The organism is Thiorhodococcus mannitoliphagus (assembly GCF_010915725.1).
Classification (GTDB): domain Bacteria; phylum Pseudomonadota; class Gammaproteobacteria; order Chromatiales; family Chromatiaceae; genus Thiorhodococcus; species Thiorhodococcus mannitoliphagus.
The window spans coordinates 1-46,205 of the sequence record NZ_JAAIJR010000037.1; the positions used below are offsets into that span (position 1 = coordinate 1).

31 protein-coding genes are annotated in these 46,205 nt (G+C 64.3%); 14 read left to right on the forward strand and 17 right to left on the reverse strand.

Annotation, left to right across the window (positions count from 1 at the left end; translation table 11 throughout):
- The first annotated feature begins 842 nt into the window (after nt 1–842).
- The 3 genes from G3480_RS10880 to G3480_RS10890 all read left to right on the forward strand — a co-directional run bounded on the left by G3480_RS10880 (nt 843) and on the right by G3480_RS10890 (nt 4,397).
- Nucleotides 843–2,771: a 2-oxoacid:acceptor oxidoreductase subunit alpha gene (locus tag G3480_RS10880; RefSeq protein ID WP_164653917.1), complete on the forward strand. Its 1,929-nt coding sequence runs from the start codon at nt 843–845 to the stop codon at nt 2,769–2,771.
- The gene (locus G3480_RS10885; protein WP_164653918.1) at nt 2,771–3,724 is read left to right on the forward strand and encodes a thiamine pyrophosphate-dependent enzyme; all 954 of its coding nucleotides are present in this window, start codon (nt 2,771–2,773) and stop codon (nt 3,722–3,724) included. Before G3480_RS10880 ends, G3480_RS10885 begins: the two co-directional genes overlap by 1 nt.
- Nucleotides 3,725–3,827: 103 nt before the next feature.
- Nucleotides 3,828–4,397 (forward strand): Uma2 family endonuclease, encoded by a 570-nt coding sequence (locus G3480_RS10890; protein ID WP_338114114.1) that lies wholly within the window; start codon nt 3,828–3,830, stop codon nt 4,395–4,397.
- A gap of 24 nt (nt 4,398–4,421) precedes the next feature.
- Here G3480_RS10890 and G3480_RS10895 read toward each other — a convergent pair whose 3' ends face one another.
- The 5 genes from G3480_RS10895 to G3480_RS10915 are packed head-to-tail and all read right to left on the reverse strand — an operon-like array spanning nt 4,422 to nt 12,276.
- A complete protein-coding gene (locus tag G3480_RS10895; RefSeq protein WP_164653919.1) occupies nt 4,422–4,964 on the reverse strand; it encodes a Uma2 family endonuclease in 543 nt (180 codons plus the stop codon).
- A 43-nt stretch (nt 4,965–5,007) separates the two neighbouring features.
- Nucleotides 5,008–7,188: a putative bifunctional diguanylate cyclase/phosphodiesterase gene (locus tag G3480_RS10900; RefSeq protein WP_164653920.1), complete on the reverse strand. Its 2,181-nt coding sequence runs from the start codon at nt 7,186–7,188 to the stop codon at nt 5,008–5,010.
- Between the two features lie 13 nt (nt 7,189–7,201).
- The gene (locus G3480_RS10905) at nt 7,202–9,634 is read right to left on the reverse strand and encodes an ATP-binding protein (protein WP_164653921.1); all 2,433 of its coding nucleotides are present in this window, start codon (nt 9,632–9,634) and stop codon (nt 7,202–7,204) included.
- A complete protein-coding gene (locus G3480_RS10910) occupies nt 9,631–10,200 on the reverse strand; it encodes a TOL_0243 family YfiR-like periplasmic protein (RefSeq protein WP_338114115.1) in 570 nt (189 codons plus the stop codon). The genes G3480_RS10905 and G3480_RS10910 overlap by 4 nt, the downstream gene beginning before the upstream one ends.
- A 27-nt stretch (nt 10,201–10,227) precedes the next feature.
- Nucleotides 10,228–12,276, reverse strand: coding sequence for a TOL_0244 family TonB-dependent receptor (locus G3480_RS10915; protein ID WP_240905749.1), 2,049 nt, complete (start codon nt 12,274–12,276; stop codon nt 10,228–10,230).
- A 787-nt stretch (nt 12,277–13,063) separates the two neighbouring features.
- Here G3480_RS10915 and G3480_RS10920 point away from each other — a divergent pair.
- The 5 genes from G3480_RS10920 (at nt 13,064) to G3480_RS10940 (ending at nt 22,397) form a co-directional block, all read left to right on the forward strand.
- A complete protein-coding gene (locus G3480_RS10920) occupies nt 13,064–15,577 on the forward strand; it encodes a ferredoxin (protein WP_164653922.1) in 2,514 nt (837 codons plus the stop codon).
- 811 nt (nt 15,578–16,388) lie between these two features.
- On the forward strand, nt 16,389–18,776 hold the full coding sequence (locus G3480_RS10925; RefSeq protein WP_164653923.1) for a peptidoglycan-binding domain-containing protein: 2,388 nt from the start codon (nt 16,389–16,391) through the stop codon (nt 18,774–18,776).
- A 292-nt stretch (nt 18,777–19,068) separates the two neighbouring features.
- On the forward strand, nt 19,069–19,602 hold the full coding sequence (locus G3480_RS10930) for a TRAP transporter small permease subunit (protein WP_164653924.1): 534 nt from the start codon (nt 19,069–19,071) through the stop codon (nt 19,600–19,602).
- 1 nt (nt 19,603) lies between these two features.
- Nucleotides 19,604–21,058 (forward strand): TRAP transporter large permease, encoded by a 1,455-nt coding sequence (locus G3480_RS10935; protein ID WP_164653925.1) that lies wholly within the window; start codon nt 19,604–19,606, stop codon nt 21,056–21,058.
- A 400-nt stretch (nt 21,059–21,458) separates the two neighbouring features.
- Nucleotides 21,459–22,397 carry an Hpt domain-containing protein gene (locus G3480_RS10940; RefSeq protein WP_164653926.1) on the forward strand — a complete coding sequence of 313 codons (939 nt, stop codon included), beginning with the start codon at nt 21,459–21,461 and terminating at the stop codon, nt 22,395–22,397.
- A 743-nt stretch (nt 22,398–23,140) separates the two neighbouring features.
- Here the strand turns inward: G3480_RS10940 and G3480_RS10945 are convergent.
- From G3480_RS10945 to G3480_RS10970, 6 genes are all read right to left on the reverse strand, one after another.
- Nucleotides 23,141–24,226: a TRAP transporter substrate-binding protein gene (locus G3480_RS10945; protein WP_164653927.1), complete on the reverse strand. Its 1,086-nt coding sequence runs from the start codon at nt 24,224–24,226 to the stop codon at nt 23,141–23,143.
- A 157-nt stretch (nt 24,227–24,383) separates the two neighbouring features.
- The gene (locus G3480_RS10950) at nt 24,384–25,670 is read right to left on the reverse strand and encodes a cation:proton antiporter (RefSeq protein ID WP_164653928.1); all 1,287 of its coding nucleotides are present in this window, start codon (nt 25,668–25,670) and stop codon (nt 24,384–24,386) included.
- A gap of 86 nt (nt 25,671–25,756) precedes the next feature.
- Nucleotides 25,757–26,239, reverse strand: a complete 483-nt coding sequence (locus G3480_RS10955; protein WP_164653929.1) for a cyclic nucleotide-binding domain-containing protein — start codon at nt 26,237–26,239, stop codon at nt 25,757–25,759.
- 309 nt (nt 26,240–26,548) lie between these two features.
- The gene (locus tag G3480_RS10960; RefSeq protein WP_164653930.1) at nt 26,549–27,940 is read right to left on the reverse strand and encodes a vWA domain-containing protein; all 1,392 of its coding nucleotides are present in this window, start codon (nt 27,938–27,940) and stop codon (nt 26,549–26,551) included.
- Complete coding sequence (locus tag G3480_RS10965; protein ID WP_164653931.1) at nt 27,924–29,033, reverse strand: AAA family ATPase; 1,110 nt, start codon at nt 29,031–29,033, stop codon at nt 27,924–27,926. Before G3480_RS10965 ends, G3480_RS10960 begins: the two co-directional genes overlap by 17 nt.
- Nucleotides 29,034–29,062: 29 nt before the next feature.
- Nucleotides 29,063–30,148: a hypothetical protein gene (locus G3480_RS10970; RefSeq protein ID WP_164653932.1), complete on the reverse strand. Its 1,086-nt coding sequence runs from the start codon at nt 30,146–30,148 to the stop codon at nt 29,063–29,065.
- Nucleotides 30,149–30,356: 208 nt separating this feature from the next.
- Here G3480_RS10970 and G3480_RS10975 point away from each other — a divergent pair, with 208 nt between their 5' ends.
- Nucleotides 30,357–30,863 carry a DUF922 domain-containing protein gene (locus tag G3480_RS10975; protein ID WP_164653933.1) on the forward strand — a complete coding sequence of 169 codons (507 nt, stop codon included), beginning with the start codon at nt 30,357–30,359 and terminating at the stop codon, nt 30,861–30,863.
- 759 nt (nt 30,864–31,622) lie between these two features.
- Here G3480_RS10975 and G3480_RS10980 read toward each other — a convergent pair.
- Nucleotides 31,623–32,699: a PA0069 family radical SAM protein gene (locus G3480_RS10980; RefSeq protein ID WP_164653934.1), complete on the reverse strand. Its 1,077-nt coding sequence runs from the start codon at nt 32,697–32,699 to the stop codon at nt 31,623–31,625.
- Nucleotides 32,700–32,758: 59 nt separating this feature from the next.
- Complete coding sequence (locus tag G3480_RS10985; protein ID WP_164653935.1) at nt 32,759–33,247, reverse strand: DUF2939 domain-containing protein; 489 nt, start codon at nt 33,245–33,247, stop codon at nt 32,759–32,761.
- Nucleotides 33,248–33,331: 84 nt separating this feature from the next.
- On the opposite strand from G3480_RS10985, the gene G3480_RS10990 reads away from it, so the two are divergent.
- Entirely contained in the window at nt 33,332–34,009 is a 678-nt protein-coding gene (locus G3480_RS10990; protein WP_338114116.1) for a DUF4126 domain-containing protein, read from the forward strand.
- A 13-nt stretch (nt 34,010–34,022) separates the two neighbouring features.
- Here the strand turns inward: G3480_RS10990 and G3480_RS10995 are convergent, their stop codons facing one another.
- From G3480_RS10995 to G3480_RS11010, 4 genes are all read right to left on the reverse strand, one after another.
- Nucleotides 34,023–34,895, reverse strand: coding sequence for a CAP domain-containing protein (locus G3480_RS10995; protein ID WP_164653936.1), 873 nt, complete (start codon nt 34,893–34,895; stop codon nt 34,023–34,025).
- A gap of 408 nt (nt 34,896–35,303) precedes the next feature.
- Nucleotides 35,304–36,437 (reverse strand): sodium ion-translocating decarboxylase subunit beta, encoded by a 1,134-nt coding sequence (locus tag G3480_RS11000; protein ID WP_164653937.1) that lies wholly within the window; start codon nt 36,435–36,437, stop codon nt 35,304–35,306.
- 4 nt (nt 36,438–36,441) lie between these two features.
- Nucleotides 36,442–38,232, reverse strand: coding sequence for a sodium-extruding oxaloacetate decarboxylase subunit alpha (gene oadA / locus G3480_RS11005; RefSeq protein WP_164653938.1), 1,791 nt, complete (start codon nt 38,230–38,232; stop codon nt 36,442–36,444).
- A 91-nt stretch (nt 38,233–38,323) separates the two neighbouring features.
- On the reverse strand, nt 38,324–38,569 hold the full coding sequence (locus G3480_RS11010) for an OadG family protein (RefSeq protein WP_164653939.1): 246 nt from the start codon (nt 38,567–38,569) through the stop codon (nt 38,324–38,326).
- Nucleotides 38,570–40,270: 1,701 nt separating this feature from the next.
- Between G3480_RS11010 and G3480_RS11015 the strand changes: the two genes are divergently transcribed.
- The 4 genes from G3480_RS11015 (at nt 40,271) to G3480_RS11030 (ending at nt 45,880) form a co-directional block, all read left to right on the forward strand.
- Nucleotides 40,271–40,624, forward strand: a complete 354-nt coding sequence (locus G3480_RS11015; RefSeq protein WP_164653940.1) for a hypothetical protein — start codon at nt 40,271–40,273, stop codon at nt 40,622–40,624.
- Between the two features lie 101 nt (nt 40,625–40,725).
- Nucleotides 40,726–42,012 (forward strand): efflux RND transporter periplasmic adaptor subunit, encoded by a 1,287-nt coding sequence (locus G3480_RS11020; protein ID WP_240905750.1) that lies wholly within the window; start codon nt 40,726–40,728, stop codon nt 42,010–42,012.
- Nucleotides 42,013–42,016: 4 nt separating this feature from the next.
- Nucleotides 42,017–45,385, forward strand: coding sequence for an efflux RND transporter permease subunit (locus tag G3480_RS11025; protein WP_164653941.1), 3,369 nt, complete (start codon nt 42,017–42,019; stop codon nt 45,383–45,385).
- A 126-nt stretch (nt 45,386–45,511) separates the two neighbouring features.
- Complete coding sequence (locus G3480_RS11030) at nt 45,512–45,880, forward strand: copper-binding protein (protein ID WP_206171662.1); 369 nt, start codon at nt 45,512–45,514, stop codon at nt 45,878–45,880.
- Nucleotides 45,881–46,205: the final 325 nt, after the last annotated feature.

Sequence of the window (46,205 nt, forward strand, 5' to 3'; positions counted from 1 at the left end):
GTAACCGAGGGCATGAGGTTACATTCTAAGCGCCACGCCGCCGCATGGACTTTCTCCGCGCAGCGGCTTCGTCCAACTATTTGATAGGCTCAATATTTAGAAAGCGTCCATCAACAACTTCCCCCCTTTCGCAAAGGGGGGCCAGGGGGGATTTCGGGCGGGATCGCTCGCATCGGGAAACAATTGATGAGCACTTTCTTAAATAGGCTCAATATTTAATGTCTGTGCGCGGTCCCTTGGGCATCCTTCGCTGAATCGACGCTGTGCGGGCCAGGGCGATGTCGAAGGGGTGTTTTCCTGGCATTCGGTAGGGTTGCACCAGAGGCTGCGTCTGAGATAGTGAAGCGTCTGAGATTAGAGAAGCGTCTGGGATGGATCGATGATTCGCTAAGGCGAACTCCGGAAATGACCTTACCCAAAGGGCGCGGGGCGGTAGGATGGGCAAAGTCCGCACTCGGGGCTTGAGTCTCACCTCGGCGCTGGGCGGACGTGCCCATCCTGCAAAGCGCTGAGCGGGGATGATGGGCACGCCCCTCGACCCTCGGCACTCCGAAAGAAGCGCATCGCCGGGGCTTTGCCCATCCTACGGGATCGGAACTGCGGGTCTGTGGTTTCCCGGAAATCACCTAAGCTCCTAGGGCGCTGGTGAGGCAGGCTTCAGCCCCTGTGCTTGCTCGTCCCTCGATCTCACCGCGTCATCGGCTCGTCGAGGCAGACGAGGGTGCACCTGTTTCGGAGTGACCAGTCACAGGTCTTTTCTCGATACCGGCCCAGCGATCAGCAGTCGCGACAGCGGTCGTAACCTCTAGCGATTCCGGCTTGTCCGGGTCAGGAAGTCTCTATTGACCACAGTCACACAAGGGGGCAGCGCGGCCGAGGCGCATGCGGGCGCCGGGCGCGAGGCCAAGATCCTCAAAGAGCACATCGTCGAGATCGTCAGCGACTCCGGCGAGGGTGCTCAGAAATGCGGTCAGACCTTCGGGACGGTCAGCGCCAAGATGGGCAACGGCGTCTGGACGGTCGAGATCATCCCGGCCGAGATCCAACCGCCCGCGCGCTCGCCAGCCGGCGCCAGCGGCATCCGCATCCGCTTCGCCTCGCATCCCGTCACCAACATGGGCGACGAGGCGGACCTGGTCGTCGCCTTCAACGAGCAGGTGCTCTACTCGCGCATCGCCAATGGGGCCTATCGCAAGGGCACCTTGGTACTCTTGGAGGACAAGTGGCGCGAGGATCCGGTGCCCGAGATCCGCGAGCAGTACGCCAAGGCGGTCGCCGAGTTCCGCGCGAATGGGCTCATCGTGCATGAGCTGCCGATCGAGCAGGCCTGCCTCGGCATTACGGAGAATCCGCGGCGCGGTAAGAATATGTTCGTGCTCGGCATGCTCTGCGCTCTCTACTCGCGCGACCTGGAGCGCGCCAAGGATGAGATTGCGATTGCCTTCAAGCGCAAGGGCGCGGAGGTGATCGGTCTCAATCACAGGTTGTTCGAGGCCGGTCATGCCTTTGCCGCGGAGCAGCTCGATTTCCGCTATGCCGTGCCGTCGCAGCCGGAGGAGGCGCTGGCCGGAAAGCGCTTCATCGTCACCAACGGTAATCAGGCGGTTGCCCTGGGTGTCATGGCCTCCGGGATGGAGCTGGTCTCCATGTATCCCATCACGCCGGCGACCTCGGCCTCGCACTATCTCGCCGAGATCTATCATCAGGTCGGCGGCTTCGTGCATCAGGCGGAGGACGAGATTGCCGCCATTGGCTTTGCCATCGGCGCCTCCTTTGCGGGCAAGACGGCCTGCACCATTACCTCGGGGCCAGGCTTGGCGCTCAAGACCGAGATGCTGGCGCTGGCGGTCATGGCCGAGGTGCCGCTCGTCCTGGTCGACGTGCAGCGCGGCGGTCCATCGACAGGTCTGCCGACCAAGGTCGAGCAGGGTGACCTGCTGGCCGTGCTCTACGGCGAACCGGGCGACGCGCCCAAGGTGGTCATTGCCGCGGCGACCATTGAGGAGTGTCTGCACTTCGTCATCATGGCGCGGCGGCTGGCCGATGCCTTCCGTACGCCGGTGGTGCTGCTGACCGATGCCAACCTGGCGACGGGCGTACAGCCCTATCCGCGGCCCGAGCCGAGTCTCGATTGGCTGGCGCCACCGGTCGACCAGTCGGACTGGAGCGAGGAGGTTCCACCCTATGACTGGGACCCGCGCACGGGTCTCTCGCCACGGCCCATCCCAGGCATGCCGGGCGGCCAGTACATCCTGACCGGTCTGGCGCACACCGCTCAGAGCAAGGTCGCCTACGATTCCGACTCCAATCAGCTCAGCTCCGAGATGCGCAGCCGCAAGCTCGCGGCGCTGGCGAGCACGCTCAAGCCGCCGAGCGTGCACGGCGGGGAGGACGGCGATCTCTTGCTGGTCGGCTGGGGCTCGACGCTCGGCGCCATCGATGAGGCGGTGGATCGGGCGCGGGCCGAAGGGCTGGCGGTGTCGTCCCTGCATCTGCGGTTCCTGTCGCCCTTGGAGCCTGGGCTCAAGGAGATCTTCGGGCGCTTCCGCCGCGTCATGACCGTCGAGATCAACTACAGCGACGATCCCAAGGCGCCGCTGATCACGGACGACACCCGCCGCTATGCTCAGCTTGCCATGCTGCTGCGCTCACAGACCCTGGTCGATGTCGACTGCTGGTCCGTGGTCTATGGCCATCCGCTCCAGCCGGGGATGATCCATGGGGTGATTCGCGAGCGGCTGGCCGCCATCCGCAACGGAGGAGACGCCTGATGTTCGGACTCAAGGCCGATTGGTCGCACGAGGTCTTCGACCGTTATTTCACCATCGGCGACTATGCCGGCGGCGAGGCGCGCTGGTGCCCGGGCTGCGGCGACCATGCCGTGCTCAGCGCCGCTCACCGCGTGCTGCGCGACGAGCAGCAGAAGCCGGAGCTGTCCGTCTGTGTCTCCGGCATTGGCTGCTCCAGCCGCATGCCGCACTACATGGGCACCTATGGCTTCCATGGCCTGCACGGCCGCGCGCTGCCGGTCGCCTGCGGCATCAAGTCGCGGCGCCCGGAGCTGGACGTCTGGGTGGCGACCGGCGATGGCGACTGCTTCTCGATTGGAGCCGGGCACTGGATCCACGCCATCCGCTACAACATGAACATGGTGGTGATGGTCTTCGATAATGCCATCTACGGCCTGACCAAGGCCCAGACCTCGCCAACGACACCGGCGGGCTTCAAGACCAATACGCATCCGACCGGTGCCATCATCGCCCCGCACAATCCGCTGACCATCACGCTCGGCATCACCAATGCTTCGTTCGTCGCCCAGGTCGTGGACTGGAATCCGCCCTTGCTGTACGAGACGCTCAAGGCCGCCTATCGGCACCGTGGTACCAGCTTCGTGCGGATCATCCAGCGCTGCCCGGTCTTCTCGGACAAGTTCGTGAAGGACCTGCAAAATGATCCCTCGCGCTTCCTGCTGCTGGAGCACGAGCAAGGGATTGCCATGAACGAGAGCATTCAACGCCAGTTCCCAGAGCGGCTCCAGCACGATCCCTCGGACCTCGGGCGGGCCTTTCAGCTCGCCGCCGATGACAGCCGCTTGCCGGTTGGGCTGCTCTATTGCAACCCGGCGGCGCCTCGTTACGAAGACTTCTCCAGCCAGGGGGCGGATCTCACGCCTCAGCAGCGCTTGACGGAGCTGGAGACGGTGCTGGATCGGTTGACGATTTAGACTTCGGGCAGTTGGCAGTTGGCAGTTGGCAGGGGATTGTGCGCGGGTGGATTGAGATACGCGCTCAAGAGGGCAGGCTTTCACTCAACGCTGGAGGTGCCTTGTGTCGAGTCTCGCGGAGGATCTGATCCATCGGCATCGCTATACGGTGGACGACTACTACCGCATGGCCGAGAGCGGCATTTTGGCGCCGGATGCTCGGGTTGAGCTGATCGAAGGTGAGATCGTCGATATGCCGCCAATTGGTGCGCCGCATGCAGCGCTCGTGACGATGCTGCAGAATCGCCTGATTGCGGCCATCGGTGCTCGCGCCCTAGCCCGCATTCAGAATCCGATCCGACTGGATTCCCGCAACGAGCCCGAGCCGGACATCGCGCTGGTGCGCAACCGATCGGGACACTATCGTGACCGCCACCCAGGCCCGGCGGACGTGCTCCTGCTCGTTGAAGTGGCGGACTCCAGCCTGCGTTACGACCGCGACGTCAAGATGGCGCTCTACGCCCGCTTCGGCATCCCGGAGACCTGGCTGGTCAACCTGGCGGACGCGACCCTGACCGCTTTCCGTGCGCCCGGCCCCCAAGGGTACGCGATGGCCGAGCGGCTCAGGATGGACAGCCCCATCCCCGTGCCTGGACTCGAGGGGCTGTCGGTCGATCTTACTGACCTGTTCTGAGCCATCGGTGGGTGGGCCGGATCCTCAGGCTCGCCGCCGCCACAGCCGGCTGAAATCGCAGGGAATGATGCACTTGGACAGCTCGAAGCTGTGCGTCTCGTCGTGGAAGTCTCCCACTTTGCGGTATTCGCCCTCCGTCAGCCGATAGACTTTGGCCTTGCGTGCCTCGGGATAGACCAGGACGTAGTGCGCGACGCCTTCATCCTGGTAGAGTTGAAACTTGGCCACCTCATCGCGCCGGGCGGTCTTCTTCGAGACGACTTCGAAGATCAGCTCGGGTGCGCGGGTGAGACGGTCGCCCTTGGGCGGGTGGCAGATGACGAGCACATCGGGCCGGACGACGGTGTCCTCTGAGAATTCGACGTCCGTCTCGAACAGAACCTCGCAATGCGGGCACTGATCGAGCGCCTGATCCATCTGTCGGGCGATGCGCATGCTGACGCGCTGATGCGCAACACCAGGCGAGGGCGACATCGCCAAGGGCATCCCCTGGATCAACTCCCAGTCGCCTTCCCATCCGCAGTAGTCGGTCAGGGTGTAATGCTCTGTCTCCAGCGATCGCTGCATGCCTGGTCCCCTCTGATCGGTCGGTTTCGTTCAGGATAGGACATCACTCGGATTCCGAGAGGCCTTCTCCGCTCGCTCCGGAGTCCGTCCCATTGTGGTGCTCGGCCAGCCGCCTGATGGTCTCGGGCACCTCATCCACCGGCACCGGCTTGCTGAAAAAGAAACCCTGGACTTCGCCGCAGCAGCTTGCGCTGAGGAACTGTAGCTGTTCCCGTGTCTCGACGCCCTCGGCCGTAACATGAAGCGCCATGGTCTCGGCCATGGCGATTACCGCCTGCGCGATGGCGGCATTGTCGCGGTCGTTCTCGATGTTGTAGATGAAGGACTTGTCGATCTTGAGCCGATCGATCGGAAAGCGTTTCAGGTAGCTGAGGCTCGAATAACCGGTGCCGAAGTCGTCGATGGCAAGCTGCACCCCGAGGGCCTTGAGCTGGTGGAGCATGCCGATGGATTCGTCCGCATGATCCATGAGGATGCTCTCCGTTAGCTCCAGCTCCAGACAGGCCGGATCCAGGCCAGATTCGGCCAGGATCCGCGCGACCAGGTTGGTGAAATCCCGGTTCTTGAACTGGCAGGCGGAGACGTTGACTGCCACGCGCTGAATCGCACTGCCGCTTGCTTGCCAGGCGCGTAGCTGTTGGCAGGCGGTGCGCATGACCCATTCGCCAATCGGCAGAATGAGTCCGGTTTCCTCGGCAATGGGAATGAAGACCGCCGGTGAGATTTCGCCAAGCTCTGGATGGCGCCAGCGCAGCAGCGCCTCGAGCCCCTGCATCCGGCCGGTGCGTGTATCGAGCTGCGGCTGGAAGTGCAGGCGCAGCTCCTCGTTCTCGAGCGCGTGACGGAGCGCGTTCTCCGTGCGCAGCCGCGTCAGCGCTGACTTGTTCAGGGAGGCGTCGAAGAACTTGAAGGTGTTCTTGCCGGCACGCTTGGCGTGATACATGGCGAGATCGCTGTTGCGCAGCAGGTCCGATGCACTGATGCCATCCTCAGGGAAGACCGTGATGCCGATGCTGGGGCTGACCACCACGTCATGGCCCTTGAGCGTAAAGGGGGTCGCGAGGGCGTCGAGAATTCGGCTGGCGACCCGGGCTGCGTCCTGACCGCTATGAATTTCGGGCAGGAGGAGCGCGAACTCGTCGCCGCCCAAGCGAGCGAGGTGCTGGCGCTCGTCCATACCCTCGAAGCGCGAGACCAGGTCGATAGCGCGCAGGCTGCCGACGAGACGCTCGGCGACGGATTGGAGCAGCAGGTCCCCGCTCGTGTGCCCAAGGGTGTCGTTGACCTGCTTGAAGTTGTCCAGGTCGAGGAAGAGCAGCGCGCCGGGGCGCTGATGGCGCGGAAGCAGCTTCAGCGTTTGCTCGAGGAACTGGAGAAAGAAGACGCGGTTGGGCAGTCCCGTCAGGTTGTCGAAGTAAGCCAGCCGGTGGATATGGTCCTCGGCCTCACGCAGCCGGGTGATGTCCTGGACCGCGCCGTAGAGTGGCACCGATGTTGCCGCATCCTGCGGGCGGGGCTCGACGAATTGCCGTAAATAGCGTTCTTCCCCATCCGGACCGATGATGCAATGTGTCAGCTCCGACGGCTCAAGCGTCTGTGTCAATTCCTCAAACCAGGCGGCGACACGCGCCTTGTCGCGTGCGTGAGTGCTTTCCAAGAGGGGGGCGAGACCGCACCCACCAGCGCCAGGACGCTGCCCCATGATCTCCAGTGCCTGCTCCGACCACCATGGACTCACGCGTTCCACATCCCACTCCCAATGGCCGATGCGCGCCATGCGCTGGGCTGCGGCGAGGCGGCGCTGGCTATGAAAGAGCGCCTCGGTTGCCTCGCTGGCCCGAACCATATAGCGGATGCGATGCAGGAGCAGTTGGGGGCTCACCGGCTTCCCCACGAAGTCGGTGGCGCCAACCTCATAGGCCTGGGTGATGGATGCCTCGTCGTCGAGCCCGGTCATCATAAGGATCGGGAGATGGGCGCCCTCGGGCAAGGCGCGGACCTGTGCGCAGGCAGCGTAGCCGTCCATCACAGGCATCATCACATCCAGTAGCATGATGTCCGGCAGAGGTCCCTGTGCAAGCAGATCCAGCGCCTCGCGGCCGTCGCCGGCCTCGGAGACCTCCATCTCAGCCTGCTCCAGGGTGGCCACCACCAGATAACGTGAGGTGATGTCGTCATCGACGATCAGCACCCGGATGCGCTGACTGCTTTCTTTCTCGGCCATGATCGGTCAGTTCCTACGGCGCTTGCGCCAGTCTTTCGAGCGCCGCGGCAACCGCAGCGAGCTGGTCTTCGGCCTGGATGAGCATGGCTCGGCTTTCGCCGAGCCGCCCCTCGCGGCCTTGGTGTTCAAGTATCTGGCAGGTTCTGGACAGCGCGATAGCCCCCAGATTTGCGCTGCTGGATTTGAGTGTATGGGCGGCGCGACGCACGGTATCCCCCTCTTGGTCCGCCACGCCCCGACGTAGCTGATCCATCAAGGCCGGCGCGCTCTCCAGGTAGAGTGAGATCACCTTCTTCAATGGGTCCGGCCGCCCGGGCCGTCCCAGACATCGGATCGCCGCAATCACGCTGGGGTCGAGCAAGGCACGGTCGTTCGGCTCGGCGCCGGGCGGATTTTCTGCATCCAACTCTGCGTCAACGCCTTGGTCGCCTTTGGCTAGACCGGGCGCGATCCTGAGATAGGGTGCAATCCGCTCGAAGAGCTGGCGCTGTTTGAAGGGCTTGCTGAGATAGCCGTCCATGCCTGCCTCGGCGCAAAGTCGTTGCACCCCTTTTTCGACATTGGCCGTCAAGGCAATGATCGGCAGGGGTGAGGCGCGGTCGTGCTCGGACTCGTGACGGCGGATCTCGCGGGCGGCGGTAAAGCCATCCATCACCGGCATGTGACAGTCCATCAGGATGAGATCGTACTCGGCTGCCAGGAAGGCATCGACCGCTTCCTGGCCATCGCCAGCAATGGCGACGCTCAGGCCCAGATCCTCCAGCATCAATGAGGCCATCTCCTGATTCACCGGATTGTCCTCGACCAGCAAGATATGCCCGCGCAAGGGCGCCGCACTGGTGCTCCCGAGTTCATCCGCGCGGACCGCGTCGAGACCGGGCGTGGGCGCCCGCGCCTCTCCCGCGGTCTCCGCCTCCTGCGCCGAGACCGTCGCCAGCCGTGCCTCCAACGTGAAGCGTGATCCCTCTCCGGGCGTGCTGTCGACGCGAATGTCGCCCGCCATCAGTCGCGCGAGCTGGCGACAGATGGCGAGTCCCAAGCCGGTGCCACCGTACTTGCGCGTCGTCGATCCGTCACCCTGGGCGAATGGCTCGAAGATGCCCTCATGCAGCCTTGGATCGATGCCCGGGCCGCTGTCTTCGACCTCGACGTTCAGCTGTATCGCGTCGGCGCTGATGCGGCTGCAGCCCATGCGCAGGGTGATTTCGCCCTCCTCGGTGAATTTGACGGCGTTGCCGACTAGATTGATCAGGATCTGGCGCATCCGGGCCGCGTCGCCACTGACTCTGGCGGGCAGATCGCAGGCGAGCTGGGTACTCAGGAGCAACCCCTTAGCGCTCGCGGACTCGATAAACATCTGCTTGGTGTCCTCGATCAACTCGCGGGGGTCGAAATCCTCTCGATCCAGGCTCAGCTTGCCCGCCTCGATCTTGGAGAAATCGAGGATGTCATTGATGATCGCAAGCAGGGCGTCACCTGAGCGCTGAATGGTTCCGGCGAAACGCCGTTGGCGTTCATCGAGCCCGGTCTTGACCAAGAGCTCCGCCATCCCAAGCACACCGTTCATAGGCGTGCGGATCTCGTGGCTCATGGTCGCCAGGAAGTCGCTCTTGGCCCGGCTGGCGGCCTCTGCGCGATCGCGCGCCTCGCCCAGTGCCGCGACCGTCTGTTCCAGCTCCCGGGTGCGGTCCGCGACCTGGCGTTCCAAATCGTCGTTGTAACCTTCCAGGACGATATCCCGCTGCTGAATCTGATCCAGCATCTCGTTGAAGCCCCGGATCAATTCGCCGAGTTCATCGTCACGCCGGTCGCTGACCCGGATCGCGTAGTGTTTCTCGCGGGAGACGCGATCCATGGCCGCAGTCAGGGAGAGGATCGGGCGGGAGATCAGTCGCTGCAGCCACTGCGCCAGGATCATCGCCGTGACGACGGCCACCGCGAAGATGGCCAGACTGATCCAGACGGAGCGGTTCAGCGCAGCGCGGACTTGCCCAAGTCCTTCGACGAGGTGGACGTGACCGATGATCTCGCCATCCACCTCGATGTTGCGGATGACCTGCATCTGCTCACCCTGGACGGTGACATTATGGGTCACGTGGGCGTGAGACGACGGCTCCAATCGAGGGGCGTCGTCCGGGTAGGTCAGGAAGAGCGCGCCATCCTTGTCATAGACGTAGGCGCCCACCAACTGGGGGCGGCCCTCGAGCGCGGCCAGGGTCCGGTGCGCGGCCTCGACATCGTCGAAGGTCAGGGCTGCGGCGACATTGTAGGCGAGCATATCGGCGAGCGCCTGGAGTTCGCTGAGCGCGGTACGCTGGAGATTCTGCCGCTCGTTGAGCATATGGACCACGCTGGAGAGGCCCAGCACGATCGTCGCCACTGCGAGCATCAGCAGCATCAGCTTGTAACGGATGGAGAGTCGGCCGAGCCAGTAGGTGAGTTTCATCGCTGCACCACGCGCGTCGCGAGCTTGAGCAGCTGGGAGCTGATGCTCAAGCCCGCGGCCTCGGCGCTCGCCCTGTTGATCTCAAAGCGCAGACGGTTGTCTTGCTTCACAAGCCCGATCATCCCCCCAGCAGCGGCGAAGCTTGGGATCTCGCTCACCGTGAGGATTGACCGATTGGCCAAGCTCCGCAGCAAGGGGGCGAGGTACGGGGACTCGGAGGTGCTGATATAGACGATCTGACAGGCCGTCAGGGCCTCGCCACGCGACAGCCGATCAATGCGGATGCGGTGCCCCTGGGCGGACTTGCCATCGAGCATCTCGATGGCCCCGCTTGCAGCGTTACGACCATAGACACAGAGGACCAGCGGCTCGTTGCCGCTGCCCAAGACGCTGGATGGCCAATGGACGAACTTGCTGAAGTTGTAGAGATAGGCGGCCGCAAGCTCGGCCTCCCCCACCTCGCCCAGCGCCGGAATGGGGGCGGTGCCGACGAGCCAGGCGAGCAGGAGGCGCGGGATGAGGCCGCGCCGGCGCCTGGGTCTGATAGGTGATGATGCTGGATGCACGGGGGTGACGTCAGGTCGCGGCGGTGTCTAGAAATCCAGGCAGATGGTGCCATAGATCCCGCGCTGAACCTCCAGCGGAACCGCCGCATAGGCATCCTGGTAGCCTTCCAGGTGCGACTCGCTCAGGAGGTTCTGCCCGACGAGCGTCAGCTCGAGACCTGGACGCGGGCGCCACGCCAGGTGCAGGTCGAGCGTCCAGTAGCCAGGGATGATCTGGTCGCTGTAGGCGGCACTGTTGAAGGCGGGATAGGTGTTATCGACGTATTTGAGCCAGAGGTCGAGGTCGATGTTCGGGCGCGGATTCATCAGTGAGCGCAGCGAGAGCTGCTGGCGTGGGTCGGCGCGCGATTGGGTCTCGTTGCTGGTGTCCAGGGTATCGGCGCTCGCCGTCAGGTCCAAGTCCAGATAGCTGTAGGCGAGCGCCAGGCGCCACCCCTCGCGCAGTTGCAGATCGGCCGCCAGCTCTAGGCCGTAGCCGTAGCCGTAAGCGTTGTTTGCGAATGGCAGCGTGAGTACCAGATCGCCGGCGGATGTTGGGCTCGCTTGGTTGCTCGCGGTGCCCGAGGTCCGCAGTTGGTCGTAGTCGTTGTAAAAGAGCGAGAGGTCTAGATTCAAGCGTTTCGTGGGCGTGGTCCGCAACCCCAGCTCATAGGCGATCAGGGATTCTGACGCGTAGCCTGTGTCGCCCACGGTGTTGACCAGCACGGACTGTGGGTAGGGAGGGGGCAAGCCGGTTTTCTTGATGTTCGTTGAGGCGCTTGAGTTGCGCTCTGCCCGCGAGGGCGTGCGCACCGCGCGCGAGACCGAGCCCCAGACGGTGCTCTGTTCGGAGACCTTCCATAAGAGCCGCAGGTTCGGCTGGATCTCCCAACCCGTGTAGTCGTTGTGCTCGACCTTGGCGCCCAGGGTCAGACGCAGCCGGTCGCGCAGCAGCTCGATCTCGTCTTGGACGAAGCCGCTCCAGAGATTGCGGCTCTCCGAGGTTGGCGTGAAGGTGATGGTATCGGTGTTGTCGAAGTCGTCGCTCATGCTGCGGTAGCCCAGCCCCCACACGAGGTCTTGTCGCTCACCGGCCTTGGTGCGCTGCTGGAAGTCCAGATCCAGGACGTCCGCGCGCTGCCCGATATAGTATTCCTCACGCTCGGTGTGATCGTAATAGAGCTGCAGCGCCATGTCCGAGGTCACAGACAGCGCTCGCTCCCAGCGCCCGAGCAGGTTCCAGCCCTGGGCGTTGAGATGGTCGTCGACCGGATCGGTGAATGTCGGCGTTGCGAGCGGATCCGGCATGGCGAGTTGTTGGCGCAGACTGCTGCGGTAGAGATCGCCCTGAAGGGTGACGCGGTCGCCCGCGCCCAGGGTCGAATCGACGCGGAATCCACCCTGCCCGATGTCCCACTCATCGCGCCCGTCATCGCCCAGGCTGGTGATGAGGGCATCCCGCGCGTTGTACTTGGCATAGACCCTGGCGAAGGTATCGGGTGCCGGCTCCCCGCCATAGCGCAGGGCGCCGATGGCGCGCTCCTCGTTGCCGCCGCCGGCTATCAGCAGTCCGCCCTGGGTGGCCGCGGCCGACTTGCTGATGATGTTGATGACGCCGTTGACGGCGTTTGCGCCCCAGAGTGTCGCGCCTGGACCGCGGATTACCTCGATGCGATCGATGTCGGCGAGCATGACGTCCTGATTCTCCCAGTAGACGCCCGAGAAGCTCGGCGTATAGACGGTCCGCCCGTCGATCAGGACCAGCAACTTGTTGGCGAAGCGTCCGTTGAAACCGCGCGCTGAGATTGCCCACTTGTTGGCGTCGATGCGCTTGACCTGCAGCCCGGGCGCCATGCGCAGTGCCTCGGGGACAGAGGTCGCGCCGCTGCGGCGAATGTCGTCGTTGCTAATGACGAAGATCGCGGCGGCGGCATCGCTCAAGGATTGGGCCTTCTTGCCCACGGAGGTGACCTCAACGGCCAGGAGCTCTTCCATGCTGAGTTCGGTGAGATCCTCGCTGAGTGCCGCCGTGGCGGCAAGCATGAGGATCCCGCCCGTCAGGCTGGCCGTGAGATTGGCCCAGAGTTGTGTGCGCATTTGGTTTGTCGTTCGGGTCTGGCTCGACGGATCCTTGTGCCGGTGTCTGACAGAGCCACCCTCAGGGACGCTGCTGGCTCTGGCTCCAGGACGGCTTGGGTCGGTGTTTGGCATCCCTGCCTGATCGGCCGGTAAGCAGGCAGGATCATGGCGAAGGCTGCGGGGTGCTGTCCGTGACGTCGCGCACACATCGTGCGTTACGCTAACATGAAATCAGGCAGTTGAACCCCTAAAGGCACAGAGGACGCGAAGAAAAACAACGCCCTGTTGCGCACCAGCGCTTGCTCCGGAAGATGAGCCCAGGTGCCGAGAAACGACATTGAGAGCCTTGGCGCGCTTCGCGGTTCAGCTGGTCCTCTTGAGCTGAAGGTTTGCGAGGATTGGATGCTCTTCGTCAGGCCGTCCGGATGCCGCGATCATCGGATCGCAGACGCGGTCGAATGGGCCTTGCGCAGCAATGAGGTCGTGCGATCTGGGAGCGGCGCCCCGCCGTGATCGCGCGCCCGTCGCGGCGGGGCGCTGCTCCCACCGACTGCGCGCTTTGCTGATCGATGATCAAGGCCTGTTCGCATCTCCTGGCGCTCGGGCTGGGCGGTTTCCCGTCGGCACCGAATGGCGAGTCGTTGTAACCTAGTGCGCTGAAAACACTTAGCGGCAGTTCCCCCGGTTTGGCGCGGTTCGCGCAACCGGCCGGCGCGCCGATGGCGGAACCGTCTGAAAGAAGGCTCAGGCGACTCGATAGCCTTCCTTGCACAGCGCTCTTGCGGGTTTGTGAAGCACCATGGACATGAATCCAACCGAAAACAGCCACTCTCAATTTCCCGACTCCGCGCGTGAGCGGATCCCTGCTTTGCCCGTCGCCGTCAAGGATGCCAAGGCGACACGCGAGCTGATGTTCACGCTGCGGCATTGTCACTTGGGCGATCCGCGCGCGCACGAGGCCCTGGAGCCACTGGGCGACGACTGGCTGCCGGCCTTGCTGGATCCGTTCCGCGATGCCAATCGGCTGCGGTATGACTATCCGCTCATCCTTTTTCCCCCAGCCGAAGGGGATGGCAGTCAAGCCTCTACCGAGCTGTCACAGAGCCTTGCTCAATGGTTGAAGAATGCCGTGCAAGACTTTGCTCCCGAGGCGCCCTCAGCCCGCATTCTCAAGGATCATATCCATTGGCTCGAGCACCACTTGCGCACCACGCTGCGCGAGCACGAAGGGCCGGTGCCGGCTGTGTCTGTGCTAGCCGCCGCGGGCTTGGCCTTGCAGCAGCACTTGGGGCTCGATCAAGGGCATCGGGAGGCACTGGCGCAAGACCTTGAGCGGCTGCAGGCGAGCGTGGGCGACGCGGAGGTGATGGGCTACGGTCGCTACCCCGCGCTGCACCTGCTGATCCATGCCATCCGTAGCCGCGTGGTGCCTCGCCGAGTCCGCTTCCAGGCGCGTATCGATGCCTGCGTCCGCGGGCTCAAGTCGCTGTTCCAGGTGGAGTGGGGCAAGTCGATTGAGTCCATCGAGCCCAAGCGCGCGCGCGACAGCGTCGGTCCGGGCGGCGCGCGTTTCGATCCGGATGCGCTATCCGAGGTCATGGACCACTCGCGCGGCACTCGCAAGATGTCCGATGAGCGCCGCGCCCGGATCGAGCAGGTGCTCGAGGTGCTAGAGAGCTGGCGTCCCGATCCCGTCCTGGTGCGCTTTGTCCATCTCGGCGCCATCGACGAGGCGTGGATGCGGGCGAGCGATGACGTGCGGGACTTGGTCGACCCCGACCCTTGCGGGTGCGCGACCACGCTGTTCGACAAGGAGGCCGCGCAGCTCGCCCAGGTCTTTGCCGCCGTGCGGATCGCGGAGCTGGAGATCGGGTCGATCTACGATCCCAACATCCACGATCCCTGGTTCGCCAGCTTCGGTTGGGAGGCTTTCTCCCACGAGGAACTGCTGCTGGTCCCCTGCATCATCGCCTTGGAAGATGCCAGCCGCGTGGCCCGCGAGGGGCTGCAGTCGCTCTCTCGCCTCCTCAGTTCCGGTCGGCCGGCGCAGATCCTGGTGCGGATCCAGCCAAGCAATGATCCTGGCGCCCTGCCGGAGGAGAATCCCTTCCAGTCCTACCGCACAGAACTCGGCTACCTCGGGATCGCCCACCGTCAGGCGGTCGTCAACCAATCCTCGGCGGCGCGGCATCAAAACCTGCTGCAAGGCTATCTAGAGGCCCTGGATGCCACCCAGACCAGTCTGCACCTGATCAATACGGGCATGCGCCCTCCCAGCAGTCTGCTGCAGCTCAATGCCTGGCTCGTCGCCGGGGCGGGCATCGAAGGCCGCGCCCATCCCTTCTTTCGTGTCAATCCGGCCGCGGGCGACTTCGCAGCGAATCGGGTCTCATTCGACGGCAATCCGCAGGAAGACCGCGATTGGCCGGTGCATCCCTTCAGCTTTCGCGATGAGAACGGCACCGAGTCGACGCTGGACCTGGCATTCACCTTCGCGGACTACGCCATGCTGGTCCCACGGTTGCGGGATCACTTCCGCCTGATTCCACCCGGTTGCGACTCAGACGCGCTCGTGCCCTTAGCGGACTACCTCTCTCTGCCGCTCGACGAGGCGAGCCAGCGGCTGCCCTATCTCTGGGCCGTCGACGGCAACGCCATCCTGCATCGGGTCTTGGTTTCGCGCGAGCTGATCCTTGCCTGTCGCGACCGGCTCAATTTCTGGCACTCGCTGCAAGAGCTGGCCGGGGTCAAGAACCGCTATGTCGAGTTGGCGATCGAGCGCACCCAGGCCGAGGAGCGCCAGCAGGCCGCCGAGGAGCGGGCGCGACTGCAGGCCGAGCATGCCGCCGAGATCGAACGGGTGAGCGAGAGCGCGGCCGGAGAGGCCATGCTGCGGCTGACGGATACCCTGATGGGGCTCGACTTCAACACGGCGGTCGGGACCATGCTCCCCGGTGGACGTCGGGCCGAGCCGATTGCCGCGCTCCAGGGCGTCGACGCGACTGCAGCGAGCCAGCCCGAGGAGAGCCAACCAGCGCCGCCCGCCGAAGACGCCGAGCCAGACCTGGGCTTCGACGAGCCCTGGATCGATACGCCGCTCTGCACCAGCTGCAATGACTGTCTGCGGATCAATCCGCAACTCTTCTTCTACAACGAGGATAAGCAGGCGCTCTTAGGCGACCTCAACAAAGGCAGTTATGCTCAGCTGGTCGAGGCGGCCGAGATCTGCCCCGCCAAGTGCATCCACCCCGGCAAGCCCTGGAATCCGGAAGAGCCCGGACTGGATGCCTTGCTCGAGCGGGCCGCGGCCTTCGCCTGAGTCAAGCTCCTGACTCCTTGACCTCACCACCTATCGGTTTTATGTAGCCAGGGCTTCTAGCCCTGGCAAACCAGGCCAGGATGGCCTGGCTACGCAGGCTTGGAGCGGCTGTTCAGGTTGATTTCGGGAAACCGATAGGTGTTGAACTCCTTGACCTGAACCGCATCCGGATTGAAGAGATCCACATTGGCGCGGTTGAGATGCTAGCCATAGATCTTGTTGAAGAGGTCGTCGATGCCCATCCCTCGGCGAAAACCTGGCCCTCGCCACGGCAGCCGGGCTGCGAAAGGACTAAACTGCATGGTTAAACCCGCCTGTTGAACACTTGGCGGCGCGATTTAGGCAATCTTCTTGGGCGATTATCGGAAAAGCTCATACCAGAGGGCGCCGGATCGCGGTTCGCCCGCAAGGAGCGCCGACAGGGGCATAGCCAAGCGATGTGACTGCCGGTGCGACAGGGAAGGCGGGCCTCGAGACAAGTCAGGTGCGATGAACATTGACAGAAATCGCCTTAGGTCAGATGTCGGCAGATTGGGTGCCGCGTCCATCCGCCTCGGCCTTAGACTGTCTTCCTCGGGATTGGCGAACTGCAGTCAGCCTTCGTGAATTCTTTGCTGCCTTGGTATCGACTCGGCCTGTCCGCTTGGATTGATTCGCGAGGCGGCATCACCATCTGCGAGAGGCGGGCGCCCCGCCTCCCCTCTCATTTCAGTTAGCAACGGGTAGACCTATGGTGCGCAAAGAGAAACAGGGAAGATGTCCACCCCGCCGTTTGGCCGCAGTCCTCCTAGCATGCGGTCTCACGACCGCCTTGGCGACTGAAGATCAAGGTCTCCTCGCCCAGACATCGCTGGATGAGTCCGCACCAAACCCGGTGCTTGAGGAGTCCGCACCAAACCCGGTGCTTGAGGAGTCCGCACCAAACCCGGTGCTTGAGGAGTCCGAGCCAAACCCGGTACTGGAGGAGTCCGAGCCAAACCCGGTGCTTGAGGAGTCCGGGCCAAACCCGGTACTGGAGGAGTCCGAGCCAAACCCGGTGCTTGAGGAGTCCGGGCCAAACCCTGTGCTGGAGGAGTCCGCACCAGACCAAGCACTGGAGGAGTCCGCACCAGACCAAGCCTTGGCGGAGTATCGCGCTAAGGCAAAGGCACAGGCGCGCAACTACGATCGGACCCAAGACATCTCGCCCCAGCAAATGCTCATCTTGCTGGAGGTGTCTGAACGGACTGGTGCGAGCCTGGGGCAAGCACTGGCGACAGGCGAGTTCGAGAGCGCGAAGACCTGGAACGACTTCGTTCGGCCAACGCTCGGGAGCGGCCGATTGGGCTCGGCGACCGGCGTTTGGCAGTTCATTCCATCGACCTTTCATCTCGTGATCAAGAAGTACGGTGGCGATCTCTTGACCGCGAGCGCAGCGGATGAGACCTCGGGGCGCGCGCCCTTAGATCTCGGCGCCGGGCCCTTCAGCGACGCGCAGGTGCGGGCAATCATCCAAGAGACGGTCGCGGGCGTGAGAGGACGCGATGACGAGCAGCTGCAACTGCTGCGTCACAATTTCACCGTCCTGGCCTTCTCCAAGCACTATCTCAGCGTCGAATCTGGCGCCAAGACGCCCGAAGAGGACTATCTGTTCCACTTTCTGGGCGAAGGGCGCGGCAGGCAAATCTTGGCGCTCGCGCGCGGGGAAGCCCGTCATACCCTGTGCGTAAAGCAGCCCAGCCCAGCGACCGAGCCCATGGCGACGCCAGAGCCGGTCTTGGCCGACATCGAGGAGCGACAAGCCATCCTGCGGGCGCGCAGCATCTTGCGATCTGCCTCGATCGCGGCGGCCGATTCCGCCACTGCAGGCCAGGGGAGCTTCGCAACCTTGCCGCGCATCTCGGCGAGATACGGCCTCAGCTCGGGTTTGCAGCAGCATGCGCTCGGCAGCCGGGCTCCCAGCCTGGGGGATTCGGCCATCTATCGACCCTCCGCCCGCCTGTCGCCCGGATCGGCCGTCTGGTCGAGCCCTGACGTGGTGAGGGCGCCCCGCGTCTCGTCCGAGTGGGGCTTGCCAGCCGATTCGCCGGTCGTAACCGGGAATGCAGGGATGTTCTACCGCGACGGCAGCGCCAAGACCGATCCCTACACTTGGGCCGAGTTCATGAGCGCGCTCACCAAACGGGTTCAGTCCAAGCGCCAGCCGGCCATGGTTCGCGCCAAGTATGGCGTGGGTTTTCAGCTGGAGGGCGGCGACATGCCTGGCTGGACGCTCGGCGGCGACAACCGCATCGAAACGACCGAGCTGCACCACGAGATCAGTGGCAGCCTGGAGGTGCCAAAGAAGCTGATCACCGGGCCGCTCGATGCCGCCGAGACGCGTGAGTACAAGGAGCGCCTCGCGCAGCTGATTCGCCAAGGCGAGGACACACCCTTGGCGACTTTGCCGCCGCCTGTCGCCTCCGCCTTGCAGCACCTGGGGATTTTGTCCCCCGATGTCGAGGATTTCGAGACGGATCGCCCGGAGATTCGCGAGGCCTTGAGCAGCTTTCGGGAGCTGGTCGGCAAGGACCAGCCCGATGACCCGGCGTTGGTCGATAGGCTCATGCCTGCCGAGCGTGTCGCGCTTGAGATGTACGAGCAACGTGTCGCCCGCTATGCAGCCCTTCAACTCAGTCAAGAGGTGGCGATGCAAGATGCCCTGGATCTCATGGGGATCAAGCGCCTGTTGAAGCGCCATCGGCGCGCCTCGAAGCCACATATCGCCGCGCTGCAGGAGGCGCTGGCAGAGGAAGGGCTGCAGACCCAAACGCACGGCGGCGGGCGCGCCAAGCGTGCGCACTTCGACGGCATCGCCGGCAAGCTGACTGTGGGTGCGCTCGACCGTTTTCAGCTGCGTCACGGCCTGCGCCAGACGCATGGTCTCCTTGATCCAGTGACCGTGGCCATGCTCGGCCTGCCGCCAATGGGCCGTGACATCTTCCTGACGCCGTCCGGACCTCAGTGTCCAATCCAAGACGAGACCGAGACTGCCCTGACCTGCGAAACGCCGAAAGCGTCAGCGCAGCTCGTCTTCTATAGCCTCATCCCGGGCGGGGAAGACTCGCTGCCCGACTGGCCTGAGCTTTTGCTGGCGGAGGCTGATTTAGAGACGGACGCTCAGAAGGCGCCGAGCGAGCCGCCAGCGCTCGCCCGCCATCCCGGCGTCCTCAGCGACTGATCGCCCCGCACAGTCTCTAGCGAGGCTTCGCCTCAGACCGACGAGTCATGCCATCGGCCTTCGATAGTCGGACGCTTCATCGAAATTTGACTCATCTGCAAGCATTTTGCGCCCTGCACAGCATCTAGAAAGCGTCCATCAACAACTTCCCCCCTTTCGCAAAGGGGGGGAAGCTCTTGCTGGCCACTTTCTAAGCATGGTCCGCTGACACCCCATCGGCGTCCTTCCCTTGGTTCGCCCTGCCACCTCTGCTAGTGTTGCCGGCTATCTCAAGCTCCGGAGCCGACTGAGGATGGATGCGCTGCTACGTCTCTCGGATTTCATCGATACGCTCAATCGCCGCGTCGGGCAGGCGGCCATGTGGCTGATCCTGGGGAGCGTGCTGCTGAGCGCGCTGACGGCCACCCTGCGCTATACGCTCGACTGGGGCTCCAACGCCATGATCGAGGGCCAGTGGTTCATGTTTGGATTGGTCTTCCTCTTATGCGCGCCCTGGACGCTCTTGGAGCGGGGTCACGTTCGGGTGGATATCCTCCACAACCGCCTGCCGCCGCGCGTGCGTGTCGGGATCGATATCCTGGGCGGTCTGCTCTTTCTGCTGCCGGTCTGCGTGCTCATCATCGTGGACGCCTGGAATTACTTCCTCATCTCTTTCCACCAGAACGAGGCCTCCTATAACCCCGGCGGACTGATCTGGTGGCCCATGAAGCTCGCCATCCCCGTGGGGTTCACCCTGCTGGCACTGCAAGGCGTGTCCGAGGTCATCAAGGGCTTCGGTGCCCTGACGGGGCGTCGGCCGCTGCCGGCTGCTCAGGGAGGAGACTGAGATGGAGGCCTGGCTGATCGCCAACATGGCGCCCGTGATGTTTACGGCGCTGGTGCTCTTCCTGCTGCTGGGCTATCCGGTCGCCTTCTCGCTCGCCGCCGTTGGTATGCTCTTCGGTTGGATCGGCATCGAGCTGGGAATGCTGACGCCGTCGCTGCTGCAGGCGCTGCCGGACCGTGTCTTCGGCATCATGCGCAACGAGATTCTGCTCGCGGTGCCCTTCTTCACCTTCATGGGTCTCATCCTCGAGCGCAGCGGCATGGCCGAGGAACTGCTGGACACGGTCGGCCAGATCTTCGGCGGCGTGCGCGGTGGATTGGCCTATGCGGCGGTCTTCGTCGGCGCGCTGCTGGCGGCGACGACCGGCGTGGTCGCGGCCTCCGTCATCGCCATGGGGCTGATCTCGCTGCCCATCATGCTGCGCTACGGCTATCACCCCAGGCTGGCGACCGGCGTCATCGCCGCGAGCGGTACCTTGGCGCAGATCGTCCCGCCGTCGCTGGTGTTGATCGTCATGGCCGACGTCCTGGGGCGCTCGGTCGGCGATATGTACAAGGGGGCGCTCATTCCAGGGCTGCTCCTTACCGGCTTCTATGCGCTCTACGTCCTGGGTACGACCATTCTGCGTCCGGAGAGCGCTCCCGCGCTGCCGCCGGAGGCGCGGACACTCCATGGCCGCAGGCTCCTATGGCGCGTCATCGTTGCCCTCATTCCCCCGCTTGCGCTCATCTTCCTGGTGCTCGGGACCATCTTCATCGGCTGGGCGACGCCGACCGAGGGCGGCGCCATGGGCGCCGTGGGCGCCATGCTGCTGGCGGCCTTCAAGAAGCGACTCAATGTGGGCATGCTGCGGGAGTCCATGACGTCCACGGCGCGCATCACCAGTTTCGTGATCTTCATCTTGATCGGCTCCAGCGTCTTCAGCCTCACCTTCAGGGGCGTGGACGGGGATCTCTGGGTGGAGCACCTGCTCACGGGGCTCCCGGGCGGTGTGATCGGCTTCCTGATTTTCGTTAACTTGCTGGTTTTCTTCCTGGCCTTCTTCCTGGATTTCTTCGAGATCTCCTTCATCATTCTGCCGCTTCTGGCCCCAGTCGCGGCCAAGCTCGGGATCGATCTGGTCTGGTTCGGTGTGCTCCTAGGCGTAAACATGCAGACCAGCTTCATGCACCCGCCCTTCGGCTTCGCGCTCTTCTATCTGCGCTCGGTGGCGCCCGCGAAGGTGCGTACGGTGGATATCTACTGGGGTGCGGTCCCCTTTCTCGGCATCCAGCTGCTTATGGTCGTCCTCATCATCGTCTTCCCCGAACTGGTAAGCTGGGGCTTGGATGGACCAACCATCAACGAGACGCCGACCGAGATCAGCAGGCCCGAGCCTCAGGCTGGCTCGAGCCTGCTGGATAGCGCTGAGTTCGAGGGGCTCCTAGGCCCGCCGCCAACTGATTTCGGCCAATAGGCCGGCTTGCTCCGACTGATATCTGGCCGGGCCAAGATTGCAGAACTGATGCATCGGCGCTCTGAATCCGGGATCCAGCTCACAACCCGGGTGAAAAGGCAGAACGCTGAGGGTGACAAGGGTGCGGACAACGGTCGAGAATCGGACAGCGTAAGAAAGTGACCATCAACAACTTCCCCCCTTTCGCAAAGGGGGGCTAGGGGGGATTTCGGGCGGGATCGCTCGCATCGGGAAACAATTGATGGGCGCTTTCTAAGCGCGTAGCGGTAAGGCGGAGTCGTGCGTGGCCCGATCGTGAGCCCGGCGTCCCGTTGAGCATTCGCATCCGATTCCGTGCCTGCTTCGGCTGGGCGCCTGGAGCATGCTGGCACCGCACTGGATTCCATGAGGGACGTGAGGCATGTCGACAATGACCCTAGACGCGGACGACCAGGAAATCATCGAGATCTTCGCCGAAGAGGCCGAAGAGGTCCTGCAAGAAATCGGTCAGAACCTGAAAGCCCTGAAGGGCAATCCCAAAGACAAGAATGCACTTGGAGAAGTGCGCCGCGGCTTCCATACGCTCAAGGGCAGCGGCCGTATGGCCAAAGCCTTGGATCTGGGCGAACTCGCCTGGAAGATCGAGAGCATGCTGAACCGCGCGATCGAGGGCAAGATCGCGGTCAGCGAGCCCATGATCGCCCTGATCCAGCGCTGCCATGGAATCATTCCCAAGCTCGTCGATGCCTTCAAACGGCAACGTCCGTCGGGGCTCGAAGCCGAGATGCAGACCATGATGGCGCAAGCCGATGCCCTCGCGAGCGGAGAGGCGCAAGCAGCCGCCCCGCGTCCGTCTGCGGCGCCAAAGGCGCCAGCGGCGGATTCCTCGGGGCTGCAGGCCAAGCTCGGCGAGCTTCAGCGCCAGCTCGATCAGGCGACAAGACGCTCGGACGAGGCGCTTCAGCGCGCCGAGATGGGCTTGCAGCAGTCGCGCAAGCTGTCCGGCTACCTGGATGCGATCGGGGCAGAGCTGCAGGGGCAGCGCGCGGGCACAGACCTCAAGCCGCTCACCGAGCGCGTCAATGGCCTAGCCAGGGACATTCAGGAGCTGCGCAAGATGTCACGCGGCACCGCGCAGGCGGCGGCGCCTCCCGACACCCGCGAACTCCAGCAACTCATTGATCAGCGCGTGCGTGAGCGGGGCCATGCCGGCGAGCGCACGCGGCAGGAGATGGACAAGCGGCTGGAGGCCATGGCCGAGGCCGTCGTCTCGGCGCGTCGGATTTCCATCTGGGCGCTGACCTTGGGAATCTTGCTGATGATCGCGGCCGTCGGAACCGCAGCCTACTTTCTGCTCTGACCTAGAAAGCTGTCTGGAAACTCGGTGCGACTTCAGTCACCCTCGATACCTGCGCGGGTAGGCGACTAAAGTCGCCCCCCAGTCCATCAATGCCTCGACAATGATTTCCAGACAGCCTCTAAGCAAGTCCCCACCAACAACTTCCCCCCCCCTTTCGCAAAGGGGGGCCAGGGGGGATTCCGGGCGGGATCGCTCGTATCGGGAAACAATTGATGGACACGTTCTAAGCAAGTGCCCACCAACAACTTCCCCCCCTTTCGCAAAGGGGGGCCAGGGGGGATTTCGGGCGGCATCGCTCGCATCGGGAAAAATTGATGGGCACTTGCTAAGGTAGCAACCCAAACGCTGGTGGCGCAGCCACCAGATCAAACCCTTGTCTGGGAGTTGGTTTCCGATTTCCGTTCTTCACCCAGCGTCTGGGCGGCTGCTTGAGAAGCAGAACCGCCAGATGCCCAATTTGGTTCCGCCGCAATCTAGAAGCCGACTGCTTCATTCGGGGGGCACCCATGGCGAGGAGCCTTTTACCCCCAGCGCAAAAAGCCCTGGCGCGCGCAGCAGGCCAGGGCTTGTGGGATGCCGCCAGGAGCCTGTCCGACTTAGGATGAATCGGCTGCGGAATCGGGAGAACGGTCCCTTTCGCCCCGCTTTTTCGTTACATAGAACCACTATGCGCCTCAAAACCGGAACGAAATGGCCTCGCTCTCCCACTTCCTCGCTTCGATCCCCCCAAGTCGGACAGGCTCCTAGGACATTCGCCGCACCGCCTGACGGAAGTTGGACATCGACGCCTCGGCGACGCCCCACCAGACGTCAGAACTCTTCTGGAAGGCGATCATGGAATCGTAGATCTTCTTGAAGGTCGGATTCTTCTCGACCTCTTCAGCGTAGACCTCTTCAGCAACCTTGTAGGCCTTCAGGAGCACGTCGTCCGGGAAGCGGCGCAGTTCGGCCCCAGCCGCCATGAGGCGCTGCAGCGCTGGCGGGTTTTTGGCGTCATAGGCGGCCAGCATCTCCAGATGCGCATCATTGGCCGCGATCGCGAAAGCCGCCTGGTAAGACGGGGTTAGGGACTCCCACTGCTCCTTGTTGACGTAGAAGACCAGATGGGTGCCCGGCTCCCACCAGCCGGGGTAGTAGTAGTACTTGGCGACCTTGTAGAAGCCGAGCTTCTCGTCGTCATAGGGAACCGTCCACTCTGCGGCGTCGATGGCCCCGCGCTCAAGCGAGGGGTAAACCTCACCGCCCGGCAAGGACTGCGGCACGGCGCCGAGGCGGGAGAAGACCTCGGCGCCGAAGCCGGGGATACGGATCTTGAGGCCCTGGAGGTCGTCAAGCGACTTGATCTCCTTGCGGAACCAGCCGCCCATCTGGGCGCCCGTGCTGCCGCCGAGGAAGTTGACGATACCGTACTCGGCGAACATCTCGCGCAGCAGTTCCATGCCGCCGCCCTGCAGGACCCAGGCGGTGAGCTGACGGGTGTTGAGGCCGAAGGGAAAGGTGGTTTCCAGCGCCAGCGCCTTGTTCTTGCCGTAGTAGTAGTAGGAGGCGGTGTGACCGCACTCCACGGTGTTCTGCTGAACAGCGTCCAGCACGCCGAAGGGCGGGACGATCTCGCCGCCGGCGAACACGCGGATCTCGAAGCGCCCGTCGGTCAGCTCTGCGACGCGCTTGGACAGCGTCTCGCCGCCGCCATAGATGGTGTCGAGGCTTTTCGGGAAGCTCGAAGCCATGCGCCACTTGATGGCTGGGCCCTCTGCCCTTGCCGGTAGAGACAGGCCAGCGGCGGCCGCGCCGACACCTGCTGTCTTCAGGAAGTCACGTCTCTGCATGCTGTCCTCCAGGATGTTCTCGTTTGTTGTTGAGCATTCAAAGGGGATGTCACCCGCGCCGGCGCCGTTTGTGCTCGGCCCCATCGGCTGCATTGTATCCAAAGCAATTGGCGGATTGCGCGTGCTGCCGTTGCGCGCAGATGAGATGGAGACATGCTCAATCCTCGGCTGCCGACTCGGCGCTGGCCAACTGCGTTCGGGACAGCTCGAGTTCGGCGCGCGCGCCCATACGGCGGACCAAGGGGCCGAGCGTGAGTCCCTGGACCAGGATGGAAAAGACCACGATGACATAGGTCACGGTCACCAGGATGTCACGTGTCTCGCCCGAGGGTAGGGAGAGCGCCAGGGCCACGGAGATACCGCCGCGCAGTCCAGCCCAGGTCAGGATGCTGGTGACGCCGGTCGAGAAGCTGCGAAAGCGCCGCATGATGCCAATGGGCAGGCCGACACTGATCAAGCGTGCGACGAGCACCAGTGGGATCGCGAGTGCGCCCGCCAAGATGTAGTCGGGGCGCAGACTGATCACCAGCACTTCCAGCCCGATCAGGACGAAGAGCACCGCGTTAAGCACCTCGTCCACCAACTCCCAGAAGTCGTCCAAGTGCCGGCGTGTCTTCTCGGACATCGCCCATTTGCGCCCTGCGTTGCCGATGAGCAGGCCGGCAACGACGATGGCGATGGGTGCCGAGAGATGCAGATGCTCGGCCAGCGCATAGCCTCCGGTCGCGAGCGCCAAGGTGACCAGCACCTCCACCTGGTAGTTGTCGATGCGGTAGAGCATGAGGAAGGCGAGCCCGCCGGTCAGCAGGCCGAAGAGCACGCCGCCGACCGCCTCGCGTCCGAACAGCTCCAGAAAGCCAAGCGTGGTCGCTTCGTGGCCGCCGATCGCGATCCCCGCGATGGTCAGGAAGACGACGACGGCAACGCCATCGTTGAAGAGGGATTCGCCGGCGATCTTGGTCTTGAGTGACTCAGGTGCGCCGGCGCTCTTGAGCACGCCGAGGACCGCGATAGGGTCGGTGGGTGAGATGAGGGCGCCGAAGAGGACGCAATAGATGAAGGGGACATCCAGGCCGAGGAGCTGGAAGAGCAGGTAAGCGCCGCCGCCGATGATCAAGGTCGCGCCCATCACGCTTGCCGTTGCCAGGATCACGATGACCCACTTCTGCCGCGCCAGGTCGTTGAGATCGACGTGCAAGGCGCCGGCGAACAGCAGGAAGCTCAGCAAGCCGTGTAGCAGGGTGTCATCGAAGTGGATGCTCTCGAGCATCTGCCGAATCTCTTCCTGCAGGCTGTCGGGGGGCAAGAGCAGCAGCCCCAGGGAGCAGAGCAGGGCGATGAGCATCAGCCCGATGGTGGTCGGCAGCCGGAGATAGCGATCGTTGAGCCAGCTGAAGACGGCGGAGATGCTCAGCAGGGTTGCGATAATCTCGAAGAGTGTCATGGCGGTGCTGGCTTCCGTGATAGCGGGGAGCGGTGCTTTGACCGAGTCCGCCTGTCGCAGCGGACGCGGGGCCGAAGGTCGGGCTCCTAGTAGCGCCCACCGGTGCGCAGCACGTAGTTGCGCATCTCCGCGCTCTCCAGATTCATGCGCATGAGGTTGCTGTGGGTGATGCGGAAGATGCAGCGCATGACCTTGAAAACAATCCGCGGATGGGTGTCGATCATTGCCTCGAAATCTTCGGGCTCGAGCATGAGCACCTCGGCCGGGCCCTCCGCCCGGAGTCCCGCCTTGCGGGGTGAGCCGTCGATGAAGGCGCGCGTGCCCGCGCACTCGCCCGCCCGCATCTGATAGACCACCTCTTCGGCGATGCCGACCTTCTTCCAGACGTTCAGACGGCCTTCGGCCAGGATGAAAAGGGTGCGGCGCTCATCGCCCTCGCGGACAAGATCCTCGTCGGCCGCGAGCGTGGCGAGGCCAAGTCGCTCCGATAGCGTCGTCAGCTCCTGATCGTCAAGCTCGGTCCCGAGTGCGGATTGAGCAAGGATCTCCTTCGTATTGATGTCGCTCATCGACATGTCTCCTTAGAAACTACGGGTGATTGGGGCTGCGCGGACGGCCTTTCTTGGTGCCCAGTTTAGCCCGACCCAGTTTAGCCCGATGCAGTTTAGCCCGATGCGGTTTAGCCCGATGCGGTTTAGAAAGTGCTCATCGATTGTTTCCCGATGCGAGCGATCCCGCCCGAAATCCCCCCTGGCCCCCCTTTGCGAAAGGGGGGAAGTTGTTGGTGGACGCTTTCTTAGCCCGACGCAGTTTAGCCCGACGGCGGCTTGCGGGCGACGCGGAAGAGGTTTCGATGCGGTATCGCTGAGGTTCGTGGGTCAATCAAGCACGAGCTTGCGGCCGAAGGGCACTGGCATGGCCTCATAAGCGGCCGGGACAGCCCAGAGCACCGGGAAGCTGGGCAGATAGTCGGCCTTGCCATCCAGGTCGGTCAGGAAGACGCCCATATCCGGGGCAAAACGCTCGGCCTCGCGCAGCAGTGGCGAGAAGTCTGTTCCGCCGCCACCTTGGAAGCGGATGTCCCGCAGATTGGAGCGTCCGGGCTCGAAGCTGCGCACATCGGTGACCTGGTCGTCGCCGATGATGACGACGATTCTGGATTCCAGCCGGCGCGTGATGGCCTCGATCTCGCGCGCGAAGCCTTGGAGCAGGGCATCTTCAATAGAGCCAGAGACATCGACCATGACCGCCAACCGCGCGACGCTTCGGGTGGACGCTGAGCCGGGCTCCCAGGGCATGCGCAGACTCTTAGGTCCGCGACCGATGCGGCCTTGGTTGGCAAGGTAGGAGCGTGCTGGGCGTGACCAGGAGATGTCCGGTTTGTGCGCCAAGCCGCGCCTGAGCTGGGTGCGCAAGAGCTGCTCCCAGGGCGTCCTGACCCTGGGCAGGTCCGCGAGCAGCGTGCGCAGCATGGAGTGGGCACCGTCGCCGGCATGGGCGCGGGTGATGCGCTCGCGCCACTCCCGGGACTGCTCGGCCTCCAGCTCTGGGTGCTCGGCGTTGGCGGCTGGGAGCAGGTCCCGGAGGATGCCCGAGCCGCTGTACCTGGCCCGTGCGGCGCAGGGACCATCCTCGCGCGGAGCGGCTCGCCCCGCCTCACTGCGATGCTGGCCGCCCGAGCCTGCGCCCGCGGCGCTGTCCTGAGTTTGACCTGCACCGCGTCTCGAGCCCGTGCTCGAGCCGCCAGACCTGCGGTCGTCGACGGCGCGATACAGCCGTTCGAGATCCCACTCCAAGAGGGCGGCTTCCGCGCCCTGGCGGATCTCCAGTGCCGAGGCGAGAAGGTCTTCGAGACGCACCGACCGAGGCGGCAACTCCAGCCAGCTCAGATGACCGAGGGCGCTGTTGACGATGGCGTCGGCGCAGATGTTGAAGAGTTCGGCGTCGACGTCGCCGATGAGTCGCTGCAGCTCGACCATGCGCTGCGCGTGGCGTAGCGCGACGTGCAGGACCTGATGGGAGACTAGACCGATTTGCAGGCTGAGCGCGAGCTGCTCGAATTCCGGGCCATAGTAGATGGTGGTGCCATCATTGGCGGCGAGCACCTGGTCGTCGAGCATCCGGCCGTCGAGCGCATCGACGTCCAGGTGGCGCATCCAGAGCGCCAGTCCGCCGGTCGCGGGCGCCAGCTCGACCATCTTTTGGATGGCGCGCGTCCCGCGGTGGCTGTAGACAGCGCGCGTCTGCCCGCCGCTAGATTGACTGCTCATCGGCGGCGCGCTGCTCGGCATAGCGCCGATAGACCGGACTTTCGAGCACCGCGCCCTCCAAACCGCGCTCGAGCGCCTTCTGGAAAAGCAACTCCATGGCGAGGGTCTGGGCTTCGCGAATCGGCAGCGGATCGGGCGCCGCGGTCTCGGGAAGCTGATCGACGATCTCGAGCGCGCGCACCATGCGCGATGCGTCCGTTGCTGCGGCGAGGAGTGCGTAGATCATGCCGTAGAGTCCATCCAGTGTCTTGGGCAGCAGCGGGACGGTCTGCGGGCCGGCTGCGGCCGCGAGCAGCGCCATGACGTCCGTCCCGGCCTTGAGTTCACGCAGTACCCCGAAGAACTCGGCGGCATTGGCCGCGCCGACGCGCCCTTGGACGAAGGTGCGCTTGCCGTTCTCCGAGAGGTTGGACTTGATGACGTTGGAGACGTCCTCCCAGCCGCGCGGGCTGGCGCCGACCAGATGGTCGTTGGCGAGCTGACTCTGGGTGTCGTCCAGCTTGTCCGGACGAATCTTGAGGTAGGCCATGACCTCGGGGGCGAAGTCCTTGGTCAAGGCATAGTCCAGAAAGGCCTCGATGACCGTCTGGACATTGAAATGGAACATGCGGTCCGCGAGCGCCGTGCCCATGTCGTGGCTGACCGCACCGTGGAAGGCGGCGTTGCCGGCGGCGATCACCTGCCAGCCGTCTGGGAGCCGATAGTTGCCGACCCGGCGGTCCAAGATGAGGGAATAGGCCGAGATCTGCAGGCGCTGATCGGCCGCGGTCAGCTCGTCTAAGAAGAGGATGCCGGCGGGCTGGTCCGCCGACGGCAGAAACTCGGGGGGAAACCAGACGGTCTGCTGGCGCCTGTCGTCCGCGAAGATGGCGCCACGGATATCCACGGGCTCGATGGTCGTCAGCCTGAGGTCGACCAGGGGCGCGTCGAAATGCTCCGCGACCTGGCGCACGATGGATGATTTCCCGACCCCTCGGGTGCCCCAGAGCATGGAGGCGCGATGCCTCAGCTGTGGGTGCTGGTATTGCTCGATCAGCGCTTCCTTGACCGCCGCGATCGACACCGGCGGGATGTTCATGGGATTGCCCTGCAAGGTCTGCTCCTGGGTGCTTGGCGTGGTGCTCAGGATTCACCGGCATCTGCCGTCGCATCAAGGCGGGACTGGCCGCCCTTCTCAGCGATCGGCGCTAGCCAGCGCTTGTTCTTCAGCGGCCTGGGGATGGGCGGGATCTCGATGCGCGGCAGCTCGCGTGTCATGAACATGGCCGCCAGCATCAAGGGGGGCGCATGAAAGATCAGCATGCGCAGGATGGAGTCGTCGGCCATGTCGATGTAACGAATCGCGGGTGTCAGGGCGACCAGCAGCAAGCCGATGCCAAGCGGGATGCCGCGTTGGAAGCTCACCCGCCAGCGCGCCTTCTGATAGCGCGGATGGAAGTCGGCTGGCGGTTGCTCCAGGGTGCGGACCAGGTGCGTGATGGTGCGGCCGATCTTGTGCTCAATATCGGGCGTGCGCCGCGGCTCCTTGGATTGGACGCGGATGCTGCCGCGCCACAGGCTGATGAACTCGCGCAGCGGGCGCCAGCGCCAGCCGATCACGGCCGTCAGGTCCTCGGGGATCAGCAGCTTGGTGCCGGCGTCGGCCGTGAGTCTAAGATCAACCGCGTGGCTGACGAATCGATCCGCCTTGAAGTCCAGGTTGATGCCATGGACGCGGGCCTTGGCCGCGGTGATGAGCAGGCGCGCGGGTGGCGGAACACCTTCCTGGGCATCCGAACTCTCCTCGATCAGATAGCTGCGGGCAACCGGCACGCCGGCATGCAGTCCGAACTGCCGCCGGACGGGGACGGCATCGACGCGCTCTAGCAGCAGGGCCGCGTCCTCACCCTTGGCCGTCAGGGTGGAGACTAGCCCAGAGTCGTCCTGAACACTGCGGACCAGGGTGAGTGGGCCGGACTCGGGCACCTCGAGCTGCAGGGTCTCTGTGAGGGAAAGCGGCAGTTTGTCGGTCGGTCCGTGCTGAATCGCCTTGAAGGCCAAGCGGCGCTCGGCGCGCTGGCTAGCCGCCAAGTCCGCATGTCGTCCTGCCTTGGTAAAGGGCGCCATGAGGGAGAGGATCTCATGGTGTGACAGAGGCTTGGCCTGCTGCTGAGCCCCCGGCTCTTCGTACTGAGGCGGCGGATTGTACTCAATGTGGATGCGTGTCATGGCTGTTCTCGCGAGTCTGCCGCGCCCGAGGCGACCACGGCTTCGAGCCGGGCTTGCAGGCATCCATGTCGCCTTGATGCGGTCGATGTCTCTTGTCAGACCAAAAAGGTGCGGGAAAGCTCCAGAAATCCAATCGGCACACCAACGCGTGCTTGCGCACTAGACTTGAGGGAGAGGTTGACGCTAAAGCCGAAGAGGAGGGCTGATCATGGCAATCACCGTTGCGCCCAATCCAAGAACCTTGCAGTGGCGAAACTTCCGCGAGGTGCCGAGCCTGCCGGACGAGGACGCCCACATCGACATCGACTTCTCGGTGCCCAACCGGCCCTTCCGCTCCGTCAACGGGCGCTTCAGGATGGCCGAGACCTTTCAGATCGGCGTGGCGCCCGTCGCCACGGTCCGGCGGGGTGCCTCACAGACGTCGGCACTGCTGGCGCATGAGCAAGGGCACTATGACATCGGCATCCTGGTCGCCCATGCCATGGCGCGCGACTTCATGGCGCTGGAGGCCGACTCGGTCGGTGAGCTGAGCACGGCCATCAGAGACTGCTTCAACCGGCATCGCCAGACGCTGATGCGCCCAGTCCAGCAGAAATACGACCTGGACACCAATCACAGTCAGAACGCCGTGCAGCAGCAGCGCTGGGATGGCCTCATCCGACGCTGCATGGGGAGCACGCCGACCTGCGATCGGCTGGATAACCTGCAGCTCTGAGCGGCCGACGCAAACCAGACGTTATCGCTCGGTTTATTCCGCGAGTATTTCGCAGAATCAGCCCCGCTGATCTGCCGGTTTCCGCCCCCCTGTTGCCGAGGCTTGCGAGCCACGACCATGCCCGTCTTGGCTCTTCGCTGTGGGAGCAGTCGGTCAAGAGCGATCGCTCGCCGTTCAGATACGCGCCTTCGGCTAAGAAAGTGACCATCAACAACTTCCCCCCCTTTCGCAAAGGGGGGCTAGGGGGGATTTCGGGCGGGATCGCTCGTATCGGGAAACAATTAATGGGCGCTTTCTAAGCGGAGGAGTTCGCCAAGACGCTGGCCTCGGACAACTATCGCGCGCTCGATCTGACGAGGTCGCTCGATCTGCTCTTTGCAATGGATGCGTCTTTTGCGCATGGCTCAGCGTGAGCGCAAAAGCGCAAACGTCAGCTGTCCGGTCGACTGTGGACGCTGACGCACCAAGCCCCGCTGTCCGGAAGTGGGCAGAGCACCAAGTCAGTTGAGAGGGCTCGGTAGCTGATCTGGGTCCATTCGCGACCTTACTCACCAACCACTGAGGCAGTGTGTCAATGCCGGCAACATCGCCGGTGGCGAGACGGGCAAAGATGAAGCAAGACCCTTATGAGGCTTCGGCGCGCATCATGAGCGGCCAGACTCTCCACGGGCGGCCAGACTCCCCGGTGCGCTGCAAACCCTTGGCTCCACGGAATGTACTGCAAGCCGGGCTCGCCTTGGGAACCCTCCAGACAGAGTCTCAAAACAGCGAAAGCTGTCCGTGAAGGGCCGCCGCATCGAAGCGATCGCTGCGAAGGTCTGGAATGCCATGTTGGAGGCCGAGCCTGCGGCAGGCGAGGTCGAAACGCTGCGCCAATAGATCCGCATAGACGCCGGTGCCTGTCATCCGATGGCCGAATTCGCTGTCGTAGTCGTGATCGCCGTGCGCCTCGCGGAGCCGATTCATCACGTGGTCGAAGCTGTCCGGTGCGACCTCCTGGAGCCATTGTCTGAATAGGGATGAGAGTTCGCGCGGCAGTCGCAGCAGGACGTAGCAAGCGGCCGAGGCACCGGCCTCGCGCCCCGCGCGCATCAGCGTCTCAAGCTCATGATCGGTGAGCACTGGGACGATGGGCGCGACCATGAGGCGTACCGGAATGCCGCGCTCAGCAAGACGCTCGATGACCTTGAGTCGCCTGATGGGTGTGGCCGCGCGCGGTTCCATTTGACGCGCAAGCGCGGGCTGGAGGGTGGTCAGGCTGACGGCGACTTGCGCGATGCCCGCCTGGGCCGCCGCGCCGATGAGGTCCAGGTCGCGCTCGATCAGGGCGGACTTGGTGATCACGGCGAAGGGGTGGCGGGACTCGCAAAGGATCTCGATGATTTGGCGGGTCAAGCCCTGCTCGCGCTCGATGGGCTGGTAGGCGTCGGTGATGCTGCCGATCGCCATGGGTGCCGGCTTGTAGGACTTGGCGGACAGCGCCTCTCGCAGCCGCTCGGGCAGGTCTGGCTTGTAGAAGAGGCGGCTCTCGAAATCCAGGCCGGGGGAGAGATCCAGCCAGGCGTGACTTGGTCGGGCATAACAGTAGATGCAGCCATGCTCGCAGCCCCGGTAGGGATTGACCGAGCGGTCGAAGGGGATGTCGGGCGAGTCGTTCCAGCTGATCGCCGAGCGCGCCCGGTCGACACCCAGGCTGGTCCGCAGCGGCGGCAAGTCCTCTTGATGCCAGCCGTCGTCGCAGCGCTCGGTCGTCCGCTCATGATAGCGGTTGGGGACGTTGCCGGTTGCACCTCGCCCCTTGGGGCGCGCATGGCTGTGTTGGTCTGCGTCAGGCATTGCTCAAGCATAGCACTGGCGTCTCGCCGCGCGGCCCCGTCGCCTGTCTGCACTGGCGGTCAATCGCGAATGTCCGTGATCCGCCAGTGGATGCCCTCCAGACGCATCAAGACCTCGGTCGGCTCCCCTTGATCGCCCAGGCGAATGCGGAAGCGGTTCCAGGAGGCGAAGAAGGCATAGTCGACACCCGCCAAGAAGTAGACGGGGCGTTGGTCTGTCGCGCGGATGGCAGCCTCGCGCAACATGGAGCGGACGAGGTCGAGCGTGATCACTTGGCCGAGCGCCTGATCTCCAAGCTCGCGGAGGCTTTTTGCCAGCCACTCGAGCCCAGGGACGGCGGCCCTGTCCGTTGTCGGAAGGATAGTGTCGACGCCTGAACTCAGCCTGGCCTTGTAGCTTTGCTGGATCGCGCCCAGATCCACGAAAGGCGCGATAGCCGAGGCATCGGGCTCGCTCAATGCCTGGTCGAGCCGGTAGAGACTGTAGTAGGGCCAGACGCCAAAGACGATGAGGCAAAAGGCGAGTAAGAAGCCGGCGATGCGTGCCATGGGTATGCGTCCTGGGGTGTATCCGTCTTGATCTCCGCATCCGCTCGACCAGCGGTCGGCGGGCAGACATCCTGAGTATAATCCGTGGCAACGGCCATTGAGCGAGGCAATATCGTGGACGATCTGACACAGACTTTGGCACTGTCCATGGGCGCCGGGTGGGCCAGTGGTCTCAACGTCTATGCGACGATTCTGGTGATCGGCGTGCTTGGCCTGACCGGCACCCTGGACCTACCGCCAGGTCTGGACATCCTCATGGACCCGCTCGTGCTGCTGGCCGCTGGAGTCATGTACGTCGTCGAGTTCTTCGCCGACAAGGTACCAGGTGTGGATACGGCCTGGGATTCGCTGCACACCTTCATCCGCATTCCAGTTGGCGCCATGCTGGCTGCCGGCGCTGCCGGTGATCTCGGCCCCGGCACTGACCTGGCCGCGGCCATTCTAGGCGGGAGTCTGGCGGCCGCCTCCCATGCGGCCAAATCAGGCACGCGTGTGCTGATCAACACCTCCCCCGAGCCCTTCACCAACTGGGCCGCATCTGTCACCGAGGATGTCGGCGTTATCGGTGGTTTGCTGATCGCCGTAAATCATCCAGCAGTCTTTCTAGGGCTGCTTGCCGTCTTTTTGCTTCTGCTGGTTTGGTTGCTGCCAAAGGTTTGGGGCGGAGTGAAGCGCGTCTTCCGTTTCCTGCTGCGTCTCTTTGGTGGTGGTCAAGACGTGCCGACGGAAGGGGGCGGGCCGCCGACTGGCAACACTCGCTGAATGTTCGGCCGCGTCAGCGCATCCGCAGGATTAGTGCGCCCGATGTCGCGGCGATGACCTCAAAGGTGTCGCCGTTACTCGGAAGCAGTCTAGCCTCTGAGGCCGCATCGAGTAGGCTCAGGGGCTGAGCCCGGCAGACGCGGTGGGTTCTGGTGTGGCCGGCGGAGAGCGGATACTGTGCACCGCCCAGGCTGTATTCGATGCGTGTCCCAGAGGCGTTCCTGATGCGAAATTGGTCGTGCTCCGACTTGGGGCGGCCGAAGACCTGGACGGCGTAGATGCGACCGCTCTCGATGCTTCTTGCCACGCCGATGCCTACCTCCGTGACGTCCGGCTCGAGCATGTTCTGGCGATGGCCGGGAGAGTCCTGCCATCCCTCAATGAGGCTGCGAGCCACCTCGCGATGCGAAGGTGACGCAGTGCTCAGGTAGTAGGCGATGTTCTCGGCGAGGACGCAGTAGTCGTAGCCATGGCTTCGTGCGCGCTCTCCTGGGGTATTGCCGTCCGCCTCATGCCCATAGCGATCCGAGCTGGCCATGAATTGCGCGAAATCGGCGGCTGTTGCCGTCAGCGCTGTGTTGACGTCGAGCGCTTCGAGTCCCTGTTGACGTCGGAGCTGGTTGGTCTGCTCGAGGATTTCCGAAATGGCTTGCGGCATGGTCGGGGCCGCCTCCATGGCATCAGACACTTGGATTGGCCAGGGCTCGAGCGCGAAGGGCTCGGGCTGCACCTGCCGAGCGCAGGAGACGCAGCTCAAGGCGATGGCCGCGACGAGACTGAGGGCTCCCATGGCGGCGCGCAGCAACAAGCCGGTGCAAGCCGGTCGCCGCAGTGCCTCGGAGGCTCGGCCGCTTGGCCGACGCCGTTCTCCGGCGAGATTGGTCATGAAGCGCGCGCGTCTTGCATGCGCCTGTCCGCATTGCTGGTGTCGCCCTGGCGGATGAGAGTCCGCCCCGGCCGGCCGAGGCAATCAGCTTGCTCGTGCACCCTGACTGGACTGTGATTCGGCATCCGCGCTCAAGCTCCGCAGTGGTGAGTTGAGCGCTATTTTCGGTCAACTCATCGCTCCAGGGCTTTGACCTGTTTCGCGAATCGAGGTGATTGAATGGAGGTTGGGACGGCGCTGCCGGGCGCGGAAGGAGTTGAGCGGCTCGCGGCGTGCCAGCCTTGAAAAGCCGGCACGTCGCAAGACTGATCGCCTTAGAAAGCGCCCATCAATTGTTTCCCGATACGAGCGATCCCGCCCGAAATCCCCCCCTTTGCGAAAGGGGGGAAGTTGTTGATGGTCACTTTCTTAGTTGCCGACGAGTGCGAGCAAGACGCCCGCCGCCACCGCAGAGCCGAGGACGCCGGCCACGTTGGGTCCCATGGCATGCATCAGCAGGAAGTTGTGGTGATCTTCCTCGAGTCCGACCTTATTGACCACGCGCGCGGCCATGGGTACGGCGGAGACGCCGGCCGCGCCGATGAGCGGGTTCACCTTGCCGCCGGTCGCGCGGTACATGATCTTGCCCATAATGACGCCCGCGGCCGTGCCGATGCAGAAGGCCAGCGCACCCAGGAGCAGGATGCCCAGTGTCTCCAGCGCCAGGAACTTGTCGGCCGAGAGCTTGGAGCCGACGGCCAGCCCGAGCATGATGGTGACGATGTTGATGATTTCATTCTGCGCGGCGCGGCTGAGCCGCTCGACCACGCCGGCCTCGCGCAGCAGGTTGCCGAACATCAGCATACCGATCAGCGGGGCCGCGGAGGGCAGCAGCAGGGCGCAGAGGATGAGCACCACCATGGGGAAGAAGATGCGCTCGAGCCGCGACACGGGCCGCAGTTGCTGCATGACGACGGCGCGCTCTTCCTTGGTTGTCAGTGCCCGCATGATCGGCGGCTGAATGATGGGCACCAGCGCCATGTAAGAGTAGGCGGCAACGGCAATCGCGCCCAGCAGGTCCGGCGCGAGCCGCGATGCCAGGAAGATCGCCGTCGGACCGTCCGCGCCGCCGATGATGGCGATGGCGGAGGCGTCTTGCAGCGTGAAGTTGAATCCCGGCAGGGCGTTGAGCCCGACCGCTCCGATCAGGGTTGCAAAGATGCCGAACTGGGCGGCGGCGCCGAGCAGCAGGGTCGAGGGCCGCGCGATGAGCGCTCCGAAGTCGGTCAGTGCGCCCACGCCCATGAAGATGAGCAGCGGGAAGATGCCCGTCTCGACGCCGACGTGGTAGATCATGCCGATCATGCCATCCGGCCCACCGATTCCGGCGATCGGAATATTGCTCAGCAGTGCGCCGAAGCCGATGGGGACGAGCAGGAGCGGCTCGAACTTCTTGGCAATGGCCAGATAGATGAGCAGGCAGCCAACGGCCATCATCAGCCCTTGGCCCCACTCCATGTTGGCTATCCCCATGGATAGCCAGAGTTTTTCGAACTGATCCATGTTCTCAGCCCAGCCCGATCATCGGCGATCCGAGCGTGACGGCGTCGCCTTCCTTAACCCGGATCTCGGTGACGCTGCCGGCTGAGGGAGCGCGGACCTCGGTCTCCATCTTCATGGCTTCCAGCACCACCACGACGTCGCCTGCGGCAACCTGCTGTCCCAGGCTCACGTTGACCTTGACGATGTTGCCGGCGAGCGGTGCCTCGACCATGGCGGCCAGGACCGGGGCTGCAGGGACTGCTGTCGGCGCAGCTCCGGCGGGGACAATGGACTGCACGCTGCCTTGCGGCGAGACGACCACGTCGTAGACCTTGCCATTGACCTCGATGTGGTAGCGCTCTGCACCACCAGGTGTCGCGGCGGCCGCGGGCGCTGATGGCGCGGGCTTGTCCTCGATCAGCCAAGGCGCGGTCTCGAAGGCGTCGGGATTGCCGCGATTCTCCAGGAACTTGAGACCCACTTGCGGGAACATGGCGTAGATCAGCGCGTCGTCCACCGCGTCGCCGCGCAGCTCGAGCTTGCGCTCGCGGGCGATGCCCTCCAGCTCCTCAATGATGCGATCCATCTCCGGGTTGATATCATCCGCCGGACGACAGGTGATGACCTCCTCGCCTGGCTGCAGGACGCGCGATTGCAGCTCTGCATCCACGGGTGCGGGTGTCGCGCCGTAGGCGCCCTTGAGCACGCCCGCCGTCTCGTTGGTGATGCTCTTGTAGCGCTCGGCCATTAGGACATTGAGCACCGCTTGGCTGCCGACGATCTGCGAGGTCGGCGTGACCAGCGGCAGGAAGCCAAGCTCTTCGCGGACCTTGGGGATCTCAGCCAAGACTTCGTCGAGCCGGTCCTCGGCCCCTTGCTCGCGGAGCTGATTCTCCATATTGGTGAGCATGCCGCCAGGGACTTGCGCCACCAGGATGCGGGAATCCACGCCCTTGAGCGAGCCCTCGAACCGGGCGTATTTCTTCCTGACCTCGCGGAAATAGGCTGCGATCTCTTCGAGCAGCATCAGGTCCAGACCCGTATCGCGCGGCGTGCCCTCCATGATGGCGACGACCGATTCGGTCGGGGAATGGCCGTAGGTCATGCTCATGGATGAGATGGCCGTGTCGACCATGTCGATGCCAGCCTCGGCCGCCTTGACGATGGCCGCTGTGCTCAGGCCCGTGGTCGCGTGGCACTGCATGGCGATCGGGATGGAACAGGAAGACTTGAGCTTGGTCACCAGTTCCTCCGCGACATAGGGCCGCAGCAGGCCGGCCATGTCCTTGATGCAGATGGAGTGGCAGCCCATATCCTCGAGGCGGCGGCCCATGTCGACCCAATATTGGACGTTATGGACCGGGCTGACGGTATAGGACATGGTGCCCTGCGCGTGGGCATCGGTGGCGAGCGCCGCATGGACCGCCTGCTCGAGATTGCGCAGGTCGTTCATGGCGTCGAAGATGCGGAAGACGCCGATGCCGTTGACGGCGGCGCGCTCGACGAACTTCTCCACCACGTCATCCGCGTAATGGCGGTAGCCCAGCAGGTTCTGCCCGCGCAGCAGCATCTGTTGCGGCGTCTTCGGCATGGCCGCCTTGAGCTGACGCAGGCGCTCCCAGGGGTCCTCGCCGAGGTAGCGGATGCAGGCGTCGAAGGTGGCGCCGCCCCAGGATTCCATGGACCAGTACCCGACTTGATCCAGCTTCTCCGCGATCGGGAGCATGTCTTCGATGCGCATGCGCGTCGCCAGCAGGGATTGATGGGCGTCGCGCAGCACGAGCTCGGTGATACCGAGTGGATTATTCTGATTCATGGCTAGGTGCCTAGGTTCTCACGCCAGCCGCTCCCAAGGAGGGCAGCCGCCGGACGTTGTCGATGGAAACTGGGGGGAGCCGTGTTGGACCTTAGGGGCGCTGACGGTAGCGCGCGACCGCCGCTGTGATGACAGCGACGAGATCGTCCGATTCGGATCCGGTGGCGTGGATTGGGGCCGCCGTGGGTGCGGGGTGCATTTCGGCGGGTGCGATCTTCAAGGCAAAGGCCGACATTCCGCGCAGGATGCCCACCAGCAACAAGAGAAAGCCGAACACGATCCCCATGCCGATTACCAGCAGGCTCAGGCTTTCATACAAAAGCTCGGATTCGCTCATTCTTTAATGACTCCACCATCTCAATGTCTTCGGGAGCGACGTCGGTCTCGCGCATTTCCCGCCCGGGGCAGTGATCTCCAGCCAGTTGCCGGGCCGAGTGACATCATCAGTCTTCGGGCTCCCTAGCCTGGCCGCCTGTTTCCGGGGGCTCTGGTTGGCGCAGGGCGTCTCGCCCGGCTTGGAACATCTCCAGCCAGTCGAGGCGACAGCACGCGCTTGGGTAGCTTGGGCCGCCATCGTTCGAGAGAGGCGTCTTCAGCCGATCGGTTGCTCGAATGGCGCGAGCCCGATCTCGGTCAATCTCTCGCCCGAGGGTCGCTGCTGGTCGTCGGCGATTCACAAGGCCAGCCGCTGCAAATCCAGCGTCTCAGGCGCAATCGAAGGTAAGTGCCTGAGACGATTCAGGGTGTGGAGCGTAACCGCGATGACCTGGTTGGGCAAGATTTTGGACCGCTGGGACAGCCCCAAGGGCGGACGGCGCGGTTGCTGAACGAGATGCGCGCTACACGAATCGGCCGCTCATCCTCGCGAGCGACGTGCTTGGCGTCGATGGATGACGACCATCGGAAAGGTCTGGGGCTCCAGGGTATTTCGTGATTTTTTTCTATTACGAAGAGTTGCTTAACGTAAATCCTACGGAATTGGTCGTATTTGCCCCGATCCAGGCCAGCATTCTCGGAGTCGAGGCGCCTGTGCGGCATTCGACTCCTCGCGCACCCTTGCTGAACCGGCAATTTCCCGGTTTAACTATTGATTAAACCAATGCTTTACGCCGCCAAGAACGCCGATCCTGCGCGCAGCTAAGCGATCGGCGCGCGTTCAGGAGCAGGCGGGCGCCGGTACCCCCATTTGCGCCTCGATCAGCGTTTGACCAGGTTCACGAACGGGGGGAGCGGCGCCTCGCCGCGACGGTCGCGCGATCGCGGCGGGGCGCCGCTCCCACGTCGCTTTGTCTGGAGGATGCAGGGTGTCGACTCAACCGACTGGATGGCCCGAAGAGCAACGCCTCCATTTGCTGGCTTGGTGAGACGCAACCGCCAGCCGGCGACGTCGATCAGATTAGCCTCGCGAGCGTCGGGGTGGAGCTGAACCCTTCTTGAAGTGCTCGAGAGCGAGGCCGCAAGCGCAGCACTGGCCGGCAGGATAATGCCGAGGATGTGAATTGCCTCCAAGATTCCGAAGCCTAAAAGGACCAAGCTGATAGAGCCGCACTCGGCCTCGCAACGGCATGCGGGGCAAGCTGGGCTTCAGTTCGGCTGGGTGCAGGGGATTCAGGTCCTAGGTCGCGATCCTCACCGAACAGGTGAGACAGGTCGTCGATCGCATCAGGCACGACTTCTGCTCAGAAAAAAGGAAGCTGTGCATCGGCAAGGAGACGTCATCATGCTATTCGATGCTTTAACCATTCTCGGGATCTTCACCAGCCTTCTATGTGGAGGCATGGTCTTCGCGCTCGTTCAACGCAACGCGCAAGATTGACGAAGGGCTCGTTGACGCGGCTCAGCAGTCGCAACTGATGGTCGCATGGAGGGCGACTGGGAGTTCCAGACCGCTGGATTTGCCAACCGACCATGCGGCGCGCCCGCCGCGACGGGCGCGCGATCGCGGCGGGGCGCCGCGCCCAGGTCGCTTCGCCTGAAGGATGCTCGAGCGCACCCGCCGGCTTGTGGGCCTTTCCGTCCGCCCACATAGTCTTCTGCCATGAGGATCCAACGGCGTCCGTCGACCACACTCCTGATACTCTGCCTGCTCGTGATGCAGGCACAGGTTTGGGCGTCCTCGGGGCTGGGCTGTCGGCATGAGGCTGGTCTCAACGGCCAGTCAGCGGCGGTTTGTCATCAGCATCACGCGGGCCGCGCAAGCCCGGAACCGCCGCACCCCAAGCGCTTCGATTGTCACAAGTGCTCCCTGCACTGCCTGGTCGCTGTCGCCGTGCCCCTGGAATCTCCACCCGTGATCGCCGAGCGATCTGGCTCACAAGCTCAGGTGGCCGGCTCGGGACTCCATTTCTACCACTTCGTCCCTGCGCTCCCCGAGCGACCCCCGCGCGCCTGACGTCCTTGCGAAGGACAGGCTGAGTCGCGGCCGTGCGCCGCGACCCTTGACGCTCGCCCGTGCCGCGACAGCATCGCGGCACGGCTCCGCAGGAGACGCTCATGTCGATATCCCTAATGGCCCGTCCAGGTGCGGGCCTCGCCTGGGCTGCTGCCCTCGCGTTTATCGGTGCGACCCTGACCGGTTGCGACCAACCGACGCCCCAAGACGGCGAAACCGCTGACAGCATCCTCCAGTCTTCCGCTCAAGAGACGGCACTGGAGCACGCCGCCAAGCACCTCGACCCCACCTACATCTGCCCCATGCATCCGAATATCGTGCAGGACCACCCGGGGACTTGCCCCATCTGCGGTATGGACCTGGTCGAAAAACGCATGACCCCGAAGCCCGCGCAGCCACAGGTCGACGCTCACCCTGAGGTCGCGCTCAGCGGCGCCATGGTGCAAAGCCTGGGCGTGCGTACCGCCGAGGTAGAGCGTGGCGCCCTGCGCCGAGAGGTGCGCGCGGTTGGCCGGGTGGCCTATGACGAGACCCGTCTGGCGCACATCCATCCACGCGCGGCGGGCTGGATCGAGGGATTGAGCCTGCGCGCCGAGGGCGAGCCGGTCACCAAAGGTCAGGCGCTCGCGGACCTTTACGCCCCGGACATCCTCTCCGCGCAGGTGGACTTCCTGCTCGCACTGGAGCAGCCGGGGTCGGGCGCCCGCAGGGTCGCGCCGGACAAGGCGCGCAATCTGCTGCGCCTGCTGGGTGTGCCCGAAGGCGTGATCCGCGAGATCGAGAAGACCGGCCAGACCCGCAACACCATCCCGGTGGAGGCGCCGGCCAATGGCATCGTCACCCGGATCATGGCCCGCGAGGGCATGTACGTGACCCCAGAGACGGAGATGTTCACCATCGCCGCCCTGACCGAGGTCTGGGTCCTGGTCGACGTCTTCGAGCATCAGCTCGCCTGGGTGGCGCCCGGCATGTCGGCCGAGATGCAGGTGCCGGCCTATCCGGGACGGACCTGGAAAGGCAAGGTCGACTATCTCTACCCGGACCTGGATCCCAAGACCCGCACCCTGCGCGTCCGCCTGGTCTTTTCCAATCCGCAGCGCGCGCTCAAGCCCAACATGTTCGCCGATGTCGTCATCGCGGGCGGCCCCAAGCCGGACGTGCTCAAGATCCCGCGTGATGCACTCATCGTCACCGGCGAGCGCGAGAGCGTGGTCAAGGCGCTGGGCGACGGTCGTTTCCAGCCGGTCGACGTGGTGACCGGAATGGCGTCCGACGGGCAGATCGAAGTGCTTTCAGGGCTGGCGGCGGGCGACGCCATCGTCGTCTCCGGCCAGTTCCTGATCGACTCCGAGTCGAGCCTCCAGGCCAGCTTCCGGCGGATGCGGTGAGCCTATGGACAAGGTCATCGACTGGTCGATCCGCAACCGCTTCCTGGTCCTGCTCGCCACCCTGATCCTCACCCTGTGGGGAATCTTGGCGGTGCGTCAGACCCCTCTGGACGCCATCCCGGACCTCTCGGACGTGCAGGTCATCATCCGCACCAGCTTCCCCGGCCAGTCGCCACGGGTGGTCGAGGATCAGGTGACCTATCCCATCACCACCACCATGCTGGCGGTGCCGGGGGCGCAGACGGTGCGCGGCTATTCCTTCTTCGGCGACTCCTACGTCTATGTCATCTTCAAGGACGGCACAGACCTCTACTGGGCCCGCTCCAGGGTGCTGGAGTATCTGAATCAAGCGGCCTCGCGGCTGCCCGCAGGCCTGAGCCCACGGCTGGGACCGGACGCCACCGGGGTCGGCTGGGTCTTCAGCTATGCCCTGGTCGACCGCAGCGGACGACACAACCTGGCCCAGCTGCGCAGCCTCCAAGACTGGTTCCTCAAGTTCGAGCTGCAGACGGTCCCCGGCGTGGCCGAGGTCGCCTCCGTCGGCGGCATGGTGCGCCAGTACCAGGTCGTCGCCGACCCTGAAAAGCTGCGCGCCTATGGCATCCCTCTGGCCAAGCTGTCGAGCGCCATTGGCAACGCCAACCAGGAGGTCGGCGGCTCGGTCGTGGAGTTGGCGGAGGCCGAGTACATGATCCGCAGCCGCGGCTATCTGCAGTCGGTCGACGACATCGAAACCATCCCGGTCGCCGTGACGCCAGAAGGCACCCCGGTGCTGCTGCGCGATCTGGCGCGGGTCCAGATCGGGCCGGAGATGCGCCGGGCGGTCGCGGACCTGGATGGCGAGGGTGAGGTCGTGGGCGGCATCGTCGTGATGCGCTACGGCGAGAACGCGCTCAGTACCATCGCGGCGGTCAAGACCAAGCTGGACCAACTCGCCCAGGGGCTACCCGAGGGCGTCGAGATCGTCCCGACCTACGACCGCTCGGCGCTCATCCTGCGGGCGGTGGACAACCTCAAGGACAAGCTGCTGGAGGAATTCGCCGTCGTCGCCCTGGTGTGCCTGGCCTTCCTCTTCCATCTGCGCTCCGCCTTCGTCGCCATCGTCAGCCTACCGCTTGGGATCCTGGCCGCCTTCATCCTGATGCAGCACCAGGGGATCAACGCCAACATCATGTCGCTGGGCGGGATCGCCATCGCCATTGGAGCCATGGTGGATGCCGCCATCGTCATGATCGAGAACGCCCACAAGCACCTGGAGCATTACCACCAGACCCACGGCGAGGCCCCGAGCGGCGATGCGCACTGGCGCGTCATCGCCCAGGCCGCGGTCGAGGTCGGTCCCGCGCTCTTCTTCTCCCTGCTGATCATCACCCTGAGCTTCCTGCCCGTCTTCGCCTTGGAGGCACAGGAGGGGCGGCTGTTCGCGCCGCTCGCCTTCACCAAGACCTATGCCATGGCCGCGGCGGCCGGGCTGTCGGTCACCCTGGTGCCGGTGCTCATGGGCTACTTCATCCGGGGACATATCCCGAGCGAGGACAAGAACCCGCTGAGCCGAGTGCTGATCTGGGTCTACCGTCCGTTGCTGCAGGGCGTGCTGGCGGCGCCGCGGATGACCATCCTGGCGTCGCTCGTCATCGTGCTGAGCCTGCTCGTGCCGCTCTACGGTGTGGGCGGTCTCTTGCAACCCTTGCAGTGGCCCTTCCAAGCCGCGAGTCTGGCAACCAAGGGGGCGGTCGGTCAGGCAGCCACTGAGCGTATCGGGCAATGGCAGGAAGGACTCACGGAGGCTTGGGGGCGGCTGACACAGGACCGCCCCTGGCTGCGGCGGCTGGGTGCCGGTCTGGGCTCCGAGTTCATGCCCGAACTCGACGAGGGCGATCTCATGTACATGCCCACGACCCTGCCGGGGCTCTCCATCGGCAAGGCACAGGCACTGCTGCAGCAGACCGATCGGATGATCGCCTCACTGCCCGAGGTCGCGCGCGTCTTCGGCAAGATCGGCCGCGCCGACACGGCCACGGATCCCGCGCCGCTGACCATGATCGAGACGGTCATCCAGCTCAAGCCGCGCGAGGCGTGGCGACCTGGCCTGACGCTCGAGGGGCTGATCGAGGAGCTGGATGCGAAACTGGATATCCCGGGTGTGACCAATGCCTGGGTGATGCCCATCAAGACCCGTATCGATATGCTCGCCACCGGCATCAAGACCCCGGTCGGGATCAAGGTGGCGGGGCCGGACCTTGCGGTGATCGAGCGCATCGGTCAGGCGATCGAGCGCGTGGTACGGGAGGTCCCAGGCACGGTCTCGGCCTTCTCCGAGCGGGTCGCCGGCGGGCGCTATATCGAGATCCGCCCGGATCGAGTGGCCGCAGCGCGGGTCGGACTCAACATCTCGGACATCAATGCCGTGGTCGCGGCGGCCGTGGGCGGCGTCAACGTCACCCAGACGGTCGAGGGCCTGGAGCGCTATCCGGTCAATCTGCGCTTCCCGCGCGAGGAACGCGACGATGTGCACAAGCTGCGCGCGCTGCCGATCGTGACACCGACCGGCGCCCAGGTCCCCCTGGGCCAGGTCGCGGTGCTCGAGATCGTCGACGGTCCGCCCATGCTCAAGAGCGAGAACGCGCGGCTCAACGGCTGGACCTTCGTCGACATCCGCGGGGTGGACGTGGGCCGCTACGTCGCCGCCGCCCAGGCTCGGGTCCGCGACCAGGTCGAACTCCCGCCCGGCTATTCCATCACCTGGTCGGGGCAGTACGAGTACATGCTGCGGGTCAAGGAGCGCCTGAGCCAGGTCGTCCCCTTCACCCTGCTCATCATCTTCGTCCTGCTCTATCTGGTGTTCCGCCGTCTCGGTCAGGTGTGGCTGGTGATGCTCTCGCTGCCCTTCGCCCTGGTCGGCGGCTTCTGGCTGATCACCCTCCTGGGCTACCACCTGTCGGTCGCGGTGGCGGTTGGCTTCATCGCCCTGGCGGGGGTGGCGGCCGAGTTCGGGGTCATCATGCTGGTCTACCTGGACAAGGCGCTCGAGACCCGGCGCGAGCACGGCGTCTTGCGCGACCTGGGCGACCTCAAGGCGGCCATCATCGAAGGCGCCGTCCTGCGCGTGCGGCCAAAGGCGATGACGGTCGCAACCATCATCGCCGGCCTGCTGCCCATCATGATCGGCCAGGGGACGGGGTCCGAGGTGATGCGCCGCATTGCCGCGCCCATGATTGGCGGGATGCTGACCGCGCCGCTGCTCAGCCTCTTCGTCATCCCGGCCATCTATCTGGTGTGGCGGCGCCGCGAGCTGCCACCGCCGCTGACTCCCCGTGCGGAGCTCAGTGCCGAACCGGCCGGCGACAGCGGCGAGCATTCGCCGGGCATTTAGAGCGATGCGACCCGATGCCGGAGGGCGGGCCGTTGCGCCTTCCGGTCGGGGCCGCATCTCAGCTTCAGGGGCCTGCCTCAAGGCAGGGCGTCCATACGTGAAACAACACCACGAACGAGGATAGAGATGAAAAAGCTGACTCTAGTCACGGCGGTCCTAGCCGCCAGCGCGGCGGGCACCTTCCAGACCCAGGTGCTGGCCATGGACCACGACCAAATGATGCGCCATGACGGCATGGGCGCTATGGCGCAGGAGCAAGCGACCGGCGCCACCCAGGGTCAAGGGGTGATCAATTCCGTGGATGCCAAGGGCGGCTCAGTCAACATCACCCATGAGCCGATTCCGGCATTGAGCTGGCCGGCCATGACCATGGACCTCCCGGTCACGGATGCGGTCGATCTGAGCGGCGTGAGCGCGGGCGACAAGGTCGACTTCGCCATCATGCTCGGGAGCGACAATGTCTATCGGATCACCGCGCTGAAGCGGCTGGATTGAGGCGGCTCGAGTTCGCGCACAGGATTCGGGAGCGCGCGCTCGAGCGTCGCCCGCATGGATCTGGACGGCAGCGTCTGCTCGACTCCGATCGGGGTCGACGACGCTCGTCCTCAGCCTAGTTTCCGGGAAACAACCAACGGCGTTGATCATCGGGCCGCCTAGTCGGTTGGGTTGAGTCGACACCGTGCATCCTTCAGGCAAAGCAACGTGGGAGCGGCGCCCCCCCCCGATACCCCCCCCCTCGCCGCGGGGGGCCCCGCCCACCCCACCTTGCCATTGGACCAAAGAATAAAGAAGCCCACCACACCCCACCCCACCCCCAAAT

Coding starts and splice junctions, on each gene's coding strand:
- G3480_RS10885 (WP_164653918.1), top strand. CDS start 2,771: ATGTTCGGACTCAAGGCCGATTGGTCGCACGAGGTCTTCGACCGTTAT.
- G3480_RS10995 (WP_164653936.1), bottom strand. CDS start 34,895: ATGACCAATCTCGCCGGAGAACGGCGTCGGCCAAGCGGCCGAGCCTCC.
- G3480_RS10935 (WP_164653925.1), top strand. CDS start 19,604: ATGGAGGCCTGGCTGATCGCCAACATGGCGCCCGTGATGTTTACGGCG.
- G3480_RS11025 (WP_164653941.1), top strand. CDS start 42,017: ATGGACAAGGTCATCGACTGGTCGATCCGCAACCGCTTCCTGGTCCTG.
- G3480_RS10905 (WP_164653921.1), bottom strand. CDS start 9,634: ATGAAACTCACCTACTGGCTCGGCCGACTCTCCATCCGTTACAAGCTG.
- G3480_RS10955 (WP_164653929.1), bottom strand. CDS start 26,239: ATGAGCGACATCAATACGAAGGAGATCCTTGCTCAATCCGCACTCGGG.
- G3480_RS11020 (WP_240905750.1), top strand. CDS start 40,726: ATGTCGATATCCCTAATGGCCCGTCCAGGTGCGGGCCTCGCCTGGGCT.
- G3480_RS11015 (WP_164653940.1), top strand. CDS start 40,271: ATGAGGATCCAACGGCGTCCGTCGACCACACTCCTGATACTCTGCCTG.
- G3480_RS10900 (WP_164653920.1), bottom strand. CDS start 7,188: ATGGCCGAGAAAGAAAGCAGTCAGCGCATCCGGGTGCTGATCGTCGAT.
- G3480_RS10975 (WP_164653933.1), top strand. CDS start 30,357: ATGGCAATCACCGTTGCGCCCAATCCAAGAACCTTGCAGTGGCGAAAC.
- G3480_RS10985 (WP_164653935.1), bottom strand. CDS start 33,247: ATGGCACGCATCGCCGGCTTCTTACTCGCCTTTTGCCTCATCGTCTTT.
- G3480_RS10930 (WP_164653924.1), top strand. CDS start 19,069: ATGGATGCGCTGCTACGTCTCTCGGATTTCATCGATACGCTCAATCGC.
- oadA (WP_164653938.1), bottom strand. CDS start 38,232: ATGAATCAGAATAATCCACTCGGTATCACCGAGCTCGTGCTGCGCGAC.
- G3480_RS10915 (WP_240905749.1), bottom strand. CDS start 12,276: ATGCGCACACAACTCTGGGCCAATCTCACGGCCAGCCTGACGGGCGGG.
- G3480_RS10950 (WP_164653928.1), bottom strand. CDS start 25,670: ATGACACTCTTCGAGATTATCGCAACCCTGCTGAGCATCTCCGCCGTC.
- G3480_RS10980 (WP_164653934.1), bottom strand. CDS start 32,699: ATGCCTGACGCAGACCAACACAGCCATGCGCGCCCCAAGGGGCGAGGT.
- G3480_RS10920 (WP_164653922.1), top strand. CDS start 13,064: ATGAATCCAACCGAAAACAGCCACTCTCAATTTCCCGACTCCGCGCGT.
- G3480_RS10895 (WP_164653919.1), bottom strand. CDS start 4,964: ATGCAGCGATCGCTGGAGACAGAGCATTACACCCTGACCGACTACTGC.
- G3480_RS10940 (WP_164653926.1), top strand. CDS start 21,459: ATGTCGACAATGACCCTAGACGCGGACGACCAGGAAATCATCGAGATC.
- G3480_RS11000 (WP_164653937.1), bottom strand. CDS start 36,437: ATGGATCAGTTCGAAAAACTCTGGCTATCCATGGGGATAGCCAACATG.
- G3480_RS10960 (WP_164653930.1), bottom strand. CDS start 27,940: ATGAGCAGTCAATCTAGCGGCGGGCAGACGCGCGCTGTCTACAGCCAC.
- G3480_RS10970 (WP_164653932.1), bottom strand. CDS start 30,148: ATGACACGCATCCACATTGAGTACAATCCGCCGCCTCAGTACGAAGAG.
- G3480_RS11030 (WP_206171662.1), top strand. CDS start 45,512: ATGAAAAAGCTGACTCTAGTCACGGCGGTCCTAGCCGCCAGCGCGGCG.
- G3480_RS11010 (WP_164653939.1), bottom strand. CDS start 38,569: ATGAGCGAATCCGAGCTTTTGTATGAAAGCCTGAGCCTGCTGGTAATC.
- G3480_RS10945 (WP_164653927.1), bottom strand. CDS start 24,226: ATGCAGAGACGTGACTTCCTGAAGACAGCAGGTGTCGGCGCGGCCGCC.